Annotated in this window: 60 protein-coding genes (1 of these 60 cut by a window edge); 44 read left to right on the forward strand and 16 right to left on the reverse strand. The window is 67.6% G+C overall.

The genetic code is table 11. The features are described 5' to 3' along the window. Positions 1–121: 121 nt before the first annotated feature. The gene (locus AB0H00_RS03400; protein ID WP_357260028.1) at positions 122–1,534 is read left to right on the forward strand and encodes an AarF/ABC1/UbiB kinase family protein; all 1,413 of its coding nucleotides are present in this window, start codon (positions 122–124) and stop codon (positions 1,532–1,534) included. A 36-nt stretch (positions 1,535–1,570) separates the two neighbouring features. Then, positions 1,571–2,821, forward strand: coding sequence for a saccharopine dehydrogenase NADP-binding domain-containing protein (locus AB0H00_RS03405; protein ID WP_357260031.1), 1,251 nt, complete (start codon positions 1,571–1,573; stop codon positions 2,819–2,821). A gap of 111 nt (positions 2,822–2,932) precedes the next feature. On the opposite strand, the gene AB0H00_RS03410 is transcribed toward AB0H00_RS03405, so the two are convergent. Continuing rightward, complete coding sequence (locus AB0H00_RS03410; RefSeq protein ID WP_357260034.1) at positions 2,933–3,649, reverse strand: DUF2993 domain-containing protein; 717 nt, start codon at positions 3,647–3,649, stop codon at positions 2,933–2,935. Positions 3,650–3,748: 99 nt separating this feature from the next. On the opposite strand from AB0H00_RS03410, the gene AB0H00_RS03415 reads away from it, so the two are divergent. Then, on the forward strand, positions 3,749–4,357 hold the full coding sequence (locus AB0H00_RS03415) for a hypothetical protein (RefSeq protein WP_357260037.1): 609 nt from the start codon (positions 3,749–3,751) through the stop codon (positions 4,355–4,357). Positions 4,358–4,369: 12 nt separating this feature from the next. Here AB0H00_RS03415 and AB0H00_RS03420 read toward each other — a convergent pair whose 3' ends face one another. The 3 genes from AB0H00_RS03420 to AB0H00_RS03430 all read right to left on the reverse strand — a co-directional run bounded on the left by AB0H00_RS03420 (position 4,370) and on the right by AB0H00_RS03430 (position 6,279). After that, positions 4,370–5,176, reverse strand: a complete 807-nt coding sequence (locus tag AB0H00_RS03420; protein WP_357260040.1) for a class I SAM-dependent methyltransferase — start codon at positions 5,174–5,176, stop codon at positions 4,370–4,372. Next, positions 5,146–5,667, reverse strand: coding sequence for a DUF2505 domain-containing protein (locus tag AB0H00_RS03425; RefSeq protein WP_357260043.1), 522 nt, complete (start codon positions 5,665–5,667; stop codon positions 5,146–5,148). Before AB0H00_RS03425 ends, AB0H00_RS03420 begins: the two co-directional genes overlap by 31 nt. A 126-nt stretch (positions 5,668–5,793) precedes the next feature. Next, complete coding sequence (locus tag AB0H00_RS03430) at positions 5,794–6,279, reverse strand: DUF2505 domain-containing protein (RefSeq protein WP_357260046.1); 486 nt, start codon at positions 6,277–6,279, stop codon at positions 5,794–5,796. A 78-nt stretch (positions 6,280–6,357) separates the two neighbouring features. Here AB0H00_RS03430 and AB0H00_RS03435 point away from each other — a divergent pair, with 78 nt between their 5' ends. Then, positions 6,358–7,398 carry a UDP-N-acetylmuramate dehydrogenase gene (locus AB0H00_RS03435; RefSeq protein WP_357260430.1) on the forward strand — a complete coding sequence of 347 codons (1,041 nt, stop codon included), beginning with the start codon at positions 6,358–6,360 and terminating at the stop codon, positions 7,396–7,398. A gap of 85 nt (positions 7,399–7,483) precedes the next feature. Continuing rightward, entirely contained in the window at positions 7,484–8,704 is a 1,221-nt protein-coding gene (locus AB0H00_RS03440; protein ID WP_357260433.1) for an Ig-like domain-containing protein, read from the forward strand. 81 nt (positions 8,705–8,785) lie between these two features. Here the strand turns inward: AB0H00_RS03440 and mscL are convergent, their stop codons facing one another. Continuing rightward, positions 8,786–9,229, reverse strand: a complete 444-nt coding sequence (mscL, locus tag AB0H00_RS03445; RefSeq protein WP_357260435.1) for a large conductance mechanosensitive channel protein MscL — start codon at positions 9,227–9,229, stop codon at positions 8,786–8,788. A 141-nt stretch (positions 9,230–9,370) separates the two neighbouring features. Next, positions 9,371–10,105, reverse strand: coding sequence for an SDR family NAD(P)-dependent oxidoreductase (locus tag AB0H00_RS03450; RefSeq protein ID WP_357260048.1), 735 nt, complete (start codon positions 10,103–10,105; stop codon positions 9,371–9,373). Positions 10,106–10,176: 71 nt separating this feature from the next. Here AB0H00_RS03450 and AB0H00_RS03455 point away from each other — a divergent pair, with 71 nt between their 5' ends. The 8 genes from AB0H00_RS03455 (at position 10,177) to AB0H00_RS03490 (ending at position 19,465) form a co-directional block, all read left to right on the forward strand. Then, entirely contained in the window at positions 10,177–10,998 is an 822-nt protein-coding gene (locus AB0H00_RS03455; RefSeq protein ID WP_357260051.1) for an alpha/beta hydrolase, read from the forward strand. Positions 10,999–11,071: 73 nt separating this feature from the next. Further along, on the forward strand, positions 11,072–12,508 hold the full coding sequence (gene mshA, locus AB0H00_RS03460; RefSeq protein ID WP_357260054.1) for a D-inositol-3-phosphate glycosyltransferase: 1,437 nt from the start codon (positions 11,072–11,074) through the stop codon (positions 12,506–12,508). A 5-nt stretch (positions 12,509–12,513) separates the two neighbouring features. Beyond that, on the forward strand, positions 12,514–13,008 hold the full coding sequence (locus AB0H00_RS03465) for a YbjN domain-containing protein (protein WP_357260438.1): 495 nt from the start codon (positions 12,514–12,516) through the stop codon (positions 13,006–13,008). Positions 13,009–13,089: 81 nt separating this feature from the next. Further along, positions 13,090–13,995, forward strand: a complete 906-nt coding sequence (locus tag AB0H00_RS03470) for an ROK family protein (RefSeq protein WP_357260057.1) — start codon at positions 13,090–13,092, stop codon at positions 13,993–13,995. Between the two features lie 169 nt (positions 13,996–14,164). Then, positions 14,165–14,902, forward strand: a complete 738-nt coding sequence (locus AB0H00_RS03475; RefSeq protein ID WP_357260060.1) for a phosphoglyceromutase — start codon at positions 14,165–14,167, stop codon at positions 14,900–14,902. A 381-nt stretch (positions 14,903–15,283) separates the two neighbouring features. Then, entirely contained in the window at positions 15,284–17,338 is a 2,055-nt protein-coding gene (locus tag AB0H00_RS03480) for a CocE/NonD family hydrolase (protein ID WP_357260062.1), read from the forward strand. A 205-nt stretch (positions 17,339–17,543) separates the two neighbouring features. Further along, complete coding sequence (locus AB0H00_RS03485) at positions 17,544–18,779, forward strand: ATP-binding protein (protein ID WP_357260065.1); 1,236 nt, start codon at positions 17,544–17,546, stop codon at positions 18,777–18,779. Beyond that, positions 18,776–19,465, forward strand: a complete 690-nt coding sequence (locus AB0H00_RS03490; RefSeq protein ID WP_357260067.1) for a response regulator transcription factor — start codon at positions 18,776–18,778, stop codon at positions 19,463–19,465. Before AB0H00_RS03485 ends, AB0H00_RS03490 begins: the two co-directional genes overlap by 4 nt. Before the next feature lie 189 nt (positions 19,466–19,654). Here the strand turns inward: AB0H00_RS03490 and AB0H00_RS03495 are convergent, their stop codons facing one another. Both AB0H00_RS03495 and AB0H00_RS03500 read right to left on the reverse strand, forming a co-directional pair. After that, positions 19,655–19,984: a hypothetical protein gene (locus tag AB0H00_RS03495; RefSeq protein ID WP_357260070.1), complete on the reverse strand. Its 330-nt coding sequence runs from the start codon at positions 19,982–19,984 to the stop codon at positions 19,655–19,657. A gap of 109 nt (positions 19,985–20,093) precedes the next feature. Further along, positions 20,094–20,966, reverse strand: coding sequence for a hypothetical protein (locus AB0H00_RS03500; RefSeq protein ID WP_357260072.1), 873 nt, complete (start codon positions 20,964–20,966; stop codon positions 20,094–20,096). Positions 20,967–21,031: 65 nt separating this feature from the next. On the opposite strand from AB0H00_RS03500, the gene AB0H00_RS03505 reads away from it, so the two are divergent. The 9 genes from AB0H00_RS03505 to AB0H00_RS03545 all read left to right on the forward strand — a co-directional run bounded on the left by AB0H00_RS03505 (position 21,032) and on the right by AB0H00_RS03545 (position 30,055). After that, on the forward strand, positions 21,032–22,066 hold the full coding sequence (locus AB0H00_RS03505) for a Ppx/GppA phosphatase family protein (protein WP_357260075.1): 1,035 nt from the start codon (positions 21,032–21,034) through the stop codon (positions 22,064–22,066). 67 nt (positions 22,067–22,133) lie between these two features. After that, positions 22,134–23,780 (forward strand): hypothetical protein, encoded by a 1,647-nt coding sequence (locus AB0H00_RS03510; protein WP_357260078.1) that lies wholly within the window; start codon positions 22,134–22,136, stop codon positions 23,778–23,780. 112 nt (positions 23,781–23,892) lie between these two features. Continuing rightward, the gene (locus AB0H00_RS03515) at positions 23,893–24,786 is read left to right on the forward strand and encodes a sugar phosphate isomerase/epimerase (protein WP_357260441.1); all 894 of its coding nucleotides are present in this window, start codon (positions 23,893–23,895) and stop codon (positions 24,784–24,786) included. 144 nt (positions 24,787–24,930) lie between these two features. After that, on the forward strand, positions 24,931–25,818 hold the full coding sequence (locus tag AB0H00_RS03520; RefSeq protein ID WP_357260080.1) for a thioesterase family protein: 888 nt from the start codon (positions 24,931–24,933) through the stop codon (positions 25,816–25,818). Between the two features lie 324 nt (positions 25,819–26,142). Further along, positions 26,143–26,961, forward strand: a complete 819-nt coding sequence (gene proC, locus AB0H00_RS03525; protein ID WP_357260083.1) for a pyrroline-5-carboxylate reductase — start codon at positions 26,143–26,145, stop codon at positions 26,959–26,961. A 261-nt stretch (positions 26,962–27,222) separates the two neighbouring features. Then, the gene (locus AB0H00_RS03530; protein ID WP_040696222.1) at positions 27,223–27,411 is read left to right on the forward strand and encodes a helix-turn-helix domain-containing protein; all 189 of its coding nucleotides are present in this window, start codon (positions 27,223–27,225) and stop codon (positions 27,409–27,411) included. Positions 27,412–27,643: 232 nt separating this feature from the next. Beyond that, positions 27,644–27,745, forward strand: coding sequence for an AURKAIP1/COX24 domain-containing protein (locus tag AB0H00_RS03535; RefSeq protein ID WP_003402602.1), 102 nt, complete (start codon positions 27,644–27,646; stop codon positions 27,743–27,745). 211 nt (positions 27,746–27,956) lie between these two features. Continuing rightward, on the forward strand, positions 27,957–29,030 hold the full coding sequence (locus tag AB0H00_RS03540) for an NAD-dependent epimerase/dehydratase family protein (protein WP_357260444.1): 1,074 nt from the start codon (positions 27,957–27,959) through the stop codon (positions 29,028–29,030). After that, the gene (locus AB0H00_RS03545) at positions 29,027–30,055 is read left to right on the forward strand and encodes a lysophospholipid acyltransferase family protein (RefSeq protein ID WP_357260086.1); all 1,029 of its coding nucleotides are present in this window, start codon (positions 29,027–29,029) and stop codon (positions 30,053–30,055) included. The genes AB0H00_RS03540 and AB0H00_RS03545 overlap by 4 nt, the downstream gene beginning before the upstream one ends. 36 nt (positions 30,056–30,091) lie before the next feature. Here the strand turns inward: AB0H00_RS03545 and AB0H00_RS03550 are convergent, their stop codons facing one another. Further along, entirely contained in the window at positions 30,092–31,057 is a 966-nt protein-coding gene (locus AB0H00_RS03550; protein WP_357260447.1) for an HAD-IB family hydrolase, read from the reverse strand. Positions 31,058–31,414: 357 nt separating this feature from the next. Here AB0H00_RS03550 and AB0H00_RS03555 point away from each other — a divergent pair, with 357 nt between their 5' ends. From AB0H00_RS03555 to AB0H00_RS03575, 5 genes are all read left to right on the forward strand, one after another. Beyond that, on the forward strand, positions 31,415–31,675 hold the full coding sequence (locus tag AB0H00_RS03555; RefSeq protein WP_357260089.1) for a glutaredoxin family protein: 261 nt from the start codon (positions 31,415–31,417) through the stop codon (positions 31,673–31,675). 236 nt (positions 31,676–31,911) lie between these two features. Continuing rightward, positions 31,912–32,742 carry a redox-sensing transcriptional repressor Rex gene (locus tag AB0H00_RS03560; RefSeq protein WP_357260092.1) on the forward strand — a complete coding sequence of 277 codons (831 nt, stop codon included), beginning with the start codon at positions 31,912–31,914 and terminating at the stop codon, positions 32,740–32,742. Between the two features lie 76 nt (positions 32,743–32,818). After that, the gene (locus AB0H00_RS03565) at positions 32,819–34,261 is read left to right on the forward strand and encodes a glutamyl-tRNA reductase (protein WP_357260099.1); all 1,443 of its coding nucleotides are present in this window, start codon (positions 32,819–32,821) and stop codon (positions 34,259–34,261) included. Further along, positions 34,258–35,310, forward strand: a complete 1,053-nt coding sequence (gene hemC / locus AB0H00_RS03570) for a hydroxymethylbilane synthase (RefSeq protein WP_357260101.1) — start codon at positions 34,258–34,260, stop codon at positions 35,308–35,310. Before AB0H00_RS03565 ends, hemC begins: the two co-directional genes overlap by 4 nt. A 73-nt stretch (positions 35,311–35,383) precedes the next feature. Further along, on the forward strand, positions 35,384–36,946 hold the full coding sequence (locus tag AB0H00_RS03575) for a bifunctional uroporphyrinogen-III C-methyltransferase/uroporphyrinogen-III synthase (RefSeq protein ID WP_357260104.1): 1,563 nt from the start codon (positions 35,384–35,386) through the stop codon (positions 36,944–36,946). Between the two features lie 192 nt (positions 36,947–37,138). Here the strand turns inward: AB0H00_RS03575 and AB0H00_RS03580 are convergent, their stop codons facing one another. The 3 genes from AB0H00_RS03580 to AB0H00_RS03590 all read right to left on the reverse strand — a co-directional run bounded on the left by AB0H00_RS03580 (position 37,139) and on the right by AB0H00_RS03590 (position 39,176). Further along, complete coding sequence (locus AB0H00_RS03580; protein ID WP_357260107.1) at positions 37,139–37,456, reverse strand: hypothetical protein; 318 nt, start codon at positions 37,454–37,456, stop codon at positions 37,139–37,141. 71 nt (positions 37,457–37,527) lie between these two features. Next, positions 37,528–38,346 (reverse strand): tetratricopeptide repeat protein, encoded by an 819-nt coding sequence (locus AB0H00_RS03585; RefSeq protein ID WP_357260110.1) that lies wholly within the window; start codon positions 38,344–38,346, stop codon positions 37,528–37,530. 44 nt (positions 38,347–38,390) lie between these two features. Continuing rightward, positions 38,391–39,176, reverse strand: a complete 786-nt coding sequence (locus AB0H00_RS03590) for a hypothetical protein (RefSeq protein WP_357260113.1) — start codon at positions 39,174–39,176, stop codon at positions 38,391–38,393. Between the two features lie 216 nt (positions 39,177–39,392). On the opposite strand from AB0H00_RS03590, the gene hemB reads away from it, so the two are divergent. The 6 genes from hemB to AB0H00_RS03620 all read left to right on the forward strand — a co-directional run bounded on the left by hemB (position 39,393) and on the right by AB0H00_RS03620 (position 42,650). Further along, positions 39,393–40,370 carry a porphobilinogen synthase gene (hemB, locus tag AB0H00_RS03595; RefSeq protein WP_357260116.1) on the forward strand — a complete coding sequence of 326 codons (978 nt, stop codon included), beginning with the start codon at positions 39,393–39,395 and terminating at the stop codon, positions 40,368–40,370. A 5-nt stretch (positions 40,371–40,375) separates the two neighbouring features. Beyond that, positions 40,376–40,891, forward strand: a complete 516-nt coding sequence (locus tag AB0H00_RS03600) for a hypothetical protein (protein ID WP_357260450.1) — start codon at positions 40,376–40,378, stop codon at positions 40,889–40,891. Positions 40,892–41,211: 320 nt separating this feature from the next. Next, on the forward strand, positions 41,212–41,703 hold the full coding sequence (locus AB0H00_RS03605) for a hypothetical protein (RefSeq protein ID WP_357260119.1): 492 nt from the start codon (positions 41,212–41,214) through the stop codon (positions 41,701–41,703). After that, positions 41,700–41,963 (forward strand): hypothetical protein, encoded by a 264-nt coding sequence (locus AB0H00_RS03610; RefSeq protein ID WP_357260122.1) that lies wholly within the window; start codon positions 41,700–41,702, stop codon positions 41,961–41,963. The genes AB0H00_RS03605 and AB0H00_RS03610 overlap by 4 nt, the downstream gene beginning before the upstream one ends. A 57-nt stretch (positions 41,964–42,020) precedes the next feature. Next, positions 42,021–42,254 carry a hypothetical protein gene (locus tag AB0H00_RS03615; RefSeq protein ID WP_357260125.1) on the forward strand — a complete coding sequence of 78 codons (234 nt, stop codon included), beginning with the start codon at positions 42,021–42,023 and terminating at the stop codon, positions 42,252–42,254. Between the two features lie 174 nt (positions 42,255–42,428). Next, positions 42,429–42,650 carry a hypothetical protein gene (locus AB0H00_RS03620; RefSeq protein WP_357260128.1) on the forward strand — a complete coding sequence of 74 codons (222 nt, stop codon included), beginning with the start codon at positions 42,429–42,431 and terminating at the stop codon, positions 42,648–42,650. 21 nt (positions 42,651–42,671) lie between these two features. Here the strand turns inward: AB0H00_RS03620 and AB0H00_RS03625 are convergent, their stop codons facing one another. Next, the gene (locus tag AB0H00_RS03625) at positions 42,672–43,070 is read right to left on the reverse strand and encodes a hypothetical protein (RefSeq protein WP_357260130.1); all 399 of its coding nucleotides are present in this window, start codon (positions 43,068–43,070) and stop codon (positions 42,672–42,674) included. Positions 43,071–43,243: 173 nt separating this feature from the next. Between AB0H00_RS03625 and hemL the strand changes: the two genes are divergently transcribed. From hemL to ccsB, 7 genes are all read left to right on the forward strand, one after another. Continuing rightward, complete coding sequence (hemL, locus tag AB0H00_RS03630; protein ID WP_357260133.1) at positions 43,244–44,581, forward strand: glutamate-1-semialdehyde 2,1-aminomutase; 1,338 nt, start codon at positions 43,244–43,246, stop codon at positions 44,579–44,581. 212 nt (positions 44,582–44,793) lie between these two features. Then, positions 44,794–45,444: a histidine phosphatase family protein gene (locus tag AB0H00_RS03635; protein WP_357260453.1), complete on the forward strand. Its 651-nt coding sequence runs from the start codon at positions 44,794–44,796 to the stop codon at positions 45,442–45,444. Further along, a complete protein-coding gene (locus AB0H00_RS03640; protein WP_357260136.1) occupies positions 45,441–46,088 on the forward strand; it encodes a TlpA disulfide reductase family protein in 648 nt (215 codons plus the stop codon). Before AB0H00_RS03635 ends, AB0H00_RS03640 begins: the two co-directional genes overlap by 4 nt. Next, positions 46,085–46,336 (forward strand): hypothetical protein, encoded by a 252-nt coding sequence (locus tag AB0H00_RS03645; protein WP_357260139.1) that lies wholly within the window; start codon positions 46,085–46,087, stop codon positions 46,334–46,336. Before AB0H00_RS03640 ends, AB0H00_RS03645 begins: the two co-directional genes overlap by 4 nt. Positions 46,337–46,379: 43 nt before the next feature. Next, a complete protein-coding gene (locus AB0H00_RS03650) occupies positions 46,380–47,219 on the forward strand; it encodes a cytochrome c biogenesis CcdA family protein (protein ID WP_357260455.1) in 840 nt (279 codons plus the stop codon). Further along, a complete protein-coding gene (locus AB0H00_RS03655; RefSeq protein WP_357260142.1) occupies positions 47,216–48,898 on the forward strand; it encodes a cytochrome c biogenesis protein ResB in 1,683 nt (560 codons plus the stop codon). Before AB0H00_RS03650 ends, AB0H00_RS03655 begins: the two co-directional genes overlap by 4 nt. Positions 48,899–48,900: 2 nt before the next feature. After that, positions 48,901–49,860, forward strand: a complete 960-nt coding sequence (gene ccsB, locus AB0H00_RS03660) for a c-type cytochrome biogenesis protein CcsB (protein WP_357260145.1) — start codon at positions 48,901–48,903, stop codon at positions 49,858–49,860. Between the two features lie 335 nt (positions 49,861–50,195). Here ccsB and AB0H00_RS03665 read toward each other — a convergent pair whose 3' ends face one another. Beyond that, complete coding sequence (locus AB0H00_RS03665; protein ID WP_357260148.1) at positions 50,196–50,420, reverse strand: hypothetical protein; 225 nt, start codon at positions 50,418–50,420, stop codon at positions 50,196–50,198. A gap of 317 nt (positions 50,421–50,737) precedes the next feature. On the opposite strand from AB0H00_RS03665, the gene AB0H00_RS03670 reads away from it, so the two are divergent. Further along, positions 50,738–50,971, forward strand: coding sequence for a hypothetical protein (locus AB0H00_RS03670; RefSeq protein ID WP_357260151.1), 234 nt, complete (start codon positions 50,738–50,740; stop codon positions 50,969–50,971). Between the two features lie 298 nt (positions 50,972–51,269). Here AB0H00_RS03670 and AB0H00_RS03675 read toward each other — a convergent pair whose 3' ends face one another. After that, entirely contained in the window at positions 51,270–52,160 is an 891-nt protein-coding gene (locus tag AB0H00_RS03675; RefSeq protein WP_357260154.1) for a LysR family transcriptional regulator, read from the reverse strand. Positions 52,161–52,256: 96 nt separating this feature from the next. Between AB0H00_RS03675 and AB0H00_RS03680 the strand changes: the two genes are divergently transcribed. Both AB0H00_RS03680 and AB0H00_RS03685 read left to right on the forward strand, forming a co-directional pair. Continuing rightward, positions 52,257–52,637: a VOC family protein gene (locus AB0H00_RS03680; RefSeq protein ID WP_357260157.1), complete on the forward strand. Its 381-nt coding sequence runs from the start codon at positions 52,257–52,259 to the stop codon at positions 52,635–52,637. Positions 52,638–52,706: 69 nt separating this feature from the next. Further along, a complete protein-coding gene (locus AB0H00_RS03685) occupies positions 52,707–53,969 on the forward strand; it encodes an alpha/beta hydrolase (protein ID WP_357260160.1) in 1,263 nt (420 codons plus the stop codon). A 237-nt stretch (positions 53,970–54,206) separates the two neighbouring features. On the opposite strand, the gene AB0H00_RS03690 is transcribed toward AB0H00_RS03685, so the two are convergent. Continuing rightward, a complete protein-coding gene (locus tag AB0H00_RS03690) occupies positions 54,207–54,770 on the reverse strand; it encodes a hypothetical protein (RefSeq protein ID WP_357260164.1) in 564 nt (187 codons plus the stop codon). A gap of 376 nt (positions 54,771–55,146) precedes the next feature. Here AB0H00_RS03690 and AB0H00_RS03695 point away from each other — a divergent pair, with 376 nt between their 5' ends. Then, positions 55,147–55,753, forward strand: partial view of a hypothetical protein gene (locus AB0H00_RS03695; RefSeq protein WP_357260167.1) — the 5' portion only. Its footprint extends 2 nt past the window's final position; 607 of the gene's 609 nt are visible here — the first part of the coding sequence; the start codon lies at positions 55,147–55,149; its stop codon straddles the right edge of the window (only 1 of its three bases is visible, at position 55,753).

Below are 55,753 nucleotides of genomic sequence, written 5' to 3' on the forward strand. Positions count from 1 at the left end.
GCCTGCGCGTCCGTCGCTCCGAGCTGTATCGGATGGCGGTCTGCGCGGGACGCTACGTGGTTACGCAAGCTACCGCCTGCGCGTCCGTCGCTCCGACCGCAGCACCAACGGAGGTACCTCGATGGCGAAGCAAGTACCGACCTCTCGGCTTGCTCGTGGCACCAAGCTGGGTGCGGTCGCAGCTGGTTCGGTCCTTCGCGCGCAACGCGCGCGGCTGACCATGCGGGGCAGATCAGAGGCCGTCCGGGCGAAAATGGCCGAGGAATCCATGCTTCGCACCATCGAGCAGGTGGTCATGGTGCTTGGCACCATGAAGGGTGTGGCGATGAAGCTCGGGCAGATGATGTCGGTGCTCGATCTCGATCTTGTTCCCGAGGATCACCGGGAGCGATTCCAGAAGCGGCTGGCCGTGCTGCGCAACGCGGCGCCGACGGTCGCATTCGAAGCCATGCGCCAAGTGATCGAGGAGGACTTGGGCAGACCGCTGGAGGCGGTGTTCACCGAGTTCGAATCCGAACCGGTCGCTGCCGCCTCGATCGGTCAGGTATATCGGGCGCGGCTGCACGACGGCAGACAGGTCGCGGTGAAGGTGCAGTACCCGGGCATCGACGTCGCGGTACGCGCGGATCTGAAGAACCTCGCTATGTTCCGACGCGTGTTGCAGTCCGCGATGCCGTGGGTGACGCCCGCCGTGCTGGAGGAACTACGGCTGAATATGGAGAGTGAACTCGACTACCTGGCCGAGGCCGCCACCCAGCTACAGATCGCCGAGCTGTACGCCGGCCATCCGTTCATCGTGGTGCCGCGTTCGCTGACGGAACTCAGCACCGCACGGGTACTGGTCGCCGAGTATGTGGAGGGCAAGGGCTTCGAGGAGATCCGGCAGCTGCCCGCCGCCGAACGCAACCGGATCGGCGAGATCATCTACCGGTTCTACGTCGGTTCACTGTTCACGTTCAATGAGTTCTGTGGCGACCCGCATCCGGGAAATGTCCTGCTAGCCGCGGACGGCCGGGTCGGCTTCCTGGATTTCGGGTTGTTCAACCGAATGGATCCCGAGCACGTGCGGTTCGAGCTGATCTGCCTGTGCGCCGCGGCGGAGGACCGCGCCGAAGACCTGCGGCGGTTGATGATCGAGCGCGGTGTGATCGATTCTCCGCAGGAGATCGGCGCCGAGGAGTGCCTGGAGTATGTGCTCGCCGCCTCGGAGTGGTGTCTGATCGACGAGGAGCTGACGATCACGCCGGAGCTGGCCAGCGGCGCGTTCCTGCTCGCGGTGGACCCCAGGGCCAGCGAGTTCGCCGGCATGAAACAGCAGAACCTGCCGCCGGAGCATTTGTTCTCCCGCCGTGCCGACTTCCTGACCTTCGGCATGCTCGGTCAGCTCGGGTGCACAGCGAACTGGCATCGCATCTGCAGGGAATGGCTCTACGACGAGCCGCCGGTCACCGAACTCGGCGTGGCGCAGCACGCCTGGCTGGCCGACCATCCGCCCGTCGCGCCGAAACAGCCGCGGAAGAAGACCACAAAGTAGCCGCCTTCAGGCGACACGACCGCAGAACGGAAGACTATGGCAGACACTCGGGAATTCGACCTCGTCCTGTTCGGCGCGACCGGTTTCGTCGGCGCGCTCACCGCCGAGTACCTCACCGGCGCCGCGCCGGAATCCGCGCGCATCGCGCTGGCGGGCAGGTCGCTGGACAAGCTCACCGCAGTCCGTGCCGAACTCGGCCCGAAGGCCGCCGACTGGGGTCTGGTGGTGGCCGACTCGACGGACCGAACCGCGCTCGATGAGCTGGCCGCACGCACCAAGGTCGTCGTCACCACCGTCGGCCCCTATCTGCGCTACGGAATCCCGCTGGTCGCGGCATGCGCAAAGGCCGGGACCCATTACGCCGACCTCACCGGTGAGCCGCTGTTCATCCGCGACGCCATCGACGGCTATCACGAGCAGGCTGTCGAGACCGGCGCCAAGATCGTGAATTCCTGTGGCTACGACTCGATTCCGTCCGACCTCAGTGTCTACCAGCTCTACCGACGCTCCATCGACGACAACACCGGCGAACTCACCGACACCACGCTGGTGGCCTCGCTCAAGGGCGGGGTCAGCGGCGGCACCATCGATTCCGGTCGCGCCATGATGGAGGCCATCGCGGCCGACCCGGCCAAGGGCTCGGTGCTGTCGCACCCGTATTCGCTGAGCCCGGACAAGTCGATGGATCCGGATGTGGGCCGCCAGTCCGATCAGGCGCTCTCGCGGGCGAACGTCATCGACCCGAGCCTCGACGGCTGGGTGAGCACCTTCGTCATGGCCGCGCACAATACCAAGATCGTGCGCCGCACCAACGGGCTGCTCGGGTGGGTATATGGCAAGAACTTCCGCTACCGCGAGGTGATGAGCGCGGGGAAGTCGCGGGTGGCGCCGTTGGTGGCGGCGGGCATGGCGGGCGGCATCGTGGCGACGATGACGGCGGGCGCACTGCTTTCGCGAGCCTCCGCGGGCCGCAAGCTGCTCGACCGGGTGCTGCCCAAGCCGGGCACCGGGCCGAGTGAAGAGGAACGCAACAGCGGCTGGTTCAGCATGAAGACGTTCGCGCACACCACCTCGGGCGCCAAGTACGTGGCAACCTTCTCCGGCAGTGGCGACCCGGGGTACCGGGCCACCGCGGTGCTGCTCGGCCAGAGCGGTCTGTGCCTGGCATTCGACACCGACAGCCAACCCGCCCTCGCGGGCATCCTGACTCCGGCCGCCGCGATGGGTGACGCACTCACTGACCGGCTCCGCGCAGCAGGAATGACCATCACGGTCGAACGCGCCTGAGGGTTGCCCCACGCCACCGAGTGGCACCACCTCCGGGCGGGTCTTACCCGCACTCGGTCCGCCGCAGCGGTGTGCCACTCCTCGGACGCGCGATGTGTTTGCGGGACTGGTTCAGCACCGCACGTCGGAGTTGTTGTCGGCAGCCGGCAGCTCGGTGCGCCCGCCCGCGAGCTTGACGGCGATGCCGGAGTCGGTGACCTCTACCTCGGTCGGTTGCAGGCCGAGCGGGTAACTCTGCAGGCTCTGGGTGAACACGTCGACGATGCCCTGGACCAGATCGGCGGGCACACCCACGCCGAGCAGCTCCGCCGACATCGTCTCCACCTGCACCACCCCGTTCTGGATCTGCGGCTTCACCTGGAGTTCGGCTAGCCCGCCGAGCACCTTCAGGCTGATCGTGCCCGTGCTCGCCGAGGAACTCACGCCACTGACCAGGCCGCCGAGCGTCTCCCGGATGCCCTCGTTGTTCCAGGTGACATCGGCCGAGGAACTGTTGATCACGCCGCCGCCTCGGGCGACATCGACGTCGCGGAAGACGGCGTGGACCACCATCCCGACCGCGGGGCCGAATTTGGTGTCGGCGCTGTTCACCCGCACCGAGGGCACCTTGCCGTCGATCCAGGTGATCAGCATCGGCTTGGGGCCGAAGCGCACGTCGATCTTCGACCCCATCTCCTTCTCGAATTGCGAGCTGATGCACCGCGAGACCATGTGCCTGGCGTATACCTCGCCGCCGACCAGCACCGTGGCGAGCAGAGTCGCTACCACGATCAGCGCGATCAGCAGGGCCCGCCGGTTGATCGTCATCTTGGACGGAGAGTTCGTCATGGCCCCGATTCTTCACGACCTTTCTGTGCCGCCTCTGTGGGCGCGTTGAGGTGTTCGAATGTGATATGTGACACAGAAATCGGGCGTAGCCTGGTGCGCATGGCTGGCGATGCGGCGGCCCGCGTGACCGAATCCGCGGAGCAGGGATGGCGGGTTCTGCGGCGATGGGCGGGTCGGCACGCCGGTTTCTTCACCACCAGGCAGGTGCTACGCACCGGGTGCGCGGCGCGGGTACGTGTCGGTCTGGGCGACGGGTCGGTGACCAGGGCCGGGGTGGGTCTGCTGCGGCTGGCCGGCTGGCCCGACGGTCCGCTCGACGAATACGCGATGTGGGCGGCCTGGTTCGACGGGGGCGCGGCCGTCACCCATCAGAGTGCGGCGGAACTGCACGGCCTCGGGCGGCTGCGCCCGAGGTTCTTGCACCTGTCGGTGCGGGCGGGTCGCCTGCCCGTGGCGCCGCGGCTGGTGGTCCTGCGCCGCTCGCTGGTCGGCGCCGACGTGGAATCGGCGGGGCCGTTCCTGGTGGCAACCCCCTTGCGCACGGTGCTCGATCTGGCGGAAGCCGATATCGCGCAGGCCGCGCTGGACGAGGTGGTCGCTGACGCGGTCGCCATCCACCGTTGTGCCGGCGAGGAGATCCGGGAGGCCGGGACGCGGCTGCCGCCGCGCGCGGCGACGAGGCTGTATCGGGCGCTCGCGGTGGCGTGAAGGTCTGTCGCGTCAGCCGGTGGCGGTTGGTTCCACGGCCCACCACGGCACCGAGAGCACGTTGTCGCGCAGGCGGCGGCGGTAGCGGCGAACCGGGAAACCCTCCGCATGCAAGAACTCCGCGGCCGCACGCCAGCGGACCCGCGGACCGAAGGGTGCCAGCGGCGCGGCCCTGGCCCACGCGCGGTCCGCGGCGGCCAGCAGGGTGTGCACCGGCTCGCCAGGAACGTTGCGGTGGATCAGCACCTTCGGAAGACGTTCGGCGATGTCGGAGGGTCGCTCGACTGTGAACGGGTCCCAGGCCAGCGTGAGCGAGCGCGGGCCTGCGCGGTCCAGCAGGACCCACGCGCAGCGGCGACCGAGTTCGTCGCAGGTGCCGTCGACCAGCAGGCCGTCCGGTGCCAGCCCGGAGCGGATCGTCGACCAGGCGTCCGGCACGGCCGCTTCCGGATACTGGCGCAGCACGTTGAACGCGCGCACCAAAACCGGTCGCAGCCCGGCCAATTCGAATCCGCCACGTGCGAAGGCGACGCCGTCGCGGCTGGGCACCACCCGCTGCGGGTCGATCTCCAGCCCGACCACTCGCACGTCGGCGCGGACCCTCTGCAGCCGCGCGGCCAGCTCGAACGTGGTCCACGGGCTCGCGCCGTAACCGAGGTCGACCACCAGCGGATCTGCCGTGTCGCGAAGCCGGGTGGTGACCAGCTCGTCGTGGATCAGCCAGCGGTCGCTGCGGCGCAGCCGGTTGACTCCGGTGGTGCCGCGGGTGATGGTGCCGACCGGTTTGGTCAGCTGGTGGGGTGGCGTTCTTCCAGCCACTGAACGGTGAACTCGGCCTCGGCGCGGAACAGGTCGACCAGGTTGACCAGGATCAGCTGCTCCAAACGCGGGCCGACCATCGGGATGAACACCTTCGCCTCCGAGGAGAAACGCATGGTGCAACCGGTTTCGGTGGGGAAAAGACGGATCGTGCCGGTAAGGCTGCCCGGCCCAGCCGGAATGGACGCCGAATACTTGCCGGTGATCTCGTCCGGTCCGTACGGACCGTAGGTCTCCTTGCGGGTGATCACCATGTCCTTGCGCATGACCGTCTGCGCGATCTCGGGCAGCATGTCGCGGGGCAGGATGTGATGCAGTTCGAGCTCGATGCCGCCGTCGCCCGGCTCCAACCTGACAACCTCGTTGCCGGGCGAGTACTTCCGCATCTCCATCATCCGCGCGTCCCAGTAGTCGCGGTTCGACAGCGCCGCGTACAGCTCTTTTGTGGTGTGCAGCGGGTAGCGGGCTGAATAGTCCAGTCGGCGTGCCATGAGCTCACACGTTACTGGGTGCGGTAGCGGATACTTCTACGCGAGTGTGGCGCCACCCGGTCGGGCGGCCCGGCCGCGGGAACGGCGGACGAGCCGGCCGCCGGGCGGACGCTCACTCGGCCGGAATCAGTGCGACGCGAGCCAGTTGTTGGTGAATTCTTCCTCGTTCTTCAGCAGCTCGGTTAGGTGCTCGGCGATCGCGTTCTCGATCTTGCCGCCGAACAGCGGGATCTTCACCTCGATGGTGCCGTTGGTCGTGGCGGTAGCGCCGGAGCCGTCGGCGGCCAGCGTGATGGTGCCGCGCACCTCGGCGGGCGCGCCCTCGACGCGGGCCTCGAAGGTGGCCGAGTCGCCGGTCCAGTGCTCGATGCGCGGAATGATCAGGTCGCCGGGGCGCACCGCGGTGATCGCGGCAGGCAGCAGCTCGGCGGCGATGGCCTGCACCAGCTCGGCACGCACCTGGTCACCGCTGACCGTGACCGACTCCAGCCGGGCATTGGGCCCGCCGACCTCCGCGACGCGGTCCTTCCAGTACTGATCGTTCGCGAAGGCCGCGCGCACGGCGGCGAGGGAATGCGAGTAGCGGGCCGTGTACGCGAGCGGTGTAGCCATGGTCGGACACGCTACCGTCTGGCTGTGCGAACTTCACGGGTGGTGCTCTCGGATCTCCTCGCCGACACCGGTGCGCGGCTGCGCGACTCGGTGCGGCTCGCGGAGCTGACCACGCTGCGGGTGGGCGGGCCCGCGACCATTGCCGAATGCGCGACGACCGAAGCGCTGATCGCGACGGTGCGCGCGCTCGACGCGGCGGGTGTCCCCGTGCTGCTGCTGGCCGGTGGCTCCAATCTCCTCATCGGCGACGACGGCTTCGACGGCGTGGTGGTCCGGGTAGTGACGACCAGGATCGAGATCGGCGCAGACGGTGTGATCGCCGAGGCGGGGGCGAACTGGGACGAGGTGGTGCGTGCGACGGTCGCCGCGGGATTCGGCGGACTGGAGTGCCTGTCCGGCATCCCCGGTTCGGCGGGTGCGACGCCGGTGCAGAATGTGGGCGCCTACGGGGCCGAGGTCGCGCACCTGCTGCGCCGCGTGCGCCTCCTGGACCGGGCCGACGGCGAGATCCGCTGGGTAGCTCCGGAAGAGCTCGGATTCGGCTACCGCACCAGTGTGCTGAAGCACCGCGACGACGCCGTGGTGCTCGCGGTGGATTTCGGGCTGCGCACCGACGGATCGAGCGTGCCACTGCGTTACGGCGAGCTCGCCGCCACCCTCGGTGCTGCCGACGGCGAGTCCTGGCCTGCGGCGCAGGTGCGGGATGCGGTGCTGCGACTGCGCGCAGGCAAGGGGATGGTGCTCGACCCCGTCGACCACGACACCTGGAGTGCGGGCTCGTTCTTCACCAACCCAATCGTCGCCGCGGACCGGGTGGCGCAGGTACGGGCCGCGATCGCCGCCCATGTGGGTGACGTCACGGTGCCGACTTACCCGGCTCGGAACGGGGTCAAGTTCTCCGCGGGCTGGCTGATCGAGCGAGCTGGTTTCGCGAAGGGCTTCCCCGGTGCCGACGCACCCGCTCGGCTGTCGACAAAACATTCGCTGGCCCTGACCAATCGCGGCGGCGCCAGTGCCGCCGATCTGGTGGCGCTGGCCAGGACCGTGCGCGACGGTGTCGCCGAGCGGTTCGGTATCCGGCTGGAGCCGGAACCGGTCACGGTCGGCATCACGCTGTAGCTCGGGGTGCAACGGACGCCACATCCTTCGGTAGCCGGTCCGGCAGCGCGCCACGCGTAGATTCGAAGAAGTGAGCAACCGTTCCATGATTCTCCGACCGGTTGCCGCGGTGTCGGTTGTGCTCCTCGTGGTTGTCGCCTTGGTAGCCGGATGCGCGATCGACCGCGGCGGCGAGTCGGCTCGCGGCGCCGGTCCGATCGCCAAGACGACGTTGGCCCCCGCCGACGACACCGAGAACGTCAACCCGACCGCGCCGGTCTCGGTGACGGTCAGTGACGGCACGATCGACCAGGTCGCGCTGACCAATGCCGCGGGCAAGCAGGTCAGCGGCCAACTGGCGGCGGACCGGCACAGCTACACGATCACCGAGCCGCTCGGCTACGACGCCACCTACACCTGGTCGGGCACCGCTGTTGGGACCGATGGCAAGCCGATCCCGATCGACGGCTCGTTCCGTACGCTCGCGCCGAAGAATACGATTCCCGCGACCGTCAACATCGGGGACAACCAAGAGGTCGGCATCGCGGCGCCGATCATTGTGCAGTTCAAGACGTCGGTGCAGAACAAGGCCGCCGTGGAGAAGGCGCTCACCATCACCACCGACCCGCCGACCGAGGGCGCGTGGGCCTGGTTCCCGGACGACAACGGCTCGCGGCTGCACTGGCGTCCGAGGAACTATTGGGCGCCGGGCACCACGGTGCATGTCTCGGCGAAGCTCTACGGGCTCGACCTGGGCAACGGCAATTACGGGTATTCCGATCTGACCTCGGACTTCCGCATCGGGCGCAGCCAGATCGTGAAGGCAACCGCCCCGAGTCACCGCATGCAGGTGGTCCGCGACGGAAAGACGGTTTTCGATTTCGCGGTCAGCTATGGCGAGGGCAACGAGCCGCGCAATGTCACCAGGTCCGGCGTCCACGTGGTCACCGAGAAATATGAAGACTTCATGATGTCGAATCCGCCGTTCTATACCAACGTGCGCGAGCGCTGGGCCGTCCGCATTTCCAACAACGGCGAATTCATTCACGCCAATCCGGAATCGCTGTCGGCGCAGGGTTCGGCGAACGTCACCAACGGCTGTATCAATCTGTCGCCCGGTGATGCCCAGGCCTTCTTCCCGACGGCGCTCTACGGTGACCCGGTCGAGGTGACCGGCACCTCGATCCCGCTTTCGGCCGCCGACGGAGACCTCTACGACTGGACCATCGACTGGAACACCTGGAAGAGCATGTCGGCCCTGCAGGGCCAGCCGTCGGCCGTCGTGTCGGCGACTCCGGTGCCGCCCCAGCCGGCGGGCGGTCGCTGACGGCCCGACCGGGCGTGGGGATGTCCGCTGGAGCATCGACCAGCGCAGGTCGGCCCGGCGCCGGTGAGCTCGGCTGATGCGCTAGCGGACGTTCGAGTCCTTCTCTTCGATCCGGCGGTCGGCGGCACGTTCGGCGCGCACCGCTTCGTGGCGTTCGGCGAGCAGGTCGCGGATCTCGATCAACAGCTCGGTCTCGGTCGGCTCGGCCGCCTTGGTGGTGCCGAAGCGGTTCTTGATCGTCTTCATCGGCAGGATCAGCACGAAATAGAGCACGGCGGCGACCATGACGAAGTCGATGGCCGCCGTGATGATCGGGCCGATGGCGATGAAAGTGGCCGGTTTGTCGGAAATCAGCTGAACGCCGAGGCCGAGTTCGTTCGTGCTACCGAACACCGCGAGCAGGGGATTGACGATCCCTTTCGTCACCGAGGTGACGATTGAGGTGAACGCGGTACCCATGACGACAGCGACCGCGAGATCGAGGACGTTCCCGCGCATCAGGAACTCTTTGAATCCCTTGAACATAAGCCGAACAGCTCCCATCCGATGTACTTCGCTTGGCACGCATCGGATGCTAATGGGTGGTGCCGATCAGCGAAGCCTCAGCAACTGGCGATCGAACATCGCACCAATATCGGGCAATTCGCTTCAGCTATAACTCTCGGGCTAGCTGCGGCGAGCGAATCGGCCCGCCTCCGCTTGGTCGCGCGGCTTGATGATGATCTGGTCCAGATTGACGTGCGGAGGCCGCGACGCGACGAAGCCGATGACCTCCGCGATGTCCTGCGCGACCAGCGGGTCGATACCTTCGTACACCTTCGCCGCGCGTTCGTCGTCACCACCGAAGCGGACCAGCGAGAACTCGGTTTCCACTGCGCCGGGGGCGATTTCGGTCAGACGCACCGGCTGGCCGAGCAACTCGCCGCGTAGCGTGCGGTGCAGCACGGCTTGGGCGTGCTTGGCGGAGGTGTAGCCGGAGCCGTTGTCGTAAGCGGTGAACGCGGCCACCGACGTGACCGTGACGATCAGCCCGTCGCCGGAGGCGATCAGCTTGGGCAGCAGGGCTTTCGTGACGCGCAGCGTGCCGAGCACGTTGGTCTCCCACATCCAGCGCCAGTCGTCCAGGTCGGCCTCGGCGACCGTGGCGAGGCCTTTGGCGCCGCCCGCATTGTTGACCAGCACGTCGGCGCGCTCGACCGCCTCGGTGAACGCCCGCACCGACTCGTCCGAGGTGACGTCGAGTGCCAATGCGGTGCCACCGATTTCGTCGGCGAGGCGCTGCAGGCGGTCCAGCCTGCGCGCGCCGATGTAGACGTGGTAGCCCTGTTCGGCCAGCTCCCGGGCGGTGGCCTCGCCGATGCCCGAGCTGGCCCCGGTGACGACGGCGGTGCGAGTACTCATGATCCGATCTTAGGTGCGGGGTGTTTGCCGGGCTCGACGCTGTCGCCGGGATCACCGCTAGCCTGAGTGCCATGGCTCTTCGGGACGCGCTCAGTGCGGACGGCACGAACATCGTCTACCGGGCCGGCGGCCCGGCCGACGCCCGGCCACTGGTGCTGTTGCACGGCTGGTCGGCGAATCTGCGCTGCTGGGGCTCCGCCGCCGACGACCTCGCCGCGCGGTTCCGGGTGATTGCGGTCGATCTGCGCGGCCACGGCTACTCCGACGTGCCCGCTGTGGGATATGACGATCCGAAGAACTGGGCCGGCGACGTCGCGGCGGTGCTGGCGGCCGAGGGCATCGAGTCGGGAGCCGTGCTGCTCGGCTGGTCCTATGGCGGCATCGTGCTATCGGACTATCTGACCGCCTATGGCACCGGGGCCGTCGCGGGCGTCGTCTACACCGGCTCGATGGCGAATATCGGTCGTGATGTGCCCGGGGCGGCGACCGGCATCGCCATGGAGCAGGCGATACCCGGCGTTTTCGAGGAGAGCGCGGGCCGTGCGGTGCGCGCGTTCGGGGCGTTCGGTAATGCGAACACCGGGCCGGGTGCGGACAAGGGCGTCGACGCGCAGCGACTGTTCGGCGCCAGCCTTGCCACACCGCCCGCGGTGCGCAAGGCACTGTTCTATCGGACCGTCGACAACACCGAAACGCTCCGCGCGCTGGATATTCCGGTGCTGGTCCTGCACGGCACCGCGGACCCGGTCGTCCCGATCGAGAACGGCCGCTACATCGCCGAGGCGGTCCCGGATGCGCGGGCGTCGTTCTGGGAAGGCGCGCAGCACGGGCTGTTCATCGAGGACCGGCCTCGGTTCGTCGCCGAGGTGAGCGAGTTCGCCGAGAGTTTGTGATCGGGGTCGGACCTCTGTGATAGCTCTCACTCGGTGCGGCCGGGTCTCTGAGTCCCGCGATCCAACGTGCACTATGGAGAGTGTGAGTCAGCGCCTGGACCTACGGCCGAACCGTATCGCCGTGCTATCGGTGCACACCTCACCACTCGCCCAGCCGGGGACCGGCGACGCGGGCGGCATGAACGTGTACGTGTTGCAAACCGCGCTTCAGCTGGCCCGACGCGGCACCGAGGTCGAGATCTTCACCCGGGCCACCACCTCGAACATCCCGCCCGTCCAGGAGGCGGCGCCAGGTGTGCTCGTGCGCAATGTGGTGGCCGGCCCGTTCGAGGGGCTGGACAAACACGACCTGCCCACCCAGCTGTGCCCGTTCACCGCGGAGGTGCTGCGTCAGGAGGCCAGGCACCTGCCCGGGTACTACGACCTCGTGCACTCGCACTACTGGTTGTCCGGCCAAGTCGGCTGGCTGGCCAGGGACCGCTGGCGGGTGCCGCTGGTGCACACCGCGCACACGCTGGCGGCGGTGAAGAACGCCGCGCTCGCCGAGGGCGACTGTCCGGAACCCGCGACCCGCGAGATCGGCGAGAAGCAGGTGATCGCGGAGGCCGATCGTCTGGTCGCCAACACCGCCGAGGAAGCCCGGCAGCTGATCGAGCTCTACGGTGCCGCAGCCGACCGGATCGACGTCGTGCCGCCGGGCGCGGACCTGACGCGCTACCGCCCAGGTGACAAGGCCGCCGCTCGCGCGGTGCTCGGGCTGAGCGCCGACGAGCAGATCGTCGCGTTCGTCGGCCGGATTCAACCGCTGAAGGCTCCGGATGTGCTGGTGCGCGCTGCCGCCGAGGTGCTACGTGCCGACCCGGAACGCAAGCTGCGTGTGCTCATCGTCGGTGGTCCGTCGGGCACCGGGCTCGAGCGGCCCGACGCGCTGATGGAGCTGGCCGCCGGCCTGGGCATCGCCGAGCAGGTCACCTTCCTGCCGCCGCAGCCGCCGGACCGGCTGGTGCTGGTGTACCGTGCCGCCGACCTGGTCGCGGTCCCCAGCTACAACGAATCCTTCGGCTTGGTCGCGATCGAGGCCCAGGCCAGCGGAACCCCGGTGCTCGCAGCCGACGTCGGTGGTCTCGGCACTGCCGTGCGGCACGAGGAATCCGGGCTGCTCGTCCCCGGACATCGCACACCGGACTGGGCGAACGCTCTCGGTTACCTGCTCGGCGAACCCGATCGGCTGCACCGGATGAGCGTGCGCGCCGTCGAGCACGCCGCGAACTTCTCCTGGGCGCACACCGCCGACGGGCTGCTCACCAGCTATTCTGCGGCAATGTCCAGGCTTCCCGGCGATCGCGCCGTATTCGGCCACGCGCACAGTGTTCTGCGGGACGACGGGCAAGATTGCCTGCCCGGCGAACGTGCTGGCCTCAGCGGAGAACGGATGGCCGCCCTGATCGGCGAGAGCAGTCAAGCCAGATCGCGGGCGCTGTGGCGGCGCCGGACGGGGATACGCCGGTGAACGAGGTGCAGGCTACCGCGCAGATCATCGACCAGACGTTGCGCGACAGGGAAATCGAACACACCCGGCCTGGCGCGGAGACCTTCGTCGTCACCCTGCCCGGCGAGCGCAAACTCGCGACGACGGTGCTGATCACGGTCGGCAAGCACGGAGTCCGCGTCGAGTCGTTCGTCTGCCGCAAGCCGGACGAGAACTTCGAAGGCGTCTACAAATTCCTGCTGCGCCGCAATCGCAGGCTGTATGCCGTCTCCTACACTCTGGACCGAGTCGGCGACATCTACCTCGTCGGCCGCCTTGCCACGCACGCCGTCACTTCCGACGAGCTCGACCGGGTGTTCGGCCAGATCCTCGAGGCCGTCGACGCCGACTTCAACATGTTGTTGGAGCTCGGCTTCGCGGAATCCATTCGCAGGGAGTGGAAGTGGCGCGTCTCGCGCGGCGAACCGCTGAACAATTTGCGCGCCTTCGAACATCTGGTGGAGTCCGCGGACAAGCCGTGACGGCCCGAGCCGAATCGGGAACGTCGATCGCCTGCTCGGGCGACAATCGCAGGTGGCTCGAATTCCGAAGGTGGCATGGCGATGACTGTTCTTGCTCTTGATATCGGCGCGACGAAGTTCGCGGCCGGTGTGGTGTACGCCGGCCATGAGGTCCGCGACGTACAGCGGGTGGACGTGCCGCGCGACGGCGTGTGGGATACCTGCCGCGGCTTGCTGCGCGAAGTAGCGGGCGCCGAGCGGGTCACCGCCGTCGGCATCGGCTCGGCGGGGCCGGTGGATGTGCGGACCGGCGTTACCCGGCCGTTGAACATCCCCGAGTGGAAAGCCGGATTCCCGATCGTCGCCGCCGTGCGGGAGCTGTTTCCCTCGGCCGTGATCCGATTCGCGATCGACGGCGCCTGCCTCGCGCTGGCCGAACATCACGTCGGCGCGCTGCGCGGGGTGTCCGATGCCCTTGCTATGACTGTGTCGTCGGGGATCGGCGGCGGACTCATCGCCGACGGCAAGGTGCTGCTGGGGCGCACCGGCAATGCGGGACACGTCGGGCACATCGTCGTGCCGGGCTGGGACACGCCCTGCGGCTGCGGTGGCGTCGGCTGCGTCGAGGCGGTCGCCAGTGGCATGTCCTCGGTGCGCTGGGCGCGCGAGCAGGGCTGGTTGGGCACGACCGGCCTGCAGTTGGCCGAGGCCGCGCACGCCGGTGACGAGATCGCCGTCGCCGCGCTGCATCGGGCGGGCACCGCGCTCGGCGAGGCGATCGCCTCCGCCGCCGCGTTGTTGGACATCGACCAAGTGGTGATCGGCGGGGGGTTCGCGCAATCCGGTGAGCCGCTGTGGCATCCGCTGCGCGCGGCGCTTGCCAAGCATGCCCGGCTGGGCTACCTGCGGGAACTGCGCGTGGTGCCGTCTCGAATCACGCACGGCGCGACGCTCGTCGGTGCGGGCGTCCTCGCCGCAGGCTATGCCACGGTGGACGAAACTGTGTGAATATCCCGCTGTGCAGACGGGTTCACCATGAAACGCCTGAGTGGAGAGCACGATCATTTTCTCGCTCGGACCACCACTGCCGGGACCCTCTGGTGCGGATCAGGCCGAGCGGACGCAGCGTCCGGGGAACCGATGCGACCAGGTGGAGCGCGCATGGGAGGATGGCGGCATGACGTACACCCTCGTGCTCCTGCGCCACGGCGAAAGCGAATGGAATGCCCTGAACCTGTTCACCGGCTGGGTGGACGTGCATCTGACGGACAAGGGCATCGCCGAGGGCAAGCGCGCCGGGGAGCTGCTGGCCGAGCACGGCATCCTGCCCGACATCGTCTACACCTCGCTGCTGCGGCGCGCGATCTCCACCGCGAACATCGCGCTGGACGCCGCCGACCGGCACTGGATTCCGGTGGTCCGCGACTGGCGGCTCAATGAGCGTCACTACGGCGAACTGCAAGGTAAGAACAAAGCGCAGATCCGGGAAAAGTACGGCGACGAGCAGTTCATGCTGTGGCGCCGCAGTTACGACACCCCGCCGCCACCGATCGACCCGGCCAACGAGTACAGCCAGGAGGGCGACCAGCGCTACGCGGGCATCGACGTCCCGAAGACCGAGTGCCTGCTCGACGTGGTGAACCGAATGGTCCCGTACTGGGAGTCGACTATCTCCAAGGACCTGCTTTCCGGCAAGACCGTCCTGGTCGCCGCGCACGGCAACTCTCTGCGCGCGCTGGTCAAGCACCTCGACCGGATCTCCGACGACGAGATCGCGGGCCTGAACATCCCCACCGGCATCCCGCTGCGCTACGAACTGGACGAGAGCCTGCGTCCGATCCGCCCGCGCGAATACCTGGACCCGGAAGCGGCTGCCGCAGGCGCCGCAGCCGTCGCCGGCCAAGGTGCCAAATAATCCAACCCGCATTCCCAGCGCGCTGCGACCCACTCGGTCGCAGCGCGTTTGTCGTTTCCGCCGTACGAGACGACCGACCGGACTAGTTGTGCTGGATCACCACGCCCAAGCGGTGCGTTGCGCGACACGCCGTGCGGGTGAGCGTCAGTAGGCGGTGGCGGCATCTACGGTTCCTGCGGTGATGGGAGATTCCTCTGACGGGTGCTGCCGCGGTCGCGTGGCCGGTGTACACGGCAGGAGAGCACGCCGCGCTCACGCGGCCGAAGACACTACTTATGTGAACTGACATTCTTATCTCGGTTACTGTTACCCCGTGTCCTTACTGGCAAGTAGGTATGTACACTTTCGTCGTTCTAGCAGCCGAGAGGTGGATCACGTCGGATGAAGCATGCGTTGCGGGTCATGGTGGCGGCGGTTACCGCTGCAGTGCTTGTTCCCTTCCTCATGAGCGGTGCCACCGCGTCGACGCCGACCGGTCCGGACGGCGGGACGGCGGGCGCTGCATGGGCGGCCACCCAGGACGCGCCTCAGCAATACCCGAACATTCACATCACCTGGGATGTCCCGATCACGATGAGTGATGGCACAGTCCTGAAGGGGAATGTCTATCGCCCCGCGGACGTCTCCGGCCGCCCGATCGACACCCCGACGCCGACGGTTGTCAACCTGACGCCCTACACCAAGCTGGTCTCGAACCTGGCCGACCACGCGCAGTCGATTCCCGGCCTGTCCGACGCGCTGATCGAACTTCTCCGTCAGATCGATATGAGCGGCACCCCGCTGTCCGGCCTCACCGACCTGACCAAGGCGTTCGGCGGCGGCGAGCTGCGCAACTTCACTGTCGACCGGCAGCTGATCAAGAGCGGCTACACGCAGGTGGTAGTCGACGTGCGCGGCACCGGCTTCTCCCAGGGCGTCTGGGACATGCTGCGCCGGCGCGAGCAGCAGGACACCGTGGAGGTGATCGACTGGGCGTCGCGGCAGCCGTGGTCCAACGGACGCATCGGCATGAACGGCATCTCCTACTCCGGGATCAACCAGGTGCAGGCCGCCGAGAAGCACCCGCCCGCCCTGCGGGCCATCTTCCCGGTCGTGCCGGGCAGCGACCTGATGAACGACGTACTCGCACCAGGTGGCGGCTTCGGCCTCACCTTCATCCCGCTGTGGCTGACCGCGATCAACGGCCTCAAGCTGATTCCCGACTTGGCCTCGGTGGTCACCGGGCAATTCGATACCACGTGGCTGGCTGACCGGGCCCGAGATCCGTTGACATTCATGGACGTTCTGCTCAACGTCTACACCACCGCGCGTATCGAGGATCTCGACCCGCGTGCCAAGGAACTGCTGACCGCCGACTCCGCACCGCGCCAGGACTGGCTCGGCGATCCGAGCACGATCCAGGTACCCACCTTCGTCACCGGCGGCTGGCATGACCTGTTCGCCTACTCGGAATCCAAGATCTACCAGCAGATTCCGCTGCCAGCAGGCCAGAAGCAGCTGTTGATGGGGAACACCTACCACCTCAACTCGGGCAACGAGTACGGCAAGCCGGGCCTGCCGCCGCGACTGGACGTGCTGCAGCGCGCGTGGTTCGACAAGTGGCTCAAGGACATCGACAACGGCATCGATCAGTACGGCCCGATCACGCTGCGTCAGCAGGGCGGCAGCTGGATCACCACCGACTCGTTCGCCGCGCCGATCGGCGGAGCAGGTCCGCAGGAGGCGGTGCACCGCAGGATGTATCTGTCCGCCGCTCCCAGTGGCACCGCGAACAGCGGGTACGACGGTTCGCTCACCGGCGATGCCAACGGCGACACCGCACGGCTGACCGTCGCGCCGGGCCTGACCAGCCTGTGCTCCAACGACGCGGCGCAGGGTACCGCGGGCGTGCTGTCGGTCATCGATGGTTGTGCCAAGGACTCCCGCGTCGAGGAACTGAACGGGCTGACCTTCACCAGCGCCCCGGTCGCCGAGGCGACCACCGTATCGGGCCGGATCGCGGTGCGGCTCAATACTATTCAGGACGCCGCCGACGGGTACTGGGTGGTCACCGTGAACGATGTCGCGCCGGACGGTCGATCGAGCGTACTGTCCTCCGGACAGCTCATGGCCTCGCTGCGCGCGATCGATGACGTGAACAGCAGCAAATCGGCCAACGGCGACTACACCGACCCGTGCCCGTTCACCTCGTTGGACCGGCGTCAGCCGACCGTCCCCGGTGAGGTGACCACGCTGGACATCGCGCTGCCCGCCACGGAGGCGATTCTGCGGCCGGGTCACCGCCTGCGCGTCGACGTGTACGCGGGAAACTTCCCCAAGGGCCTGCCGGTCCTGCCGATGCTGATCGATACCGGTCTGCAGCCGCAGCATGTGCAGCTGGATCCGGAGCTGCCGAGTTTCGTGAACGTGCCGGTGCGGGGAAATCCCGGCTGGTGATTCGTCGGGTATGCCCGAAGCCAGCCGCCATCTTGCCGGTAGTCCGGACGCGATCTTGCGTACTTACGACCGGCAAACAGACGCGGAGCCGCGGGGGAGAACGGCGCGTAAACACACGGCTAACGAGGCTGGAAGGTGCTATGACCTGCGCGAAACATCGCACACCCGGAGTTGGTCGGGCGGTCGGCGACCGTACGATTCAAGGGTGAGTGTTCCACAGGCCGTCCTGCTGGCAGTCCTCGCGGCTGTCGTCGGCCTGGCAGTCGGCGGGCTACTGATCCCGTACGTGAATGCCAGGCAGGCAGCCCGCAGGCAGGCCGATTCCGGGCTCACCATGTCGCAGGTCCTGGACCTGATCGTGCTGGCCTCCGAGAGCGGCATCGCGGTGGTCGACGAGTACCGGGACGTGGTGCTGGTGAACCCGCGCGCCGAGGAACTCGGTCTGGTCCGCCACCGCCTGCTCGAGGAGCGCGCCTGGGTCGCGGTGGAGAAAGTGCTCGCCACCGGTGAGTCCGCCGAGTTCGATCTGACCGCGAAGAATCCGGTGCCCGGACGTGGCCGCATCGCCGTGCGTGGCGTCGCCAGGCAGCTGTCCCGGGAGGAGACCACCTTCACTGTGCTGTTCGCCGACGACGATTCCGAGCAGGCCCGCATGGAGGCCACCCGCCGCGATTTCGTCGCCAACGTCAGTCATGAGCTCAAAACCCCGGTCGGCGCGATGAGTCTGCTCGCCGAGGCACTGCTGGAATCGGCCGAAGATCCGGAGGCCGTGCGCCACTTCGGTCAGCGGGTGCTCGGCGAATCGCGCCGCCTCGGCAAGATGGTGACCGAACTCATCGCGCTCTCGCGCCTGCAGGGTGCGGAGAAGCTGCCCGAGCTCGAGGTGGTCGACGTGGACACCGTGGTGATGCAGGCGGTCGACCGCTCGCGCACCGCCGCCGAGGCCGCGGGCATCACGGTGAGCACAGACCGCCCGAGCGGGCTCGAGGTACTCGGCGACGAGACCCTGCTGGTCACCGCGTTGTCCAACCTGGTGGAGAATGCGATCGCCTACTCGCCCGCCGGCTCGCATGTGTCGGTCAGTCGTTCGTTGCGCGGCGACCACGTCGCCATGGCCGTCACCGACCGCGGTATCGGCATCGCCAAGGAAGATCAGGAGCGGGTGTTCGAGCGGTTCTTCCGGTCCGACAAGGCACGCTCTCGCGCCACCGGCGGCACCGGACTCGGCCTGGCTATCGTCAAGCATGTGGCCGCCAATCACAACGGTGAGATCACCCTGTGGAGCAAGTTGGGCACAGGATCGACGTTCACCCTGCGCATACCCGCTCACCACGAAGCAAGTGGGGACGAAGACCCCGACGGCTCCGTGGTGAGCACGAAAGAAATAAGCCCGCGTCTCTTGGGGCCGGGTCGACCGAATGGTGTGGAGGCACGCAGATGACGAGTGTGTTGATCGTCGAGGATGAGGAATCGCTGGCCGATCCGCTCGCGTTCCTGCTGCGCAAGGAGGGCTTCGAGGTCACCGTAGTCGGTGACGGACCGTCCGCGCTCGCGGAGTTCGACCGGTCCGGCGCGGACATCGTGTTGCTCGACCTCATGCTGCCCGGCATGAGCGGCACCGATGTGTGTAAGCAGCTGCGGACCCGCAGCGGCGTGCCGGTGATCATGGTCACCGCGCGCGACAGCGAGATCGACAAGGTAGTCGGCCTGGAACTCGGCGCTGACGACTACGTCACCAAACCGTATTCCGCGCGCGAGCTGATCGCGCGCATCCGTGCGGTTTTGCGCCGCGGCGCCGGCGACGAGCTGGAGGGCTCGAACGAGAGCGGTGTGCTCGAGGCCGGTCCGGTCCGGATGGATGTCGACCGGCACACCGTGCTGGTGAACGGCACACCCGTCACGTTGCCGCTCAAGGAGTTCGACCTGCTCGAATACCTGCTGCGCAACTCGGGACGAGTGCTCACCCGAGGTCAGCTGATCGACCGCGTCTGGGGTGCCGACTACGTCGGTGACACCAAGACGTTGGACGTGCACGTCAAGCGTCTGCGCTCCAAGATCGAAACCGACCCCGCGAAGCCGGAGCACCTGGTCACCGTCCGCGGACTCGGCTACAAACTTGAAGCATAACTGCTTTGCCGCTCTCAATTCCGCCAGTCACACCCCTGTGCTCACGAAACGGGACAACTGATTTCGTGAGCACATGGGTAGCTTCCGGGAGTACGCGCGGGACACGAGAGGTACTTGACGCAGGACCTGAACGCAAATCCTGCACCTCCCGACTAGTACGGCCTGAAGACCCGGCGAGGCGGAACAGCGTCAGGGGAAGTAGATCCAGGTGGTGCCGAGGGGGGTTTCGGTCTTCTGCAGGGTGATCCAGCCGAGATCGTCCTCCTGCATGCAGTCGTAGATGTCCGCGGTATCGGTGCCGCGGCAGGCGATCGTGTGCGACGTGCCGTACGGGCTCGCGATCAGGAGCTTGCCCGCGGCCTTGGCGTTGATCGCCGCCGGATCGGTGGCCGCGACGAACTCGGCGGTGAAGTCGGCGAACCTGGCGGGATCGCCGTTCGGCTCCGCGTGGGCTACTCCGGTCGGTGCGAGGGCGGCGCCGATCGCGATGGTCGCCATGGTGAGAACTTTCTTCGACATAACGGCACATCAAACCCCATCTGAGTGAAGAACGCATGGCGACCGGGTGAACCCGCTGCGAGAACGCACGGTGAGCGGATCGGCTAGCGGGCGTGCGGTCGGCAAACGATCAGGCCGGCTGATCGCCGGAATCGCGCATTCGGTCGGCGTGCACGGTCGCCGGGTGGATGGCGATCAGGCCTAGGCCCTCCCGGCGTTTGCAGTGCCTGGCCAGCTCCTCGTAGGCGGGCGCGCCGAGCAACTCGATCAGCTCCGGTCGGTAGGACTGCCAGACGGGCTTGCTGCCGACGTGCGCGTCCGGGGACCCGGAGCAGTACCAGTCGAGGTCGGCTCCACCCGGCCCCCAGCCGCGGCGGTCGTACTCGGTGACGACGGTGCGGAGGATCTGTACACCGTCGGGCCGGTCCACCCAGTCCTGGGTGCGCCGGATCGGCAGCTGCCAGCACACGTCCGGCTTGACCTCGAGCGGCTCGATGCCTCGGCGCAGCGCCATGGTGTGCAGCGCGCAGCCGACGCCACCCGCGAAGCCGGGACGGTTGAGGAAGATGCACGCGCCGTCGAACCGGCGAGTGCGCAGCGCGGGTTCGTCCTCCAGTTCGTCGAGTTCCAGATAGCCCTTCTTGGTGATCGCGCCCTCGGCGTCGGTTGCCTCGCCCATCAACTGCCAGTCCTGCGGTGTGAGCATTTTCACAGCACGCTGCAGGCGCTTGCGGTCGTCCTTGTCGGAGAGGAAGGCGCCGTGCGAGCAGCAGCCGTCGTCGGGCCGGTCTGCCAAGATGCCCTGACAGGCAGGTGTGCCGAAGACGCATGTCCATCGCGACAGCAGCCAGGTCAGATCGGCGACGATCAGATGCTCGTCGTTTGCCGGATCGACGAACTCGATCCATTCACGGGGGAAGTCCGGATCGACTTCGGGAGCCGGATCGATCTTCCCCGCTGGTCGGGGCTGGGTGGGACCGCTCGCGGATGCGCCTACCGTCACACCCGAGGACGCTAACAGTTCAGTCGCCTGGTCTAAAGTGCCGTAACACCCAGTACCGTGTTCATGTGCGGCTTGGGGTACTCGATGTCGGAAGCAATACCGTTCACCTGCTCGTGGTGGACGCCCACCGCGGTGGTCACCCCATGCCCATGAGCTCCACGAAAGCCACGTTGCGCCTGGCGGAGAACATGGATCAAGCGGGCCGTATCACCGAGGCGGGTGCGCAGCGACTGATCGGCATCATCGCCGAGTGCGCACGCGTTGCGAAGACGTCCGAGTGCGTGGAGCTGATGCCGTTCGCCACCTCGGCGCTGCGTGAGGCGACCAACTCCGACGAGATCCTCGCCAGGGTCCGCGAGTCGACCGGCGTCGACCTCCAAGTGCTCTCGGGTGTCGACGAGGCCAGGTCGACCTTTCTCGCGGTGCGCCGCTGGTACGGCTGGAGTGCCGGCCGCATTATCAATCTGGACATCGGTGGCGGGTCGCTGGAAATGACGAACGGAGGCGACGAGGAACCCGACGTCGCCGTCTCGCTTCCACTCGGCGCGGGCCATTTGACGAGGGTGTATCTGAGCGAGGATCCGCCGGGGAAGCGACGCGTGGCCAAGCTGCGCGACTGGCTCGAGGCGGAGCTCGCTGTGCCGGCGAAACAATTGATCGAGGCAGGCCGACCTGATTTGGCGGTCGGCACGTCGAAGACGTTTCGTTCGCTCGCCCGACTGACCGGCGCGGCACCGTCGGCAGCGGGTCCGCGTGTGCGCCGTACACTCACCAGCTCAGGTCTGCGTCAACTGATTGCGTTCATCTCGCGGATGACGGCGTCGGACCGGGCAGAATTGGAAGGCGTGAGTTCCGATCGGTCACAGCAATTGGTGGCTGGCGCACTGGTCGCGGAGGCGAGTATGCGGGCACTATCGCTGGATAGTCTGGAGATTTGTCCGTGGGCGCTGCGTGAAGGGCTGATCCTGCGCAAACTGGATACCGACATGAATAGTGGACCCAGAGCAACGTACATACCTGGCCCGGCAGCCGAGGACGGCAAACCGGCGCCCGGCGGTGGCGTGGCGCTATCGGGACCGATCGGGACGGTGTCGTCATGAGCGAGCGAACAATGAACACAGCCGAGTACTCGGTCATGTCGGAGCCGAGCGTTAGCGAGGCGCGATCATGAGCGAGGATTCCAAACAGTTGTCAGTCGCGGAACTGCTGGCACGCAACGGCCAGCAGGGCTCCGGCTCGTCCGGCGGGAGGCGCCGCCGCAGCGGCCGCGGCATCTCCGTCGCCGAACTCACCGGTGACCTGCCCGTCATCCGCGAGGGCGGCGGTCACTCCGCGCACTCCGCGCCCGACTCCGGTGTATCCGAGGAGCCGGCCTACGAGCAGTCCTCGTTCGATCTGCCCGCGCCGGAACCTGTTTCGTACGCGCCGTCGGAGCCCTCGCCCGACCTATCGTCGTATTCGCCCATGTCCGGGCCGATTTCGATGTACGACCCGCTTGCGGCCTACGGCCAGTCGGAGCCGCCGAGGGCCGATCCGGAGCCAGGGCGGTCGAGCCGGGTGATGCCGGGCCGGGAGATGCCGTCCTCGCGGCACGCCACGCCTGTCGACCCGCTCTCGCCGAGCACCCCGGTGTCCGACCTGTACTCGGTCGCGCCCGACCCGTACGTGACCGACGCGGTGCCGGGCGGTTCGCTGCCCGAGGCGCCGCCGCGTGCGTCCGGACGCCGACGCCGGCACGCCGAACCGGAGGAGGGCGCCACCGAGGTGCGTCCGCCGCTGCGCGAAATGTCGCCGGAGTCAAGTGGGCGCGGATGGGCCGACCGTGGCGCGGCAAGTGGCGCTCTGCCGGAGTTCGGTCCTGCCGATGGTCGTCCAGGGTCGGGCCGCAACGGTCTCGCCGAGTTCGGTGAGTCGGACTTCGGCCGAGCCGATCGCGGCCGGTCGAGTCTGCCCGAGCGCAACGGGGCCATGGGCGGCCGGGCCGCCCGGCGTCGTGCGAAGGAGGCCGAGGAGGCCGGATCCGCTCCCGCCGCGTGGTCGCCGTCCACCAATGGTTTCGCTCCGGAGTCGGAGTCGGAGTCGGAGCCGCTGCCGGAGACGAGACCGAAGTTGCCCGACCGGCTGCCGGAGTCGCCGCCGCGATCGTCCCGCCGCAACGGCGCAGGCGACGGTGGCCTGCCTGCCTGGTCGGCCCGAAGACGCGCGAGTTCGCCACCGCGCGACTCGGCGCCCGAGTCCGGCGGCATCCCGACCGCCGCGTGGTCGCTGGCCAGCCAGGATCAGCAGCTCGTTTCCGGCCAGACGGTCGCGGGAGATCTGCTGCGCGACGGCGTCGAGCGGGCCGAGCGCGGTAGACGCGACCGAGGCGAGCGCGAAACCGGTCGTTCGCGGGTCGAGATCGACGAGGGCGTGACCGACGTGTACGCACCCGTCCTCAGCGTCGACGTCGACGTCGACGTCGACGACGAGGACGGCGAAGCGGCCGAGCAGCCTCGCGCCCGGGCTACGTCCACGCGCCGGTCTCGGATGGCCGAGAAGGCGACATACGACGCCAACCGGCGCCAGTGGATGATCCTTGGCGGTCAGAGTGCCGGCGCAGCGGTCGCGGGCATGTTGCTGTTCAAAGGCTTCGAGCGCATGTGGGAGATGCTCCCGTGGGTGGCGCTGGCGCTGGCGATGATCGTGATCCTCGGCCTTGTTGCCCTCGTGCGGATCTTGCGTAGGACCGACGACATCCTCAGCACTGTCATCGCCGTCGTCGTGGGCAGCTTCGTCACATTGGGGCCGCTAGCCTTTCTCCTCAGTACGAACTGAGTAGGGAGCTGCTGTGGTGAACATCGGGCAGGCAGACGAGGCCGGGACGCGGCACGTCCCTGAGGCAGCGGCGGACGCCGTCTCGCCCGGCGGCGCCACCCAGCCGCAGCAGATTCAGGTCGGCTTGTCGACGGCTTCCGTATACCCGCAGAACGCCGAAGCGGCGTTCCGCTATGCGGCCGAACTCGGTTACGACGGCATCGAACTGATGGTCTGGGCCGAACCGGCCAGCCAGAGTATCGCCACCGTGCAGGCGTATTCCCGCAAGTACGGTGTCCCGGTGCTGGCACTGCACGCGCCGTGCCTCCTGATCTCGCAGCGGGTGTGGGGCTCGGATCCGATCGCCAAGCTGGAGCGCAGCGTCCACACCGCCGAGGCGCTCGGCGCGCGCACCGTGGTGGTACACCCGCCGTTCCGCTGGCAGCGCCGTTACGCTGCCGGTTTCGCCGCGCAGGTGGCCGAGCTGGAGGAGGCCGGTTCGGTGATCGTCGCGGTGGAGAACATGTTTCCGATGCGCGCGGACACGCTGTTCGGCCGGGGCGAGCGCGGGGTGAGGCGGCTGGAGCGCCGGGGCGGTCCCGGGCCCGCGCTCACTGCTTTCAGCCCGTCCTACGACCCGACCGACACCGGGTTCCGGCACTACACACTCGACCTGTCGCACACCGCGACCGCTGGCGCCGACCCGTTGGCTTTGGCCGCGCGCATGGGCGATGGTCTCGCGCACCTGCATCTGGCCGACGGCCGCGGTGCCGCCCACGATGAGCATCTGGTTCCTGGTGAAGGCAGTCAGCCGTGCGTGGAGGTGTGCGCGACCCTGGTCGGCAACGGCTTCTCCGGCCAAGCAGTGGCCGAGATCAATACGCAGAACGCGCGCACCACGCATGATCGGGCAGCCATGCTGCATCGCACACTGGCCTTCGCCCGCCAGCACCTGAACGGTCTCGCGCCCGCCTCCGCGCCCGGGCCGGCCGGCGCGGACCGGGCCTGGCCCGGCCCGCCGGTGTGACGGGCGCCATTTTCCGACACTAGGGAGTCCGGCCGCGCAATCCTGGAACTGTACGCTGTACAAATGCAGTCGCGCCGTGGTCCCGCAGTGCGTAGGCGACGCCCATGAGCCCCTCGGTGCGGCCGACGGATGACAGGAGTGAGGATGACGACAGAGCTGACGGCCGATCTCGACCCGGCCCCCGCGATCGACGCACCGTTCAGTCGGGTGTGCGCCCTGACCGAAATGCCCGCAACCAGACCGAACACGGGCCGCTACCTGGGTGTCATCGACAAGATCTGGACCATCGGCACGAAGGTGCACGGCGGAACCATGGTCGCCGCCAGCGCCGCGGCGGCGACCACTTGGCTGCGCGCCTCCGACCCCGCCCTGGTCGGCATGGCCCCGATCGCCGCGAGCTCCGACTTCCTCGGCGCGCCGAACCCGGGCGAGGTCGAGTACGAGGTGCGCGTCCGGAAGGTCGGTCGCCAGATCTGTCTGGCCGACGCCGACCTGATCCAGGGTGGCCGCACTCTGGTCCGCACGGCGCTCACCTTCGGCCGTCTGGACGACGCCGAACCGATCTACGCCCCGCAGCACGGTGACATGCCCGTGCGGCCACCGGCCGACGCCATCGGCTACGAGCCGGGCTCGCCGATGGGTGGCGTGGTGCATGTGGGCCAAGGCGCCGAGCTGTACCTGGATCGGGAGTGGGCCCGTTTCCTCGATGGCGAAAACGGGGAGCCGCGCCTGCGGATGTGGATGCGGCCCCGTCCCGCCGACGAGCAGAACCCCGACGTCGCCATGTTCTTCGCGATGATGAGCGCCGACATGAGCCCGCCGGTGCCGATGAACCTCGGCCATTTCGGCTGGGCGCCCACCGTGCAGATGACCACCTACCTGCGCCGCAGTCCCGCACCGGGCTGGCTGCGGATCATCGCGACCACGCATGAGGTCGGCGGGCGTATGTTCGACGAAGATCAGCTGGTTCTCGACTCCACCGGAGCGGTCGTCGCGCAGAGCCGTCAGCTCGCGCTCGTCCCCCAGCGCTGACCGCGGGCGCGCGCCCGCAGCGCAGAATTTGCGAAACGTAACATTTGATCTCGTGAGCACATGGGTAACTCATCGGGTACGTCCAGAACCCGGCAGTGCGCTTGACGCAGGACCTGAACGTGACGTGCGCGGCTCTCGCCCGTATGGTCTGAATCTCCGGGGAGGCGGATCAGGAACATCTGATCTCATGAGCACATGGCCAACTCATCGCGTACGGCCAGAACCTGGCAGCGCACTCGATGCAGGACCTGAACGCGACATGCGCGACTCTCACACTTACGGCCTGAATCCGCGGAGAGGCGGATCGGAGAGGCGGACCAGCCCATGACGAGAATTGCGGTGATCGGTGGCGGGCGCATCGGGGAGGCGTTGATCGCCGGGTTGCTGGAATCCGGACGACTGGCCAAGGATCTGGTCGTCGTGGAGACCCGCAGGGAACGGTCCCATCAGATCGCCGACCGCTTTCGTGTGCGGGTCACCGATGACGTGGCCGATGCCGCGGTAGGCGCGGACCTGCTGGTGATCGCCGTGAAGCCCGCCGATGTCGAGGCCGTGCTCGCGCCACTCGGCAAGGCGGAGGTCGGCAGCGACCGCGACCAAGTGCTTCTCTCGCTGGCGGCGGGGGTGCCGACGGCGCGTCTGGAAGGAAGGTTGCCCGCTGGTTTCCCGGTGGTACGGGTGATGCCGAATACACCGATGCTGGTGGGGCAGGGCATGAGCGTGATCGCGCCGGGCCGCTACGCCCGGCCGCAGCATCTGGAGCTGGTGACCGAGGTGCTCGCCGCGGTCGGCAAGGTGGTTACCGTCGCGGAGACGCAGATGGACGCGGTTACCGCGGTGTCCGGCTCCGGCCCGGCCTACTTCTTCCTTGTCGTCGAGGCCATGGTGGAGGCGGGCGTCGGACTCGGGCTTACCAGGGACGTGGCCACCGAGCTCGTGGTGCAGACCATGGTCGGCTCGGCGGCACTGCTGGACGAATCCGGCCAGACGGCCGCCGAACTGCGCGCAGCCGTCACATCGCCCGCGGGTACCACGGCGGCCGCCGTACGTGAGCTGGAGCGCGGCGGACTGCGCTCGGCATTCCTGGAGGCGCTCTATGCGGCCAAGCAACGGTCAGCGGAACAGGGTGCTTCAGTGGAGTGACCAATCGGTTTCCCATCGGAGAACCGATTTCTCACTCCCGTCGCAATAACACCACTGGTCCCGCTAAGCTTCAAGGAGCACGTGCGTGTCTGTACCGCCGGTGGGGAAGCCGGCGGCGCGGACGTGCCGGAGGTCAATGGTGCAATGATGTCTTCGAACAAGATGTCTGCAAATAATTCAGGAGCGTCCGGCGGCTCCGGTCCCTCGAGTGGCCGGGGCACCTCCCGATCGCAGAGTGGGTCCGCGTCTCAGGGGCAATCTGTGCTCGGTGGTGGCACCCAGTTCCTCACCGTCGCCGAAGTGGCGAATCTGATGCGGGTGTCCAAGATGACGGTATATCGGCTGGTGCATTCCGGTGAGTTGCCCGCCGTACGGGTCGGTCGATCGTTCCGTGTGCATGCCAAGGCGGTGCACGACTACCTGGAAACGTCCTACTTCGACGCCGGATGAGGCGGTTTCGCTACCGGCCGGACGTGCCGGTACGATAGCTCCTCGGTTCGTGTTCGCCCGCCGGCGGCACCGCTGTTGGGTGCCCCGTGGTGCCCGGCGGCGCGGACACAGGGCGTGAGGCTTGCTGAGCGACCTCGGTCAATTGGCAGGGGCGCCTTGGCGGACGGACGTCCGGCAATCGCGCACGTCGAGGACGTGCGCGCCGAGTAGAGAGAACGCGAGGAACAACCCTATGGGTTCTGTGATCAAGAAGCGCCGCAAGCGCATGTCGAAGAAGAAGCACCGCAAGCTGCTTCGCCGCACGCGTGTCCAGCGGCGCAAACTCGGCAAGTAAGGCGCCACTGCGCGAGAGCTGTGGAGGCCCGTCACCGATAGGTGACGGGCCTTTTCGTTTTGAAATTCGAAATTTTAAAACTGTCAAATGTATCACGTGACTGAAGTCATCGTTAGATCCTGGTTAATACTCTCGGCCGATGGGAAAGCACCCGCTACTCTAGGAGCGGGAATAACACCAATGGGGGCTGCCAAGGTGGGAAGCGGTGCCGGTGGGTTCTGACGTGCGGGACGAACAGACGCCGAAGGTCGTGCTGGTCACCGGGGCCAGCCGGTTCTTCGGCGGTAACGTCGTCGCCCGGCTCGCTCAGGATCCCAGCATCGAGCGCATCCTGGCCGTCGATACGATGACCCCCGGTCGTGAGCTTCAGCGCCGCATGGGCCGCGCCGAATTCGTCCGTGCGGACATTCGAAATCCGTTGATCCGTAAGGTGATCGATGGTGATGCGGTGGACACCGTTGTACACGCCGCGGTGCTGGCGCGGCCACCGGGTGGCGGCAGCCGCGCGGTGATGAAGGATCTCAACGTCCTCGGCGCCATGCAGCTGTTCGCGGTGTGCCAGAAGGCGCCGTCGGTGCGCCGGGTTGTGCTGCGGTCCTCGTCGGCGGTGTACGGTTGCAGCGCGAAGGATCCCGCGAAATTCAGCGAGGAAATGAGCGCGCGGACGCCCCCGCGCGGTGGGTTTGCGCGCGACATGATCGAAATCGAAGGTTTCGTGCGCGGGCTGGCGCGCCGCCGCCCGGATATCGCCACGGCTATTCTGCGATTCGCGCCGATCGTGGGTCCGCGGCTGGCCGGTCGTGGGGTGCAGTATCTGCGTTCGCCGGTCACACCGACCGTTTTCGGCCGGGACGCCAGGATGCAGCTGTTGCACGAGGGGGACGCGGTCGCCGCGCTGACCCTCGCGGCGCGCACTACGCAGAGCGGCACCTACAACATCGCGGGCGACGGTGCGCTGTCGTTGTCGCAGGCGGTTCGGCGGGCGGGCCGGGTCGAGCTGCCCGTGCCGTTCACCGTGTTCCGCACCGCGGGGCGGCTGCTGATGGGCCCCGTGATGCGCGATTTCTCTGGCGAGCAGCTCGACTATTTCCATTTCGGTTGCGGTCTGGACACCACGCGCATGCGCGCCGAACTCGGGTTCGTGCCGCGCTGGACGACGGTCCAGGCGTTCGACGACTTCATCGGGGGCGCAGCGTTGCGGCCCGTGGTCGATCCGGCATGGATCGACGCCGCAGAAAACAAACTGCTCGGCCTGCTCGGGGCCGGTACGGGAGCACAACAATGAACGACGTAGCGAAGGTCATTCCACTGCACGACCTCCAGTTCGAGGCGCGCCAGCGGCCGATCCCGCGACGCTGGCCCGAGACCTCGGCAGGCATGCCCGCGCCGAGCCCTGTCACGTCGCTGACGGAGCGTCTCGCCGCCGTCTCGCCACCGCCGGCGCAGTCGCTGTCGGGGCTGGTCCGCGGCGCGCTCGGCAGGCAGATCGGCAAGACTGCCGAGTTCGCTCGCCGCAGGCTCGCAGGCGACTACCAGGTCGACGAGTTCGGCTTCGACGAGCACCTACTCGAGTCGGTCGTTCTGCCCGCATTGCGCCCACTGTCGGAACTGTGGTTCCGAGCGGAGGTCAGCGGGATGGAGAACATCCCGGAGGCGGGCGGCGCGCTGATTGTGGCCAACCACGCGGGCACTGTGCCGCTGGACGGCCTGATGCTACAGCTGGCCGTACACGACCGGCACCCGAAACAGCGCGCGTTACGCCTACTCGCTGCCGACCTGATCTTCGAGATGCCGGTGCTCGGCGCGCTCGCCCGCAAGGCTGGGCACACGCTGGCCTGCCGCGAGGATGCCGAGCGGCTGTTGCGCTCCGGTGAGCTGACCGGCGTTTTCCCGGAGGGCTTCAAAGGCGTCGGCAAGCAGTTCGCCGACCGTTATAAACTGCAGCGCTTCGGCCGCGGCGGTTTCGTCGCCGCGGCGGTGCGCACCGGTGTGCCGATCATCCCGTGCTCCATCGTCGGTTCCGAGGAGATCTACCCGAAGCTGGCCGATCTCAAGCCGCTGGCCCGGCTGCTCGGCCTGCCGTACTTCCCGGTGACTCCGCTGTTCCCACACCTCGGCCTGCTCGGCGCTGTGCCGCTGCCGTCGAAGTGGTATATCGAGTTCGGCGCCCCGATCCCGACCACCGGCTACGAGCCCGAATCGGCCGACGACCCGATGACCATGTTCGAGGTCACCGACCAGGTGCGCGAGACCATCCAGCAGACGCTGTACAAGCTGCTCACCAAGCGCCGCAACATATTCCTGGGCTGAGTTCTGGTCTCGCTTCGCGGGGTTGCCTGGCGCTGGCTAACTGCTGTCGCGGTGGCGGGTCACCGCCGCGGCGACGGCGCCGCCCGCCGCGCCGAGGGCGAGGGCGGTCGGTACACCGATCTTGGCGGCTTTGCGCCCGGTGCGGAAGTCCCGGATCTCCCAGCCCCGGTTCTTGGCCACCTCACGCAGATCGGAATCCGGGTTGATCGCCACCGCGGTGCCGACCAGCGAGAGCATCGGCACGTCGTTGTGGCTGTCGGAGTAGGCGGTGCACCGCTTGAGGTTCAGGCCCTCGCGAATCGCCAGCGTGCGCACCGCATGCGCCTTGCCGAGGCCGTGCAGGATGTCGCCGACCAGGCGCCCGGTGAACTTCCCGTCCACGCTCTCGGCGACTGTGCCCAGCGCGCCGGTGAGCCCGAGCCGCTTCGCGATCACCTGCGCCAGCTCGACCGGCGTCGCGGTCACCAGCCACACCTGCTGGCCCGCGTCCAGATGCATCTGCGCGAGCGCGCGGGTGCCGGGCCAGATCTTGTCGGCGATGATCTCGTCGTAGATCTCCTCGCCGAGCGCGGCCAGTTCGGCGGTCGGACGCCCGGCGATGAACGCCAGCGCCTTCTCCTTGCCGCTGACCATGTCGGTGCTGCTTTCCTTGCCGGTGATCCGGAACTTCACCTGTTTCCAGGCAACATCCACCAGGTCGGAAGTCTTGAAGTACTTGCGCGCGGCGAGGCCGCGGGCGAAATGCACGATGGACGCGCCCTGCACCATGGTGTTGTCGACATCGAAGAATGCCGCCGCGGTCAGATCGCGCGGCACCTCGGGGCCGACCGTCTCCGCCTCGCCGGCGGCCAGTTCCGCGTCGTGCAGTGTCAGGGCCGCGTCCGCGCTCGCCTCGCCGGCCAGGTTCGCGCGCAATTCCTCTTCGCTAGGGCCGAAGGGGCTACGCGAGATACGGGCGAGCTGATCCTGCAGACCCTGAAGACCTTGGCCCACCTGACTCAGATTCCACCGTGCTGGAAACTCACCGAACCGTCCAGCGATGAATCCGGCTTTTGCCACCCTCGATCGTTCCGGCACCAGTACCTCCGCCCGTCGCGCGAATCACGTCAACAGTAACCGGATCGGCCGCCAGTCACGGCAGAAGGCAGCGTGCGACACAATCGCGAAGCGCGTACGGTGCCTTCGGGGTGCGGGAGCTCCCGCATTGCACCGCAGGCAGCGTGCGACACAATCGCGAAGCGCGTACGTTGCCTTCGGGGTGCGGGAGCTCCCGCATTGCACCGCAGGCAGCGTGCGACACAATCGCGAAGCGCGTACGGTGCCTTCGAGGTGTGTGGGGCGCCCGATTTAATACTCCGCATGACCAATCCCACACATTCGGTGACGTTGCTGACCAGAGTGGGCTGCGGCCTGTGCGTGCTCGCATTGGAACAGCTGCGTGCGATCTGCGCCGAATTCGACATCGAACCGCGGACTGTGGACGTCGACGAAGCCGCCGCAAGCGACCCTGGCCTGCGCGCGGAGTACGGAGACCGCCTTCCTGTCGTACTGCTGGACGGCCGAGAGCACAGCTATTTCGAGGTAGACGAGGCCCGATTGCGGGCGGACCTGAAGCACTGAGCGGCGCCGTTTGCCGCCCGTTCCGGCCGTTGTGCTGGTCGCGGCGGAAAATGAGGTCAATTTCACCGACTTTGTGCAGGGCTTCACAAGCAGTTACGGTGGTGGCACGCGACCCGCATGCCGAGGCTGCGGAGCCGCCCTGAAATCCGAAAATTCGACCGTGGCACCGGACCGTCCTGGGCCAGAGGTCGAGCGACGAACCGGCGCCCGATGGGCCGGAACGAGGAGCCGACGACGTGACAGAGCAGCATGAGGCGCCGAGCGGCGTCTCCGGCAGGGCTCTGCAGAAGGACATCCCGCAGGCCACCGTCGCGCGGCTGGCCACCTATCTTCGGGTCCTCGCCTTGTTGGCCGACGACGGTGTGGCCATCGTATCGAGTGAGGAACTGGCTGTCGCGGCGGGTGTCAATTCGGCGAAGTTGCGCAAGGATTTGTCGTTCCTCGGGCCCAACGGCGTGCGTGGTGTCGGCTATGACGTGGCCAAGCTGCGGTCGAGGATCGAGGACGTGCTCGGCCTGTCGCAGGGCCACCGTGTCGTGCTCGTCGGCGCGGGGAACTTGGGGCGAGCCCTGGTCGGCTACCGCGGGTTTCAGCGACGCGGGTTCACCGTGGTCGGCATGTTCGACAGCCACCCCGACGTCATCGGCATGTCGGTCGCCGGTCTGGTGGTGCGCGATGTCGCCGCGCTGGCCGAGGCCGTCGCCGCGCTGGAACCGACCATCGCGGTCATCACAGTCCCCGACGACGCGGCTCAGGACGTGTGCGACCGGCTGGTTGCCTCCGGGTTGCAGTCGATTCTGAGCTTCGCTCCCTGCGAGCTTGTCGCGCCGGCGACGGTCGAAGTCCGACGGGTGGATCTGGCCGTCGAAATGCAGATGCTGTCATTCGAACGGGTGCGCAATGCCGACGCCGCCCCGTTCCCCGAGGTCGCGCATGCCGGGTCTGGACGTATTGCGCACCGGCTCCCGACGCCGCATTCGGCGGCCACGCACCCGGGACTCAAGCATTCGGCAACCTCGCATACGGCAACGGAGCCAAGCAGCAAGGGATCGGTGGTCACACCATGAGTGAGCGCAGCGAGCGAATCAACCAGCACAGAATGCCGCCGCGCAGGCCCCTGCCGGGCGAGAGCGAGGCACAGGCATGAGTGTTCTGCTCGTCGGCATCTCGCATCGCAGCGCGCCGGTGGCGGTGCTGGAGAAGGTGGCGATCACCGATACGGACCGACCGAAGCTCATCGATCGCATGCTCGCCTCCAGCCACATCTCCGAGGCGATGATTGTCTCCACCTGCAACCGGGTCGAGGTCTACGCGGTGGTCGATGCCTTCCACGGTGGCCTCGCCGACGTCGGCGACCTGCTGACCAAGCACTCCGGGCTGCCGCTGCCCGATCTGACCAAGCACGCCTACGTCCGCTACTCCGAGGCGGCCGCCGAGCATCTGTTCGCCGTGGCCAGCGGCCTGGACTCGATGGTGGTCGGCGAGCAGCAGGTGCTCAGCCAGATCCGCGGCGCCTATGCCTCCGCCGACGCCCAGCAGGCGGTCGGGCGGACCCTGCACGAGCTGTCCCAGCACGCGCTGCGGGTCGGTAAGCGGGTGCACTCCGAGACCGGGATCGACCGCGCGGGCGCGTCGGTGGTGTCGGTGGCGCTGGATCGCGCGCAGCACGTGCTCGGCTCACTGGCCGGACGGACCGCCGTGGTCGTCGGCGCCGGCGCGATGGGCGGCCTTGCGGTGGCGCATCTTTCGCGCGCAGGGATCGACCGGATCATCGTGGTGAACCGCACCATCGAGCGGGCGCGCAGGCTGGCCGAGACCGCGGCCACGCACGGCGTCGAGGCCGATGCGCGGGAGCTGTCCCGGCTCACCGAGGCGATGGCCGCGGCCGATGTGGTAGTCACCTGTACCGGCGCGGTCGGCGCGGTCGTGACGTTGGCCGACACCCACCGTGCGCTCACGGAGCGGGAGCGCGGCGACGAATTCGCGACGGATGAGCGGCCTCTGGTGTTCTGCGATCTGGGCCTGCCCCGCGACGTCGAGCATGCCGTGGCCGGGCTGCCCGGTGTCACGGTCATCGATATCGAGACGTTGCAGCGCGATCCCGCGGCGGGCGCGGCCGCCGACGACACGGCGGCCGCGCGCTCGATCGTCGCCGACGAGCTCGCCAAATACCTTGCCGGACAGCGAATGGCGGAGGTCACCCCGACCGTAGCCGCGCTGCGCCAGCGCGCCGCGGAGGTGGTCGAGGCCGAACTGCTCCGACTGGGCTCGCGGCTGCCCGGTCTCGCGGATCCGGAGCGTGACGAGGTGGCGCGCACCGTGCGCCGGGTGGTCGACAAACTACTGCACGCGCCGACGGTGCGAGTCAAGCAACTGGCGTCCACGCCGGGCGGTGACAGTTACGCCGAGGCGCTGCGGGAACTGTTCGAACTGAAACCCGGTGCCGCGCAGGCGGTCGCCGCACCGATGGAGATCACCGCCCTCCCCGGCGAGGGCATCGATCTCACACTGGCCGACGGCGAGATCGCCTTGGCCGACGACTTCACCGCCGGGCATCGCGGAGAGGAACAGGGGCAAACGGCATGACCATGGTGCAGGAGGGCAGCGTGACCGCGGGCAGCACACGTGCGCCGTGGCGGATCGGCACCCGAGGAAGCCTGCTCGCTCTCACCCAGGCGGGCACGGTGCGCGACGCGCTGATCGCCGCGGGTCAGCCGGCCGAGCTGGTCGTGATCAAGACCGCCGGTGATCTGTCGGCGGACCCGGTGCAGAAGATCGGCGTCGGAGTGTTCACCTCCGCGCTGCGGGACGAGCTTGCCGCCGGTGCCATCGATATCGCGGTGCACTCCTATAAGGATCTGCCGACCGCGCAGGATTCGCGCTTCACCATTGCCGCCATCCCGCCCCGCGAGGACCCGCGCGACGCCCTGGTGGCGCGCGACGGACTGGTGCTCGGCGAATTGCCGGCGGGCGCCAAGGTCGGAACCTCCGCGCCGCGGCGCGCGGCGCAGCTGCGGGCACTCGGCCTCGGCTTGGACGTCGTCCCGCTGCGTGGCAACCTGGACACCCGGCTACGGAAGGTCATCGAGGGCGAGTTGGACGCTGTCGTGGTGGCCAGGGCCGGACTGGCCCGCATCGATCGGCTGGACGCGGTCACCGAGGCACTGGAGCCGGTGCAGATGCTTTCCGCCCCTGCCCAGGGCGCACTTGCGGTCGAATGCCGCAGCGACGACGACGCGCTCATCGAGATTCTGACCGGCTTGGACGACGCCGCCACCCGCTCGTCGGTACTCGCTGAACGGGCGCTGCTCGCCGAGCTGGAGGCCGGTTGCACCGCGCCGATCGGCGCGCTCGCCGAGGTCGTCGAGTCGCTCGACGACGAAGGACGGATCGTGGATGAGCTTTCACTGCGCGCCTGCGCGGCGGCCGTCGACGGGTCCGATGTGTTGCGGGCGTCGGTGGTCGGCGCCCCTACGAAGGCGGCGGAGCTCGGCCGTGCGCTGGCGCGCGAGCTGCTCGACATGGGCGCGCGCGAGCTTCTCGCGACCGAACCGGACGACGGTTCCCGTGCCCAGGCGGTGAGTTCGCCCGACACAGACTTGCCCAATCCCAGCCCAATGGAGAACAGCCAATGAGCGAGCGTAGCGAGCGAATCATAGGCACCGCGCCTTCGGGCATGCCGGAGCCGAGCGTCAGCGAGGTGCAGGCATGAGCCGAGCCACCAAAAAACACCCTGGTCGGATTCTTTTCGTCGGATCGGGTCCCGGTGACCCGGCGCTGCTCACCGTGCGGGCCCGTGAAGTGATCGGGCGGGCGACGCTGGCGTTCACCGACCCCGACGTCGACAAGGGCGTGCTCGCCCTGATCGGCACCGCGGTCGAGCCAGGCCCCGACGGCGAGCGCCCGGTGGACGTGCGGCCCGCGCTCGGCGAGCCCGCCGAAGTGGCCAAGACACTGATCGCCGAGGCGCGCAGCGGGCATGACGTGGTCCGGGTGGTCGCGGGCGACCCGCTGACCACCGATTCGGTGATCGCCGAGGTCAATGCCGTCACCCGTTCGCACATGGTCTTCGAGGTGCTGCCCGGCCTGCCCAACGGCTCGGCGGTGCCCAGCTACGCGGGCATCGCGCTCGGCTCCGGGCACACCGAGGCCGACGTGCGCGGTGAGGTCGATTGGGCCGCACTCGCGACCGCCCCCGGTCCGCTCGTGCTGCACGCGACTTCCGGGCACCTGGCCGAAACCGCGAGCGCACTGGTCGAGCACGGCATGGCGCCGCAGACCCCGGTCGCGGTGACGGTGCGGGGCACCACCCGCCAGCAGCGCACCATCGAGGCCACCTTGGCCACGCTGAACAGCGCGGCCTCCGAGCTGGTCGGTCCGCTGGTGGTGACCATCGGCAAGGTGGTCGCCCAGCGTTCGAAGATGTCGTGGTGGGAGTCGCGCGCACTGTACGGCTGGACTGTGCTGGTGCCGCGCACCAAGGATCAGGCCGCCGAGATGAGCGAGCGGTTGGTCACGCACGGCGCCATCCCGATGGAGGTGCCGACGATCGCGGTCGAGCCACCGCGCAGCCCGGCGCAGATGGAACGCGCGGTCAAGGGCTTGGTCGATGGGCGCTATCAGTGGGTGGTGTTCACCTCCACCAACGCGGTGCGCGCGGTGTGGGAGAAGTTCGCCGAGTTCGGTCTGGACGCACGGGCGTTCTCCGGCGTGAAGATCGCCTGTGTCGGCGAGGCTACCGCGGAAAAAGTGCGCTCGTTCGGCATCAACCCCGAGCTGGTGCCCAGCGGTGAGCAGTCCTCCGAGGGCCTGCTGGCCGACTTCCCGCCCTACGACGATATTTTCGACCCGGTCAACCGGGTACTGCTGCCGCGTGCGGACATCGCCACCGAGACGCTGGCCGAAGGGCTGCGCGATCGCGGCTGGGAAATCGACGACGTCACGGCCTACCGCACGGTGCGCGCATCGCCGCCGCCCGCGGAGACCCGCGAGATGATCAAGACCGGAGGCTTCGACGCGGTCCTGTTCACCTCCTCCTCCACGGTGCGCAACCTGGTCGGTATCGCGGGCAAGCCGCATGCCCGCACCATCGTGGCGTGTATCGGCCCCAAGACCGCCGAAACCGCCATCGAGTTCGGCCTGCGTGTCGACGTGCAGCCCGAGGTGGCCCAAGTTGGTCCCCTGGTCGAGGCGTTGGCCGAGCACGCCGCCCGGCTCCGAGCCGAAGGCCTTCTGCCGCCGCCCCGCAAGAAGAGCCGCCGCAGCCGCTGATCCGCGGTTTCGGACGAGTCGCCCCGCCCCCGGGCGGTGGAATGGTTCGGGCCCAGATCGGATCTTGCGATCAGGCAGGGTGTATCGGGGCCGCGCGCCTGGCATGACGCAGGGAAAGAGCCGTGGACCGCAGGTCGGCGGCTCTTTCCCTGTGGTAGGTGGCACGCGCCGTCGAGCGTCACCCATCAAATATCAGTGCCGCTTGCGCATCAAGGTGCGAACCATAGTGCAGGTGGCTTCCGACGGCGGACGGATGCCGATCACCTCGGCGGTGTGCCGGATCCGCTTGTTGGTGGCGTAACTCGGGGCGTAGACGCCAGAGTCGAGCAGGGCGATCGCGAGTCGCATCGCCTTCAGGCGCCGGTTGTGCACGACATACCACGCGCGGGGGCGACCCGCGGGCAGCGGACGCTTTTCCAGCGGGGTATAAGGACGGTCGATGAGAGCGGTTTTCGGCGTGCGCACTGGCATCCCTCCTGTGGGGATCGGGGCGGCGAGCCCCTCGAACATATCTTCGATTCTACCGTGGGGTACCGACAAACTATGGGTCCCACAATGGTTTTCACGCACAAGACGCACGCTCACAGGTCGTGCAGCAGCCGCAACGACTGGGGATGGCCGAGCGCGGCGGCGCGTTCGAGCCACTGCCTCGCCTCCTGTTGCGCCGGTGTGCGGCCGGTAGCGATCGCGGCGGCGGCGCGGAGTACCGCGGGATCGGCGAGGTCGCCCGCGAGGTAGGCGGTGTTCTGTTCGCGCAGGAACAGCGCGAGATGGAACATCGAGTCCGGGTCGCCCGCGGCGGCGCCTTTGCGCAGCCATCGTTCACCCGCGAGCTGATCACCCCGGTCGAGGTGCAGAGCGCCGAGCACCGCCATCGCATCGGCCCTTCCCCGGCGCGCGGCCTCGGTGAGCAGCTCTCTCGCGCGGTCGAATGCGCCGCGGCGCGCCAGGTGCAGTCCGAGACTGCGCATGGCCGTGGGATTTCCGGCGCGCACGGCCCGCTCATACCAGCGCTCGGCCTCGTCGTTGCGGCCCCGGCGATTGGCTAGCACCCCCATGTTGCACAGTGCTTCGGGCAGTCCGTGCTCGGCCGCGGGGCGCAACCACCGCTCGGCGTCGTCGAGATTCCCGCGCTCAAGATGCAGCAGGCCCAGTTGCTGGCCGGCCATCGAGTCGCCGCGCGCGGCGGCGGTCTCCAGCCAGTCGATCCCCTCGCCGATCCGCCCGTCGGTGCTCAACAGTGTGCCCAGCTTCGCCATCGCGCCGGCGCTGCCGCCTGTCGCGGCCCGGCGCAGCCAGAGTTCGGCGCCGGCCGCATCGCCTGCGTCCCACAGCGCCTCGGCTCGCCGCTCCATGGCGGCGAGTTCGACGTCGGTGGGCGGCTCGGTTGGTTCGGACATGTCATCCCCCTTTGTTGCGGCGCCGTCGGAACTCCCGCGCTCGGTCATCTCGGATGCCGAACGGTGTTCGGGTACCCGCGGTCGCGAGCGTAAGCGGTCAGCTGCGCGTTGTAGCTGTTCAGGCTGTTCAGCAACCAGGTGTGCCCGGAGTCCTTGACGACCACGATCGGTCCTCGACTGCCCGGCGGAAGCACCGGCGCCGCGCCGTCGATATACCAGGAGGTGGTGGACCAGGGAAAAATGAAGGCCCAGCCCAGGTCGGCGACTTGCTCCGGCGGGCCGAGTTGCAAAGGGTTTGCCGGTGTGGCGTACCGCGCGCCGTGTCCAGCGAGCAGATGCCGCGCGCTGTTGCGGGCCACCCGCACGTCCAGTGGACCGGTGCTGGTGTTGGGGAACGGCAGGTTCTCCTCGGCCCTGGCGAGCAGTCGTCGGCCCGCCTCCGGCGACACCCGGTACGGCCTGCTCTGCAGTCGCAGGAAAACGGTCTGCGCGGTGGCGGAGAACCGCAGTTGCACGACGGCGTCCTCGGTGTTGCCCACCAGATGGCTGCCCCGGCTACGCGCCCACTCGTATTCGTCGGGGACCATGCCGAGCATGCCGAAGGCGGTGTGCGCGGCAGGCATCAGCTGAGGTGCGGCCAGTTGCCGGGCGACGAACTCGACCCGGAAGACCTGCGCGGTCCCATCGGCGGCCCGCCAGGCCCGCAGTGTGGTGGCGGGTGGGTGCAGGCCGCCGGTCAGCACCGGCCACCAGTCCGATAGCAGCACCGCCGCCCACGACTCGAAGTCGGCGGCTCTGGCCAGCGAGATATCGATGTGCGGATCGGTCATGCTGTCCCCCGTGGGGTCTTGCCCTCAGTCGGAGTATGCGCCTTCGGGTGCCGCGGCAGGTGTGATTTCACCCACCGTGCCGGGTTTCTCGATGACCGCCTTCTCTACGGCCGATGTCGGCGCCGCTGGACCACGGGTTCGGCCCGCCTTTCGCGCCCGTACGGCAGGCAAAGGGTGCTCGCGACAGCCGATCCGACCGGGCGTATCGTGCGATTCATGACCGGAATGGACCGCCCGCGGCGGTTACGCCGTACCCCTGCGTTACGTCGTCTCGTGGCCGAAACAACGCTAGAACCACGGCAATTGGTGTTGCCGATGTTCGTGGCCGACGGCCTGGAGGAACCGCGGGCGATCGGCTCCATGCCAGGGGTCGTGCAGCATTCGCTGGATTCGCTGCGTAAAGCCGCCGTCGAGGCGGTCACGGCCGGCGTCGGCGGGCTCATGCTGTTCGGGGTGCCGCACCCGGAGGACAAGGACGCCACCGGCAGTCAGGCCAGCGATCCGCACGGCATCCTCAACCGCGGCCTGCGCGCGCTCGCCGACGAGGTCGGTGATGCGACTGTGGTGATGGCCGACACCTGTTTGGACGAGTTCACCGATCACGGCCACTGCGGCGTGCTTGCCACCGACGGCACCGTGGACAACGACGCGACGCTGCACCGCTACGTCGACATGGCCCTCGCCCAAGCCGAGGCCGGCGCCGACCTGCTCGGCACCAGCGGCATGATGGACGGCCAGGTCGGCGCGATCCGCCGTGGACTGGACGCCGTCGGCCGCACCGACACCGGCGTTCTGGCCTACGCCGCGAAGTACGCCTCGGCTTTCTACGGACCGTTCCGGGAGGCTGTCGCCTCGTCGCTGGAAGGCGACCGGCGCACCTACCAGCAGGACCCGGCCAATCGCCGCGAGTCGATCCGTGAGCTGGAGCTGGATCTGGCCGAGGGCGCGGACATCGTGATGGTGAAGCCGGCCATGTCGTATCTGGACATCTTGCGCGACGTGGCCGATCGCTCGACGGTCCCGGTCGCCGCCTACCAGATCTCCGGCGAGTACGCGATGATCACAGCGGCCGCCGAGCGGGGCTGGATCGATCGCCGCGGCGCCGTACTCGAATCGCTGATGGGCATCCGTAGGGCGGGCGCGGACATTGTGCTCACCTACTGGGCGACCGAGGCCGCGCACTGGTTGTCGTGACGAACATGCCGGGACCGCCCGGTGCTCGACCCACCAAGGCCCCGATGCCGGTGGATATCGGTACCGCGCGGCAATTGTGGTGGGGCGTAGTCGGATTCGGCGTCGTGCAGCTGATCGCGTCGATCATCGGCGCATTGCCCCAGCGGCACACCTTCGCCAGGGAGGTCTTCGACCAGGCCAGGGAGAAGGACCCGCAGGTCACGATTGCCGCCGCCGAGCTGATGGTGGCGATGGTGTACGTGGTTGTGGTGCTGATCGGGCTCGGCGTCGCCGCGCTGGCGCTGGTGATCGTGCATCAGTTCGCGCGCGGCAAGCTCTGGGCGCGGACTGTGTTGACCGCCCTCGGTGCGTGGGTCGTGGTGGTCGGCATCGGTGCGCTGTTCGCGATCGGCGCGGTAGACGGAACGGCCTCGCTGGTGGCTGGTGGTGCCTCGATCGTGCAGAGCGTGCTCGGTGTCGGCGCGATCTATCTCTCCCACCGTCCCGAATCCACCGCGTATTTCCAGATAGGCCGACGGTGAACCGCTGTTGCAACAGGTTCTCAATTTGTCAAGGGTCGGTCTGCATGTATCGTGAAAGTTGTCACAGTGGACACGGGAACCGGTAGTCGCCTGTCAGACGTTTTCTTGCGCTTGTGTGCGGGATCGGGCGGCCGGCCCCGGAGAATCGGAGGCAACGATGCGAGTGGTGATCCACCAGCCGCACAGCATTCGGCGGGACCTGGCCGTCTTGAGCTTGCTGATCCTGTTCGGTGTGCTCACCGTCGCCGTGCTGTTGCTGCCCGGTCTGACTCGCTGATTCCACTTCCCGTGTCGTTTTCCGCCGCCGTGGTGGGCTCGGCGTGACCGATACGACCGTCTTGTTCGCCGAACCGGGCGCCCGCTGGCGTGCGGTGTCCTACGGGCCGATCCTGTGCCTGGCCATTCTTGTCCTCGAACTCGTCACAGGTAGTTCCGTGCACTGGTTCGCGCTCCTCTTCTGTGCCGCCTTGATCGCGGGGTTCGTTGTGCTCCAAGTGATCGCGGGTAAACGGCACGTCGGGGTGCAACTCACCGGAACGACGCTGCGCGAGGGTACTGAATCGCTGCCGCTGAGCTCGATCGCCGAAGTCTTCCCCGAGCGCGACGAGGAATCCTGGCGCGACGCGGGCGAGAACGAATGGGAATCGGCCAGAACGCTCGGTGAGTTGACCGGCGTGCCGCGCCGCCGCACTGGCATCGGGTTGCGGATGGCCGACGGCAGGCTGGTGCAGGCGTGGGCCAAGGATCACAAGGCGTTGCGAGCGGCGTTGACGGAGGTCGTGAACCGGAAAAAGGACGGAGCGGACCATTGAGGCGTTGGATCATCGCGGTGATAGTCGAAGTGGGCCTGATCGTGCTCGCGCTGATGTGGGCGGTGCTGAGCTGGTGCAACGGTATTCGCACCACCGATTTCGGGCCGTCCGGCGACGCACCGGGATTCACCGCGACCCGCTATGCCGCGCCCTCGCTGCTGTTGGCCGCGGTGCTCCTCGCGGTGGCCGGGGTGCTCGCGGTCGACGCGACGGCCCGGCTCGTCCGTGGCCTCCGTGGACTTGCTGGAGCCGGACGCTGAGCGTCGATTCTGTTGGCCTGGCTGTTTGGCCTCGCCGATCACGGGAACATCGAGTTCATGAAGCCAACAGTCCTGCGAACGCTTCTCGGTGCGATGGCCGCGGGTCTGATCTGCACGGCCTCGACGGTCCTGGCCGCCGCAGTTGCGGATTCCGCTCCGGCGCAGCCTGTTCCGGTGATGCCCGCCTTCACAGCCACGTTCCCGCCTGCGCCGCTGCTGCACGCGCTGCCCGAGCCCTTGGCGTGCCTGGTAACCACCGGATTCGCGCTGTTCTGCGTCAGCATCACCTAGACGAGGCTATCGCCGTCGAATCGTCTCGGGCCACACGCCTGGGTTACCGTGCAGCTGCACGATGCGTTGGTCGGTGCGGCAAGCTCGCCGACCGCGCGCTTTTCTCGGGAATTTCTCTGCGGCCGTGATCATTTCGGCCGCAGTGGGAACGCGTATCGATAAGGAATGTGTTTGATGAACCGGTTCGCTGTGAAGATCTGTGCCGCGTTTGCCGTGGCCGCCACCCTCGGGATCGGGGCAGCGCCTGCGGGCGCGAGTCCGGGTCTGCCGCTGGAGGACGCGACCGCCGTCGACGCGCCGATCTTCGTGCCGGAATCGGGGTCCGCGGGCCCCTACAACTCGTTCATGTGCTTCCTGCACACCATCTCAGCGCAGGCGCCCTGCATGTACACCTGACGGACTGTCCGTGGCACCCGCTCAGCTCCAGTTCTGGTAGATGTCCATGACTCGGCCGTTGCGGGTGCCCGGGGCATTCAGATAGAAGGTGACCGTCCCGTCCAGGTGGCTCGCCGCCTCCGACACCACTTGGCGCAGCGAGGCGTGCACCCCGCCGTTCTCGTCACGGTAGATACCGGTGTCGTTCTTCAGGCCCGCGCCGATCCGGCTGAGCGGGACGATCATGGTGACTACCGCGGGAATCGGCCCGTCGGCCAGCACGGAGGTCTCTTCGTGGTTCAGGTGTAGGCCGATCCGCCCTTGGTCGATCTGTCCGATCGGTTCCGCCGCGGCGGCCGAACCGGCGCCTAGCGTCGCGGCCGCGCTGACGGCCGCGGTGAAAGCGGTCAGCACAGTCGCGCTGACGATGGCAATCCGCATGCAGACCTTCCCAGCCGGTAGACGATTGTTCCCGACACTACGCATCGGCAAACGCGCAGCGATCAATATCCGCGCAAACAACGCATCGGCGTGTTGCCGACCGGCTGCGGCCCGGGTCACTCCACTACACCCTGTCGTCGGACCGTTTCATGCGGGCTGAGAGACTGGAATACGTGAGTTCTTCTCCGCGCGTGACCAGTGCATCGGTGCCGGTTTCCGCTCAGCTCTTCGATCGGGCCGGTTCGGTGATTCCGGGTGGCGTCAACTCCCCGGTGCGGGCATTCCGATCCGTCGGCGGGACACCGCGATTCATCACCTCCGCCCGCGGTTCGACACTCGTCGACGCCGACGGAAACGAGTACGTCGACCTGGTCTGCTCATGGGGGCCGATGATCCTGGGACACGCGCACCCGGCGGTCGTCGAGGCGGTACGCCGCGCGGCGGTCGACGGACTGTCCTTCGGCGCGCCGACCGAGGCGGAGATCGAACTCGCCGAGGCCATCGTAGAGCGGGTCGCGCCCGTGGACCGGGTGCGCCTGGTGAACTCCGGCACCGAGGCCACCATGAGCGCGGTCCGGCTCGCCCGCGGCTATACCGGCCGCACCAAGATCATCAAGTTCGCCGGCTGCTACCACGGTCACGTCGACGCACTCCTCGCCGACGCGGGCTCCGGCGTCGCCACGCTCGGCCTGCCCACTTCGCCCGGCGTCACGGGTGCCCAGGCCGCCGACACCATCGTGCTGCCCTACAACGACCTCGACGCAGTAGCGGCTGCGTTCGCCGCGAATCCCGGCGAGATCGCGTGCGTGATCACCGAGGCCGCGGCGGGCAACATGGGCGCCGTCGCGCCGCTGCCCGGTTTCAACGCGGGCCTGCGGGCGCTCACCGCAGAGCACGGTGCGCTGCTCGTCATGGACGAGGTGATGACCGGTTTCCGGGTCGGCCGCGCGGGCTGGTTCGGCCGTGAGGGCGTCGCGGGCGATCTCTACACCTTCGGCAAGGTGATGAGCGGCGGTCTGCCCGCCGCAGCGTTCGGCGGGCGCGCGGAGATCATGAATCACCTCGCCCCGCTCGGCCCGGTCTACCAAGCGGGCACACTCTCCGGTAACCCCGTCGCGGTGGCCGCTGGCCTCGCCACGCTCCGCGCTGCCGACGATGACGTCTACACCGCGCTCGATCGCAACGCCGAGCGGCTCGGCGGTCTGTTTCGTGCGGCGTTGACCGGCGCGGGAGTCGGGCATCAGGTCCAGTTCGCGGGCAATATGGTGAGCGTGTTCTTCGCCGAACGCCCGGTCACCGACTATGCCGCCGCCAAGGCGAGCCAGACTTGGCGCTACCCAGCGTTCTTCCACGCTCTGCTCGACGGCGGCGTGTATGCACCGCCGAGCGCGTTCGAGGCATGGTTCGTTTCCGCAGCGCTCGACGAAAACGCATTCGACCGTATCGCCGCCGCCTTGCCCGCCGCCGCACACGCGGCGGCGGCCGCCACCCCTGAAGGATCCCGCGCGTGAGTTCCGATCGCGATCAGCCCGATGCCGAACATCGCGGGCTGACCAACCCCACCACCGACGCCGCCGAGCCGGGCACCGCCGACGCGGGCATCGAGTCCACCGCAGGGCCGGTGAGTGGGCTGCCCGCCGATTCGGATGCCGCCGGTGCGGGCGGTGAATCCACGGCGGCCGGTTCGGCCGACGACAACCCGGCCACCCTGGTCGGCGACCGGGTGCACGACGGCGGTACCGCGCCCGTCGAAACGATCGTGCACGTGCTGCGGCACGGCGAGGTGCACAACCCGAACGCGATCTTGTACGGGCGGCTACCCGGCTTCAGCCTCTCGGTGGCGGGCCGGGCGCAGGCCGGTGCGGTCGCGCGAGCGCTGGCCGATCACGACATCGCGCTGGTGATCGCCTCTCCGCTGCAGCGGGCGCAGGAGACCGCCGAGCCCATCGCCGCGCAGCACCGCCTGATCGTGCGGACCGACGAGAACCTCGTCGAGGCGGGCAACACCTTCGAGGGGCTGCGCGTCTCGGTGGGCGACGGCGCGTTGCGCAAACCGCGGCACTGGTGGAAGCTGCGCGACCCGTTCACCCCGTCCTGGGGCGAGCCGTACCTGCAGATCGCGCACCGCATGCTGGCCGCGGTGAACAAGGCGCGGGTCGAGGCGGCGGGGCGGGAGGCGGTGCTGGTATCGCACCAGTTGCCGGTGTGGACATTGCGGCGGTTTCTGCAAGGGCAGCGGCTGTGGCACGACCCGCGGCTCCGGCAGTGTTCGCTCGCCTCGCTGACCTCGCTGGTCTACCAGGGCGACACGCTCGTGGACATCGTCTACTCCGAGCCCGCGGGCGGCTCGGACCCCTCGGTACACGGCGCATGACTCGGTCCACCTCGTCTGTCACCCCGCCGACGGCTACGACGCCGACCCGGCGGGTGATACCGGTTCTGCTGGCGTGCGTGGCGTTGATCGCCGCGTTCGCGGGCTGTTCGACCGGTTCGGATGCGGTGGCTTCCGGCGGCACCTTCGAGTTCGTCTCGCCCGGCGGCAAGACCGACATCTTCTACGACCCGCCCGCTGCGCGCGGCACCATCGGCCCGCTGGCCGGCCCCGATCTGATGACCGCGGGCAAGACCGCCTCGGTCGAGGACTACGCGGGCAAGGTCGTTGTGCTCAATCTGTGGGGCCAGTGGTGCGGTCCGTGCCGCGCCGAGGCGCCCGCCCTGGAAAAGGTCTTCGAGGCGACCAAGGACAAGGGTGTCGCGTATCTCGGCATCAACGTCCGTGACCCGCAACAGGACAAGGCCCAGGACTTCGTCGTCGACAACAAGGTCGGCTATCCGTCCATCTATGACCCGTCTATGCGCACGCTGCTCGCGCTCGGCGGTAATTTCCCTACCAGTGTCATCCCCACCACCCTCGTTCTCGATCGGCAGCACCGGGTCGCCGCGGTCTTCCTGCGGTCTCTGCTCGCCGACGATCTGCAGCCGGTGGTCGAACGTCTCGCCGCGGAGGAATCACAATGAATCGCGACCGCCGTACCCGCAAACCCCGCGCCTGTCGGCCACGGCAGGGCCCCCGACGCATCGGAGGCGGATGGGCCGTCGATGACCGGTGGGCGGGTATCGCCACCGTGCCGCGTAGCGTCGCCGCCGACTCGCTGCTGGAGTTCGGCGTGCTCGACGTGACCGAGGAGCCTGTCGTCACCGAGCGGCGGGTGTCCCTGCGCCGCGGCGCAGGGCTCGAGGAGGCGCCCGAGGGGGAGTCGGTGTGAGAGCTGGGCCCGCAGCGTCGCCGCAGAGCGGGGAGGCCACGTGATGGTGCTTGCCGGCGCTGGGGAGTCGTTCCAGCAGACGGCGGCCTCCGGGCCACTGCTACTGGCGCTCGGCGCGTGCCTGCTGGCGGGTCTTGTGTCGTTCGCCTCGCCGTGCGTCGTGCCGCTCGTGCCGGGGTATCTCTCCTATCTGGCCGGACTGGTCGGCGCCGAGGCCCCGCCCGCGACCGCCGCCCAGGCCGCGAAGGGCAGGACGGGCTCGGTTGCCGTCACGGATTCGGCGGAACGGCGCTCCGGACGGATGCGGGTTGCCGGTGCGGCCGGACTGTTCGTCGCCGGGTTCACCGTGGTCTTCGTGCTCGCCACGGCCACCGTGTTCGGCGTCATCCAGACGCTCAATGTGAATCGTGAAATGCTGCAACGGATCGGCGGCGTGGTCACGATCCTGATGGGCCTGGTGTTCATCGGCCTCGTGCCCGCGTTGCAGCGCGACACCAGGATGGAGCCGCGCAGGCTCACCAGCATCATGGGCGCGCCGCTGCTCGGCGGGGTGTTCGCGCTAGGGTGGACGCCCTGTCTCGGCCCGACGCTGTCGGGTGTGATGGCGGTGGCCGCGGGCACCGACGGGACGACAGCTGCGCGCGGAGTCGCGCTGATCGTCGCCTACTGCCTCGGCCTCGGCCTGCCGTTCGTTGTCCTCGCGTTCGGGTCGGCGAGCGCGCTGCGCGGCGTCGGCTGGCTGCGCCGCAATTCGCGCACCATCCAGGTCATCGGGGGCATCCTTTTGGTCGCGGTCGGCGCCGCGCTGGTGACGGGGGCATGGGACCAGTTCGTCGCCTGGGTGCGCGATGCGTTCGTTTCCGAGGTGACCTTGCCGATATGACCGTGACCGACCAGCAGGCAACCGAAACTCCCGCGCCGCCGCGCCAATCCGTGCTCGGCCGCGCTTGGGCGTTCGTGCGCAATACATGGCGCGGGCTCACCAGCATGCGCACCGCGCTGGTGTTGCTGTTCCTGCTCGCACTGGCCGCGATTCCCGGCGCGCTGCTGCCGCAGCGCAATCTCAACGAGCAGAAGGTCGCCCAGTACATCGCCGATCGGCCGACGCTCGGTCCGTGGATGGACCGGTTCGAGCTGTTCGACGTGTTTTCCAGCTTCTGGTTCACGGCTGTCTACGCGCTGCTGTTCATTTCGCTGGTCGGCTGCATCCTGCCGCGCATCGTCGACCACTACCACGCGCTGCGCACGCCGCCGGTGCGGGCACCGCGCAACCTGACCAGGCTCCCGCACCACTACTCCGGCAGCGTCGCGCAGACGCCGGAGGAGGTGGTCGCGCGCGCCCGCACTCAGTTGCGCGGCTGGCGTACCGAGGTCCGGCCGGGTACGCGCGACGGCGAGGTGACGTTGTCGGCGGAGAAGGGCTACACCCGCGAACTCGGGAATCTTGTGTTCCATCTCGCCTTGGTCGGGCTGCTGATCGCCATCGCGGCGGGCAAGCTGTTCGGTTACGAGGGCAGCGTTATCGTGCTGGCGAACAAGGGCCCCGGCTTCTGCACCACCTCGCCCGCGGTGTTCGACTCGTTCAAGGCGGGCAACGTCAACGACGGCACCGGCATGACTCCGGTCTGCGTGCGGGTGGAGGACTTCAAGGCCGACTATCTGACGAACGGCCAGGCCGAGATGTTCACCGCGGGTATTGCCTACCAGGCAGGCGACGACCTCCGGACGAACACCTGGCGCGACACCCAGGTGCAGGTGAACCACCCGCTCCGGGTCGCAGGTGATCGGCTCTACCTGCAGGGCCACGGCTACGCGCCGACCTTCACGGTTACCTTTCCCAATGGGCAGACCCGCACCGAGTCCATCCAATGGCGACCCGACGACGCGTCCACGTTCCTGTCCAGTGGCGTACTGCGGATCGACCCGCCCGGCGGCATGTACGCCACCGACGAGGAACGCCGCAAGAACCAGATCGCGATCGAGGGCCTGTTCGCGCCGACCGCCATGTTCCACGGCACGCTGATGAGTTCCGCGTACCCAGCGATGAATGATCCGGCCGTGGCGGTCGACATCTACCGCGGCGACTCCGGGTTGGACACGGGCAAGCCGCAGTCGCTGTTCGCGCTGGACCCCGAACAGGTCAAGCAGGGCCGGCTGGTCAAGGAGGCCAGGGTGAACCTGCGTCCCGGCGAATCGACCACGCTTCCCAATGGCACCAAGGTCGCCTTCGATGGTGCGCAGGAGTTCGTGAACCTGCAGGTGTCGCACGATCCCGCGCAGCAGTGGGTGCTGGTGAGCGCACTGTTGATGATGGCGGGACTGTTGGTCTCCCTGCTGGTCAAGCGCAGGCGGATCTGGGTGCGGGTCTACCCGGCCGAGGACACACCCGGTACCGTTGATCAACGACGCACTGTAGTAGAAATGGGCGGGCTCGCCAGAACCGACCAGGCCGGCTGGGGAAGCGAGTTCGACCGGATGCGCGGGCGCCTGCTCGATGAGCGACCGGGCGCTCGTGGCGACCGAACCACCTCGGCGCGTGGCGCCGAAACCACGGGAGAGTAACCATGCCGATCGACGAGACCATCGCCAGGTACAGCGATTTCGCCTTCAAGACGGCAATCGTGGTGTATGCGCTGGTCATGGTGTTGCTGATCTGGCAATACGCTACGGCGCGCAGCCGTCAGGTCGCCGAGCGTGAGCTGGTGTCGGTGGGGGCGACCCTTTCGGGACCGGGCCGGGTCGCCGAGCCCGCGCAACGACCGCTGTCGGAGCGGCTGGGCAACATGGCGTTCTCCGTGCTGATGGTCGCCATCGTGCTGCACGTCGGCGCGATCATATTGCGCGGCTTCGCGACCCACCGTTTCCCGCTGGGCAACATGTACGAGTTCGTCACCATGGCGACGGCCGCCGCTGTGCTGGTCGGGGTGTTGTTCCTGCGTGAGCAGCGCTACCGCTCGATGTGGGTCTTCCTGCTCGTGCCGGTGTTGATCCTGATGTTCCTCGCGGGCACCGTGCTCTACGCCGACGCCGCGCCCGTAGTTCCCGCGCTGAAGTCGTTCTGGCTGCCGGTGCACGTCACCATCGTGAGCGTCGGCAGCGGGGTGTTCCTGTTCGCGGGTGTGACGAGCATGCTGTTCCTCTACCGCCTGCGTCAGCCCGACGGTCAGGAATCGACCAACATCGTCGGCACCATCGCCCGCCGTCTGCCTGATGCCCGCACCCTCGACCGCCTGGCCTACAAAGCCACCATCATCGGCTTCCCGCTCTTCGGCGCGGGCGTCATCCTCGGCGCGATCTGGGCCGAGGCTGCCTGGGGTCGCTTCTGGGGCTGGGACCCGAAGGAAACCTGCTCCTTCATCGCCTGGGTCCTCTACGCCGCCTATCTGCACGCCCGAGCCACGTCCGGCTGGCGTGACACCAAAGCGGCATGGATCAACATCGCGGCGTTCGTCGCGATGTTGTTCAACCTGTTCATCATCAACATGGTGATCTCGGGGTTGCATTCGTATGCCGGACTGAATTGATAGGGCTTGACCCCGCGTTGCCCAGCTCGTCGCATACGAGGTGCTCCCCGCGGTACTCGCGCGTCGATTCCTTCAGCAGCTGTACGAGCTCCGTGGGAATCGGAACCGGTGTGTCGCTGGCCTTCGTCTTCAGCGGCCGATCCGGCCATTGGCGTTGCGGGTACACGACGCCCCGGCGAAGTCTCTTCGACCCGGAGCCCCGCCGCCCCCGAGATCTGGAGGCCGACGAAAGCGTCGAGGAGAACGGCAACGCGCACGTGACCAGGCATCGCGTCGTAGAGCGCCCATACCTGCTCGGTAGTGGCAACGTAGACCTTCTGTTGCCCGGCGGCTGGTCACGTGCGGCGCGAGCAAGGATTTCGTGCGAGTAGGCCGTCGTGTACGGCGTCGCCGAGGATCTGTGACAGCCGACTGTGTAGCGCGTAGATGTAGCTGTCGGACAAGCCGTCGGCCTTCAGTTTCGCGGCCCACTCCTTGACTGCGGACGGCCGCACGGACGACAACTGCGAGTCGCCGAATTCATCGTTGATCTTCCTGACATGCCACTTCGCGAGCTGCACCGTGTTGTCTCGCTGGCTCGCATAGCCCTTCAGCCAACGCTCTGTCTATTGCTTGACGGTCCGTTGGGCATCACGCGGCGCGACGTGTGCTGGCACCAACGACCTCACGTTAGCTGGGGCTTCAGCTGGTCAGCTGTTGTATTCATCAAGGTTCCTGCTTCCATCGGAAGTCGAATTTCGATGACCTCCCATGCTTTTCTGTGGTCAGTTTCTCCTCGCGTAGGAGGTGATGCCTGCCGATGCGGTCGTCGCTGTAGCGCGTCTGGCGGGGCTGATCCGTGCAGGTGGCCGTGGTTGCGGGCTCTACACTGGACACCATGCGCGCCACCCATGAGGAACTGCTTCAGCTGGCCGAAGCCGTGCCCGACGATCAAGTGCCGGCCGCGACCGCGTTGCTACGTCAGCTCGTCCGGAAGTCCGGACGGCGCACGTTCCATAGCGCGGGCATCGTTTCCGCCGAACCCGACCTGGCGGAACGGGCGAAAGAGATCGCAGCAGGTCCGAGCGGCACCAACCCAGCCAATATGCCCAGCACGCATATCCGCTGGTAGATCGCGCGACCGTTCATGGACAGCAACTGCAAACGCCGAGAACACTTTTCATCATCAACATGGTGATTTCCGGATCGCACTCGTATGCGGGGTTGAACTGAGCGGGATAGATATCCTCTGACCTGCTGCTTCGAATTCGATTATCAGGTGCGCTACCGACGTCGGGACGGCGGTGGCGCGATTACACGGAATGGCGGTGTCTTCGAGGCCATCTACGGCCCCATGAGTCACCAATTCCGTCGATGTCCCGAAAGGCTTGATCCCACTCGCTCGTCGACTTCGAGCCCGACAGTACGGATCACTGATCCAGCGCGAGTGGGCCGATGTCCTCGACCGCCTGGGCGAAGGCGCGGACAAGGTCGGTCTCGGTGGACGTGCGCCAGATCAGTGACCACTGTGCCAGCGGGGCGTCGGTGATGGGGACGTAGGCGATCTGCGGGTGGGGGTAGTAACGCAGGGCATGGGAGTGCGCGGGCGAGACGGCCTCTCCGGAGGCGAGGATCGGTGTCATCTCCAGCATGTTGGTCACGATCGGACCGATCCGAACCGGCCGCCCGCTGGGTGTGCTCGTCGGGACGAGTCCCGCGCGCCAGTAATCCGGCCGGGCGCCGCCCATGACGGTCAAATCGCCGAGGTCCTCGAGTGTCACCCAACCACGTTCGGCCAACGGATGATCCGCGGCCAAAGCGAGCACCACCGGCTCGGTGAAGACGACCGGACCCGTAGTGAGATCCGGCTCTCGCACAGGTAACCAGAAGATGCCCATGTCTAACTCGTCGCGCCGAAGCGTGCCGAACGGGTCACCGAAGTCGATGTAGCGGACCCGTAGCTCACATTCGGGATGATGGGCCGAGAACAGGTCGAAGATGGGTTTCAGATCGTTCTGGTTGACGCTCAGCATGCCCAGCCGCAATTCGGCGGTCTTGCCGCGTGCCGCCATGGCGGCACGATCCAGACTGTCCTGCAACCCGCGATGGATGGGGCGTAGATCCTCGTAGAGCTGTTGCCCGACCGGGGTCAGCGTCACCTTACGACTGGATCGCTCGAACAACGCGGCACCGATGCGCCGCTCCTGCTTCTTGATCGCCTGGCTGACACGGGCCTGGGTCACGTGCAACCGCGCGGCTGTTCTGCCGAAGTGCAACTCCTCCGCCAACGCTAGGAATATCTCGATATCCCGAAGTTCCACCCTGACCTGCTTCCATTACCGCTGACTAATGGCAGATTACTGAATCGGCCGTTGATCATGATCACCTGCCACATCAGGGTGAAAACCATGATCGTTATGAGATCCACCTTGCTACTGACGGTGGATGATCCATCCGCATCCAGCCGCTTCTTCACCACATACCTCGGATATCACGAATCCGACGTCGACGGGAACTACGTCCGCCTGACCCGTTCCGACGCCGCCGCCGAGATCGTGCTGCAACCGCGAACCAGCTCCGCGACCTCTCGATGGCTGACCAACGAGCGACCGGCAGGATTCATCGTGTCCTTGACGGTGCACGATGTCGCCGCCGAATACGACCGGCTCACCTGCGAGGGAGCACCCATCGCGTTGGCCTTGCATGAAGAGCCATGGGGCGACCGACTTTTCCAGCTCATCGATCCGAACGGCCTTGTGGTCGAGCTGGTGCAGTGGATTCCACCCGCAGGCGTCTGAGCTGACACGTCCGGCCCGCGCCGCGGCCTATGACATCACCCGACCCGACACAACTCCGGAGTTTCTGCCATGGACACCAAAATCACACGCACGCCAACACAATCCGAACAGGAAGATGGCACGCCCCCGGACCGGCCCCGCTGCATAGTAGCCGTCGGGGTACGGATTCTTCGATACCTGGCGCTGTTCGCCGCCTGGGCAGTATGCCTCGCGACAATCGTTGTGGGGCTCGTCTTCTTCGCGCCGCGGATGCCGGGCCGCGCGCTGCTCAACACGGTCAGCCTCGCCGCGCTGGTCGTCCCGTGGCTGACCGTACCGCTGCTGGTCGCAGTGCTACTCACAGTCGTGATCGCCGCGATGGCATGGCATTCCGGTCGCCGCGTACTCCTGGCCGCGGGTGCGCTCGCCACCGTGGTGGGGCTATTCGTGATCGTCACACCCTGGTGGTCGGCGCGGACGACGGCGAAGGAATACGGCGTATCGCTGTCATGGTCGGAGTTCTTCCCCACACCGACCCCACCATCGCCCACCGAAACCCGCACCTACCAGCGGATCGAAAACCAGGACCTGCACGCCGACATCTACCGTCCCCAGGTGCCGGCCCCGAGCCGAGCTGCGCTGCTTTATGTGCACGGCGGTGGTTGGAACTCGGGTGCCCGCTCCGACAGCGCACAGTGGTTCGAATGGCTTGCCCAACAAGGAATCACCGTGTTCTCGATCGACTACCGACTCGCCCCGCCGCCACGGTGGCAGGACGCGGTCGGCGACGTCAAGTGCGCGCTCGGCTGGATCCGTTCACAGGCAGCCGATTACGACATCGCACCATCCAACGTGTCCATCGCCGGTGACTCCGCCGGCGGCCAACTGGCTCTGATGGCCGCATATACCGTTGAAGATCGACAGTTTCCACCATCGTGCGCGGTGCCCGAGGCGCCCGTCCGATCCGTCATGGGCTGGTACGCACCGACCGACCTGCCCAGCCTGATCACCCACACCCGCCTGCCCAACAGTTTGCAGCAGTATCTCGGCGATTACCTCGGCACCGACAACGCGACACAGCCGGCCCGGATAGCACAGATATCGCCGATCAGCCACGTCCGCACCGGTCTACCGCCGACACTGCTCGTCCAAGGCGATATCGACCGCATGATTCCCAATACCCAAGCACCCGCCCTCGTGGACCGGCTCCACGCAGTGAACGTACCCGCCGAGGCCGTGGTCATCCCCTGGGTAGATCACAACTTCACCGGGCAGTGGGACAGCTGGGGATCTCAGTTCCTGCGACCGGTCGTGCAAAATTTCCTGCAGAAATATGCACTCGATGAGGACTAGTGCGGGAGGCATCTGTAGCAACGTCCCGGCAGCAGAACGCGAACAATCGCAACCGTCGCCACGCAGCTGCTCGGATGATGAGGGGCGCCGCGCTCAGTACTCGCGCACCCCTCGCTCGGCGCGAGGCCGAGGGGTTCTTACGGCGTTCGCCCGGCAGGCTTGATGAGGTATGCGAGGACGCGACGCCGAGACCGAGGGCTCGGCATCATGCGTTGAGCTGAGCGGTTGCCGCGCCTCTCAGAGGCGCGCTACGCAGACCACGAAATGGCGTTGTCGGTAGACGATTCCGCTGTCGGCCGAGCCGCAGGCATTGACGTCGATGGTGTTCTGTTTGACGTCCACCACCTGCACCCCGTTCGGGGTGCCGCGGGCGGCGCAGTCCAGGCGCTTCGGATCGCCGGGAACCAATTCCATGCACCCGCCGACCACCCAGTCGATGTCCAGGCACAGCGCGGCCTGTGCGGCGCCCTGCAGGGTGTCGTTGTAGGTGCGGTCGGCATCAGTGGGGCACGGGCTGTTCGCGGGCGCCTTCTCGGTGATTTTGTAGGTGGCGCCGGAGCTGCCGCAGGCCGCCTTCTCGATGCCGCCGGAGCCGCCGAGGTGCACGCACTCGCCGACGCTCACCTGGAGAGTGGTGGCGCTCTTGTTCGAAGCGCCGCGCATCGCCGAGGTGGTGGGCGGCGGAGGCTCGGTCTCGGTGGTCGTCACCGGTTCGTCGGAGGTGGTCGGCGGCGGCGTCGAAGTAGTTGCCGCGCTGTCGTTCTGGGCGGTCTTCGCCGGTTCCTCGGTAGGTCCGGACATCGACACGGCGGCAAAGGCAACGAGAGCCGCCGCTAGTGCGGTCGCAACTATGAAGCTCGTCAGAGTGATACCGGCACGAATACGTTGGCGCGACACGTCACGTCCTCCACAGCTGTAAACCCTTCGAACTCGCTCCCGATGAGCTCCGAAGTTGTGAATCTTGCGGATTGAAGATCACGCCATGCATACACTATGCGGCGCACCCGCGTCGAGCCGTTGCTCCCAACGGCCTTCGTTGTGGCCGAGTATTCCTGAATAATGGACCTCCGTGCGGTCATGTGCCGATCGCCATATCTGGCAACAAGCTACGGGCGTTGTACAGTCACACGCCATCCGGCCTCCGGCGCCGGAGGTCTCTGTGAGAAGGAATTCCATAATGAAGTTCGGCACCATTGCCGCCATCACGCTCAGTGCGGTTGCCGCCGTGGGCATTGCGGCGGGAACCGCGAATGCACAGCCCGTGGAGGCGAATCGGGAGGTCACGACATCCGGCGTCGAGCAGGGCGTCGACTACAAGACCACGGTCTCCGACAAGACCGGAGCGATCACCACCGCGGTCGAGCACGGCAAGTTCGCTCTTGTCGACAACGGCGCCAAGATCGCGCTGACGTCCGACACCGGCGCGGTCGTCGCCGAAGTGCCGTTGACCTTCCAGGTCTCCGGAAGCCGACTGGCGGTCGCGCAGGAGATCAGCGATAACGGCACGCGCCTCGCGCTCACGCCGGTGGCGGACGCGAAGGAGATCGGCGAGATGCAGCCGATCAGCTCGATGAACCGCCTCATCGCCGAACTGAACCAGAACGTCGTCGGCGTGGTCGGCGGGGCTCTGCTCGGCGGTCTGCTCGGAGCCTTGATCGGCCTCGGCTTCTTCAGCATCATCACCGGGCCGATCGGCCTGGTCGTCGGTGCGATCGCTGGAGGTGCCATCCAGGGCGGGCAGCCGTTCACGGACGCTTTGATGGCGGTCGTCAACGGCGAACCGT

Origin of the sequence: Nocardia sp. NPDC023852 (assembly GCF_040639505.1) — a bacterium.
GTDB lineage: Bacteria > Actinomycetota > Actinomycetes > Mycobacteriales > Mycobacteriaceae > Nocardia.

Coding starts and splice junctions, on each gene's coding strand:
- AB0H00_RS03400 (WP_357260028.1), top strand. CDS start 122: ATGGCGAAGCAAGTACCGACCTCTCGGCTTGCTCGTGGCACCAAGCTG.
- AB0H00_RS03405 (WP_357260031.1), top strand. CDS start 1,571: ATGGCAGACACTCGGGAATTCGACCTCGTCCTGTTCGGCGCGACCGGT.
- AB0H00_RS03410 (WP_357260034.1), bottom strand. CDS start 3,649: ATGACGAACTCTCCGTCCAAGATGACGATCAACCGGCGGGCCCTGCTG.
- AB0H00_RS03415 (WP_357260037.1), top strand. CDS start 3,749: ATGGCTGGCGATGCGGCGGCCCGCGTGACCGAATCCGCGGAGCAGGGA.
- AB0H00_RS03425 (WP_357260043.1), bottom strand. CDS start 5,667: ATGGCACGCCGACTGGACTATTCAGCCCGCTACCCGCTGCACACCACA.
- AB0H00_RS03430 (WP_357260046.1), bottom strand. CDS start 6,279: ATGGCTACACCGCTCGCGTACACGGCCCGCTACTCGCATTCCCTCGCC.
- AB0H00_RS03440 (WP_357260433.1), top strand. CDS start 7,484: ATGATTCTCCGACCGGTTGCCGCGGTGTCGGTTGTGCTCCTCGTGGTT.
- mscL (WP_357260435.1), bottom strand. CDS start 9,229: ATGTTCAAGGGATTCAAAGAGTTCCTGATGCGCGGGAACGTCCTCGAT.
- AB0H00_RS03450 (WP_357260048.1), bottom strand. CDS start 10,105: ATGAGTACTCGCACCGCCGTCGTCACCGGGGCCAGCTCGGGCATCGGC.
- AB0H00_RS03455 (WP_357260051.1), top strand. CDS start 10,177: ATGGCTCTTCGGGACGCGCTCAGTGCGGACGGCACGAACATCGTCTAC.
- mshA (WP_357260054.1), top strand. CDS start 11,072: ATGGAGAGTGTGAGTCAGCGCCTGGACCTACGGCCGAACCGTATCGCC.
- AB0H00_RS03470 (WP_357260057.1), top strand. CDS start 13,090: ATGACTGTTCTTGCTCTTGATATCGGCGCGACGAAGTTCGCGGCCGGT.
- AB0H00_RS03475 (WP_357260060.1), top strand. CDS start 14,165: ATGACGTACACCCTCGTGCTCCTGCGCCACGGCGAAAGCGAATGGAAT.
- AB0H00_RS03480 (WP_357260062.1), top strand. CDS start 15,284: ATGAAGCATGCGTTGCGGGTCATGGTGGCGGCGGTTACCGCTGCAGTG.
- AB0H00_RS03490 (WP_357260067.1), top strand. CDS start 18,776: ATGACGAGTGTGTTGATCGTCGAGGATGAGGAATCGCTGGCCGATCCG.
- AB0H00_RS03495 (WP_357260070.1), bottom strand. CDS start 19,984: ATGTCGAAGAAAGTTCTCACCATGGCGACCATCGCGATCGGCGCCGCC.
- AB0H00_RS03510 (WP_357260078.1), top strand. CDS start 22,134: ATGAGCGAGGATTCCAAACAGTTGTCAGTCGCGGAACTGCTGGCACGC.
- AB0H00_RS03520 (WP_357260080.1), top strand. CDS start 24,931: ATGACGACAGAGCTGACGGCCGATCTCGACCCGGCCCCCGCGATCGAC.
- proC (WP_357260083.1), top strand. CDS start 26,143: ATGACGAGAATTGCGGTGATCGGTGGCGGGCGCATCGGGGAGGCGTTG.
- AB0H00_RS03535 (WP_003402602.1), top strand. CDS start 27,644: ATGGGTTCTGTGATCAAGAAGCGCCGCAAGCGCATGTCGAAGAAGAAG.
- AB0H00_RS03545 (WP_357260086.1), top strand. CDS start 29,027: ATGAACGACGTAGCGAAGGTCATTCCACTGCACGACCTCCAGTTCGAG.
- AB0H00_RS03555 (WP_357260089.1), top strand. CDS start 31,415: ATGACCAATCCCACACATTCGGTGACGTTGCTGACCAGAGTGGGCTGC.
- AB0H00_RS03565 (WP_357260099.1), top strand. CDS start 32,819: ATGAGTGTTCTGCTCGTCGGCATCTCGCATCGCAGCGCGCCGGTGGCG.
- hemC (WP_357260101.1), top strand. CDS start 34,258: ATGACCATGGTGCAGGAGGGCAGCGTGACCGCGGGCAGCACACGTGCG.
- AB0H00_RS03575 (WP_357260104.1), top strand. CDS start 35,384: ATGAGCCGAGCCACCAAAAAACACCCTGGTCGGATTCTTTTCGTCGGA.
- AB0H00_RS03580 (WP_357260107.1), bottom strand. CDS start 37,456: ATGTTCGAGGGGCTCGCCGCCCCGATCCCCACAGGAGGGATGCCAGTG.
- AB0H00_RS03585 (WP_357260110.1), bottom strand. CDS start 38,346: ATGTCCGAACCAACCGAGCCGCCCACCGACGTCGAACTCGCCGCCATG.
- AB0H00_RS03590 (WP_357260113.1), bottom strand. CDS start 39,176: ATGACCGATCCGCACATCGATATCTCGCTGGCCAGAGCCGCCGACTTC.
- hemB (WP_357260116.1), top strand. CDS start 39,393: ATGACCGGAATGGACCGCCCGCGGCGGTTACGCCGTACCCCTGCGTTA.
- AB0H00_RS03600 (WP_357260450.1), top strand. CDS start 40,376: ATGCCGGGACCGCCCGGTGCTCGACCCACCAAGGCCCCGATGCCGGTG.
- AB0H00_RS03615 (WP_357260125.1), top strand. CDS start 42,021: ATGAAGCCAACAGTCCTGCGAACGCTTCTCGGTGCGATGGCCGCGGGT.
- AB0H00_RS03620 (WP_357260128.1), top strand. CDS start 42,429: ATGAACCGGTTCGCTGTGAAGATCTGTGCCGCGTTTGCCGTGGCCGCC.
- AB0H00_RS03625 (WP_357260130.1), bottom strand. CDS start 43,070: ATGCGGATTGCCATCGTCAGCGCGACTGTGCTGACCGCTTTCACCGCG.
- AB0H00_RS03640 (WP_357260136.1), top strand. CDS start 45,441: ATGACTCGGTCCACCTCGTCTGTCACCCCGCCGACGGCTACGACGCCG.
- AB0H00_RS03645 (WP_357260139.1), top strand. CDS start 46,085: ATGAATCGCGACCGCCGTACCCGCAAACCCCGCGCCTGTCGGCCACGG.
- AB0H00_RS03650 (WP_357260455.1), top strand. CDS start 46,380: ATGGTGCTTGCCGGCGCTGGGGAGTCGTTCCAGCAGACGGCGGCCTCC.
- AB0H00_RS03655 (WP_357260142.1), top strand. CDS start 47,216: ATGACCGTGACCGACCAGCAGGCAACCGAAACTCCCGCGCCGCCGCGC.
- ccsB (WP_357260145.1), top strand. CDS start 48,901: ATGCCGATCGACGAGACCATCGCCAGGTACAGCGATTTCGCCTTCAAG.
- AB0H00_RS03670 (WP_357260151.1), top strand. CDS start 50,738: ATGCGCGCCACCCATGAGGAACTGCTTCAGCTGGCCGAAGCCGTGCCC.
- AB0H00_RS03680 (WP_357260157.1), top strand. CDS start 52,257: ATGAGATCCACCTTGCTACTGACGGTGGATGATCCATCCGCATCCAGC.
- AB0H00_RS03685 (WP_357260160.1), top strand. CDS start 52,707: ATGGACACCAAAATCACACGCACGCCAACACAATCCGAACAGGAAGAT.
- AB0H00_RS03690 (WP_357260164.1), bottom strand. CDS start 54,770: ATGTCCGGACCTACCGAGGAACCGGCGAAGACCGCCCAGAACGACAGC.